Here is a 55,583-nt window from a genome sequence, read left to right as displayed (position 1 = left end):
GGCGGGAGGTGTTAAGGTGATAGATAAAGTCTTTCATATTCAGAATGTTAACGCCTATCACAGCCGTCTGAAAGCGTGGATGAAACGGTTTCACGGAGTAGCCACAAAATACTTGGAACACTACCTGGGTTGGTTCAGGTTTATGGATAATCCAGAAAACCTTAACGAAAACAGGCTCTTTTCGATTCAACAACAGTTAATCCGAACATAGCCAAAGCAATAGTCCTTCCGGATAAGATTACGCTGCTACAACAGCGCTCGGTGGGTCCCGAATCCCTACAAAAATACTCGCGCTTTATTCGTTTACTCTGCCAGGTTTATAACTCCAGTTTAAACAGGCGCACACTCATTGATTTAACTGGCTTCGGCCATGTGTTTAAGGTTGTTTATGTCTGCACCACAAATTAAACAGGGCGCGGCGGTCTGGCCTATTCTGGCTATGGCGCTCGGAACCTTTGTTCTTGGACTAACCGAGTTTTCGGCAATGTCCATGCTGCCCCTAATTGCTGAATCATTCAGCGTCACTCCCTCGTTGGCAGGTAACGTGATCAGTGCCTATGCTATCGGCGTGGTGATTGGTGCGCCGTTGTTTATGCTGCTGACCAATAAAACCAATCGTCGTACCGCATTAATTGTGTTTACCGCAATGATTTTGCTGGGCAATGGATTAAGCGCGATTGCTTCATCCTTACCGGAGCTAGTGGTTTACCGGGTACTCTCCGGATTGCCTCACGGAGCTTATTTCGGCACGGCGCTGCTGGTTGCTTCCGGCATGGCACCTAAGGGTAAACGTGCAACTTATATGTCCAAAGTCTTCGCCGGCCTGACTATCGCAACCATCGTGGGCGTACCTATGGCAACCCTGGTTGGGCAAAACCTGAGCTGGCGGGTGTGTATGGCCATTGTGGCCGTGCTGGCGCTGATCACCATGTTTTTGATTTATCGCCTGGTACCCAGTAGCCCGGTAACCAATCCAACCCGGTTGCGGGAAGAGTTCGGCGTACTGAAAAACAAACTGGTGTGGTCTATCTCCGGTATTATCTTCGTGGGCTTTGGCGGTGTGTTCTGTATTTATACTTATCTGGCTGACACCATTATTAACGTGACGGAAACCCCGGAAGTAACCATTTCCATTGCCATGATGATGTTTGGGATTGGCACCACCATTGGTAACCTGGTGATCAGTAAACTGGCCGATCGTTCGCCGTTAGCCACAACCGGTATTGCCCTGTTATGCAGTGTTGCCATTGCGATTATGTACGTGTTTGCGGCGGCGAATATCTGGTGGTTATATGTCACGGTATTCTTGCTTGGCGCCAGTGTTGGCCTTGCTGCTGTGATTCAGTCGATGTTGCTGGACGTATCGCCCACCGGACACGCCATGATCGGCGCGCTGGTGCAATGTGCCTTTAACACTGCTAATGCTATCGGCCCCTGGGTAGGTGGCGCTTTACTGGCGTCAGGCGCTACATTTAATGAAACCGGCTATGCGTCTGCCATGCTGTTTGTGGGCGGCTTTATTATGTGGGCCCTTAGCTATCTGCAGATGCGTAATCGTAATTTAATCCCTGCAACGAATTAATACGTGCTTTAAAAGGAGGTCATAAGATCTCCTTTTATCGTAATAACCTGCTGTTTTGTCCAATTAAAATCTCTCTCTGGTTGCACCGATGCGCCGGACACGGCATGCTGGAAAAGCTTCAGGACGCATTACCCTATACCTTTGGCCGTTTGCCCCGGACAGAGAGCGCCTTAATCGGCGAAGACGTTGGAATTCTTATGAACATGTTAGCCGTTACTCAGCGCAGCAGAGGCTGGCGTATTGCCGTGCTTGCTATTCTGACACTGGTTATTACTGCCTGTGACAACGCTCAGAAAACTCACCCTGATACAATTACATCTAAGGATATCGAAATTCGTTGGGACACTTTTGGTGTGCCGCATATTTATGGCGGTAATGCCGAAGATGTGTTTTATGGTTTTGGCTGGGCCCAGGCAAAGAGTCAGGGTGACATGGTCTTGAGGCTCTACGGGCAGGCAAGAGCAAAAGGCGCTGAATACTGGGGCGAAGAGTATGAGCAAACGGATTTGTGGCTACTCGGTAACGACGTCCCTGAAAGAGGCCAACAGTGGTACCTGCAGCAAACGGAGGCGTTCAAGAAAAACCTCGATGCTTTTGCGGCTGGTATTAACGATTATGCGAAAAAGTACCCGGAAACCCTGGATCCGCAGGTGTTAAAAGTGTTACCGGTATCGGGGGTTGATGTGGTGACCCATGCACACCGGCTGATGAATTTCATTTATGTTGCCTCGCCCTCCCGGGTGATTGGCGAACGGGCACCGCCGCTTAAGGCTGGCTCAAATACCTATGCCGTAGCGCCGGCTAAGTCTGCCAGCGGTAATACGTTACTGCTGCAAAATCCGCATTTGCCCTGGGCAACCGGGTTCTTTACCTATTATGAAGCCCATTTAAGCGGCCCTGACTTTGAAATGTACGGTGCCACTCAGGTGGGCCTACCGGTAATTCGCTTTGCCTTTAACCAACGCATGGGCATTTCTAACACGGTAAACCGTATCCCCGGTGCCACCACATACCACCTTACTCTGAAAGATGATGGCTACCTTTACGATGGCGAGGTGTTGCCATTTGATACTAGCGAAAAGACGTACCGTGTATTGCAGCAAAACGGCACGCTTAAGGCAAAAAAACTGACTGTGAGAAAGTCAGTTCATGGTGCGGTGTTTGAACGCCAGGATGGTGAAACAGTGGCATTGCGCGTTGCCGGGTTGGACCGGCCAGGTATGCTGCAGCAGTATTTCGACATGCTACAGGCAAAAAGCTTCGCTGAATTTACATCGGTAATGGAAAGGCTACAGGTGCCAACGTTTAACATTACCTACGCTGATAAAGAAGGCAATATCCAGTATCTTTACAATGGCATTCTGCCCAAACACGAACAGGGCGACCTGGCTTTCTGGACTGGGTTGGTGCCTGGTGATAGTTCGGAATATGTGTGGAACGAAGTGCATGAATATGCGGATCTGCCAAAAGTCATCAACCCTGAGAGTGGTTTTGTACAGAATGCTAACGATCCGCCATGGCTTGCTACTTATCCTGCTGTTTATGATTACGATGATTTTCCGCCCTACGTGGCAGTAGAAGGACCGATGTCTTTCCGAGCACAAAACGCGGTTAAGATGATGGCTGATAGCGGAAAATTAAGTTTTGAGCAGTTTGAGAAAATCAAAACCTCCACCTACGCGCTGATGACCGAACGCGTGCTGGAAGATTTATTGGCCGCAGCAGATGAAAGTAACGATGAACTGGTACAACAGGCAGCGCAAGTGCTAAAAAACTGGGACAGGGACTTTGGTGTAGATAACCGTGCCGGGGTGTTATTTGAGAACTGGGCGGAATTGTTTGCTGGTAAACGCTCTGGCTTTTCGGACCAATCTAACTATGCTGTGCCCTGGCAGGCTGAGTTACCGCTTTCCACACCATACGGCTTAAAGGATCCTGAAGCTGCCGTCGCAATGCTCAAAAAGGCCGCCGAAAATACCATTGCAACCTATGGCCGGGTGGACCCACGGTTTGGTGATGTGTCACGGTTTATTATTCGCGATAAAGATGTCCCCGGTCATGGTGGCTATGGGAATCTTGGCGCATTTAATGTGATCACCTGGTGGGATCCGGATGGTGATGGTATCAGGGAGCCTCGCCACGGTGAAACCTGGGTCTCCATGGTGGAGTTTTCGACACCGATAACAGCCAAGGGGATTATGGCTTATGGAAATTCCCGGCAGGTCGACTCGGCCCATTATTCTGACCAGCTTGAATTGCTGGCTAACGATGAATACCGTACGCTCTGGCTACAGCGGGAAGAGGTTGAAGCGCATACCGAGCAAACGGAATGGCTCAAAAGGTAGAGATAAACAGTAAGAGGGCACTCAGCGTGCCCTTTTTGGTTTGTGGTTAAAACGCGCTGGGGTTTAAGCCGCCATCCAGCAGAATGTTCTGCCCGGTGATATAGCCACCATACTGGCTGGCCAGAAAAGCACAGGTATTGCCAAACTCTTTGGGATCGCCAAAACGGTTGGCCGGTACTTTAGCGGCGAGCTCTTTAGCTACCGTTTCTTTGTCGTTACCGGTTCGGGCCATGCCTGCATTTAACACACCATCCAAACGGTCGGTGGCGAAGTAACCCGGTAAAATGTTATTGATAGTGACGTTTTTGTCGGCCACCGTGCGGGAGATACCGGCTAAAAACGCAGTAAGGCCGGCGCGGGCACCGCTGGAGAGATCCAGCCCGGCTACCGGCATTTTTACCGTCATTGAGGTAATGTTGATGATGCGGCCAAAGCCACGTTCAACCATGCCATCCAGCACCTGCTGCACCAGATTAATGGGCGTTAGCATGTTCATATTAATGCCGTCTACCATGGCGTCATTGTCCAGTTCACGGAAGTCTTTGAGTGGCGGCCCGCCATTGTTATTGACCAGAATATCGGGCGCCGGGCAGGCTGCGAGAAGTTTTGCCTGACCTTCTGCGGTGCTCACGTCACAGGCGACGGGCGTAACCGTTACGCCGGTAGCGGTGGCAATTTCTTCGGCTACCTGAGCCAGCCGTTCAGCGTTTAACCCGTTGATCACCAGATTAACCCCGGCTTCTGCCAGCGCCTGAGCACAGGCCCGGCCCAGCCCCCGGCTCGAGGCACACACAATAGCGGTTTTACCTTTTATACCTAAATCCATCTGAAATCCTTACCTTTATTAAATGGTATAGCCTTATCTTACCGATTCAGCGCGTTTTAAAAAGGAGCCCTGTCGTTATTTTAGGCGTAGTCAGCGAGAGGTTTACTTTTGCGTTTTTGGACTAGCAAGCCCGGGTAGTGAAAGATAAACGCTGAAGTCATTGTTGCTATCGCGGTGGGAGCTGCTTACGGTTAGCTCACCCTGATGAAACTCAACAATACGCCGCGCCAGAAACAGGCCCTGGCCAATGCCAAGGGGAGCCGCAGCGTTAGTTGGTCCGGCTGGCGATAAGGTTTCGGAGGCATGATTGGTTTGATTACTGAATCTGAGTGATGGTTGCTGCAGTGAAATCGTCAGGGTGTTATCACTGCCATGATAATGGGCATTTTCTATCAGGTTGCGAAACAGCAGATAAAGCAGGGTCTCATTAGCGACCACCTGGTAATCATCCGGTACGTCAATATTAAGCTCAAAGTCGGGCCGCAATCCGCTTAGTGATGAGGTCATAGTGACATCTTCTAACACACTTAGCACGTTCAGCGGGCGCCTGTTGCGGCTTTCTTCCCGGGCCAGTGCGGTGAGCACATCCAGCGTTTGGGTGAGTTTATTTAACTGGTTTCGGGCCTGAATTTCATCGTCCTGTGATAACGGACCGCTTTGATAAAGCGTATTTTGTAATATGCTGATCGGGGTTCTTAATTCGTGGCTGATATCCCGGGTAAACTGGGTTTCGCGTTCAAGCAGATGGGTGAGATTGTGCCACTGTTTTTCGATAGACCGGGCCAGAAAGCCCACCTCGTTATCCGGCAGACTGGCAGTAAACCCGGCCGGAAATAACAGCTGGGGGGTATCGCTTTGAACCCGTTGGCGTAAGCGATTAAGTGGCGCGACGATTTTTTCAACACGGTGCATCAGCAGCCAGGAACACAGAGCAAAAATCAGCGTACCCAGCAAGGCCACGCCCGCTATATTCAGCGGCCAGACCTTATTGGTTACCGTAAATGCATCCACTTCGGCATACAGCAGCGCTTCCTGCCCGTTCAGTTGCAGCGGCACAATGTGAATGTTGCCAGCCTCGGTAATAAACTCGATCCGTTCTGGCTCCTTGTTATGCAACCGCTGAACGGATGGTGGTAATTGTTGCCAGCTGTTAACAGTTTTCATCCACGGATAGCGGGGCAGGGGTAGCGCAGCAGTGGCCTGATATTGCTGTTCCAAATAGCGGGCCTCTGTTCTTATCTGCTGGTTGATGACATTGTCTTCGATAAGGTAGCCGTACAACTGGGTGAATCCGGCAAAAATACACAACAGCAGCAGGGTGTAAAGCATAAACAGCCGTTTTATCTGTTGGCCAATCTTTTTCATGCCGACGCCTGCAAGCCAAATCCTACGCCATGAATGGTTTTTAGCATGGGAAAGTCAAAGGGCTTATCCAATTGCTGGCGGATGGTATAAATATGCGATTTCAGTACGTCGCTGTTGTGAATATTATTTCCCTACACTCGCTCTATGAGTTGCCGCCTGCCAAGTGGCATGGGATGCGCCTTAGCCAATGTTATCAGTATTGCCTTATCGGTGGCCGACAGGTGCAACACCTGTTGCTGACGGCTCACTGTATTGGTGACTAAATCAATGGTCATCTCACCAATAACCAGCTGTTTGGCCTGATGCAAATCGCGCCGTCTGGCCAGCGACAAACATCTTACCAACACCTCGTCGGGCTGATAGGGTTTGGTAACGTAATCATCGGTGCCGGCAGCAAAACCTGCCAGTTTGTCGCTCAGTGCGGTGCGGGCAGTGAGCATTAAAACCGGCAGTACCGACTCAGCCGTTTGCTTAATGCGCCCGCACAGCTCAATACCGTCGGTGTCGGGTAACGACAAATCAAGGATCACCACATCATATTCATTATTTGCGACCTGCCTGATGGCATCTCTGCCGGTGCTTACCACCTCAATGATGTGGCCGGCATCGGTTAAAAAGCGCTCAAGCTGCGCGGCCAGCACGGCATCATCTTCGACTATCAGAATTTGCAAAAACTGTTTCATAGGAATGTGAGTGGTGGTTTCAATACCGTAAAAACTCTCACAGGCGATGCGCTAAAACAAGTGATTGCCACGTTGTTTTTGTCATCTTGACCTTTCCTTGAAGTTTGCTTTGCTAAGGTTGGCCGTATTACTCAACAACAGGAATTAATCAGCAATGAGAACAGGTATTATAGTGATATTGCTATGCAGTTTATTGGGTTGTGGCGGCATGAAAGACTGGATCCACCCTGATGTGGATAAAACCTTTACCGGGCAAACTTTCACGGCGCAGCAGTTACAGCAGGATCTGGATTATCTGGTGGCTACCATGAGTCGCGGTCATCCGGCCTTTGAACAGTATGTCGACAGCGAACAGTTCTCTGCTCAGGTTGAACGTCTTAGCGCTCAGCTTAAAGATAACATGACCCGAAAGCAGGCATTTGCGGTACTCGGTCAACTGACGCCGTATTTTAATGACGGCCATTCAATCCTGTTTCCGCTGTTGGCCGAATTTACCTATGCTGAGGAAGCCGGCATTCAAACTTTTCCATTCGGAGTGAACGTGCGTGATGGAAAAATACGTCTGGCACGCGCTTACCAGCGCCGCGGCGATCAGAAGACACTGGCCGCCGGCAGTGAAATCGTCTCCATTAACGGTCATGCTGCAAGCGAGATTATCGCCCGCCTCACGCCCATGAGCCACGGCGAGTCGCCGGCCCTGCGCGAGAGCATGCTGTCGCTACTGTTTCATTACTGGTTGTTTGCTGTATTTGACGTAAAAGGCGACATACAGTTAGCACTTAAGGATAACAGCAAAACCACCACGCTAACTTTACTTAATGACCAGCACTGGGAGCGGGCGGGCGCCGGGCAGGAGGATAATGAACTGACATTTATCACTCCGCAGGTGGCCTATTTACGGGTTGAGTCGTTTGACGTGGATACTGAGCAAGGTGCTTATGATGCCTTTATCAATGAATCTTTTAAGCAGATACGCCAGCAGAAAGCACAACGCCTGATCATTGATATCCGCGGCAATACCGGCGGTCAGTCGGATGCCGGTGCGCAAATCATTCAGTACCTTACCGATAAGCCGGTGCCGCAGGGCTCTGTGGCTATCGAAAAACTCAATAGCGATACTAACGGTTGGTTTGGTTACCGTGGCGAGCCGGGGGAGGTCATTGAGTTGAACGTTGAATCTGATGGCATGATTGAACCGGTCGCGCCATCACTGCAATTTAAGGGGGATGTGTGGGTGGTTATCGATCGTATGAGTTATTCTGCGGCTATCTTGTTTGCCGCTACCATTCAGGATAACCAGCTCGGCAAACTCATGGGCGAACCTACCGGTGGCAATGCTAATCAAACCGGCAACCTGACACCGTTTTATTTACCCAATACCCGTTTGCTGATGCTCGCGCCCGGCCGTTACATTGTGCGCCCTTCGGGCAACAGAGCAAAGCAGCCGGTTATGCCAGACGTTAACTTAACCGATGAAGCGCTGGCCGATCCGCTGACCTGGTTGAAGACTCATTCGCTGCCACCGGCATAATTTGAGCCCCACAATATGATAAATCAGGAGTTGAGTCTGCTAACAGGCTCAACTTTCCAGAGAATTTCCGTATACTGGGCAACAGATAAAGTCCAAAAACCTCGTGCAAAACATCTTTATCTGTAATGAAGCCAGCGTAAGACTGGCTCTGACAATCAGGAGTACCCTATGCCTGCCCCGATAAATACATTCAAACAGGCAATCACCGGTGATACAGCACAAATTGGTTTGTGGCTGGGACTGGCGAATAGTTATACCGCAGAATTACTGGCCGGTGCTGGTTTTGACTGGCTGCTCATCGACGCGGAACATTCACCCAATGACTTGCGAACTATACTGGAGCAGTTGCAGGCCATTGCGCCTTATCCTGCGGTGCCCATCGTGCGCCCGCCATGGCCTGATGCGGTGCGTATCAAGCAAATTCTGGATTTGGGTGTGCAAACCATTCTGGCGCCCATGGTTGATACCGCTAAACAGGCTGCCGAAGTGGTTGCGGCTACGCGTTATCCACCAGAGGGTATTCGTGGCGTAGGCAGCCCGCTGGCGCGGGCATCGCAATTTAACCGCACAAAAGATTATCTGGAAACCGCTAACGATCAGGTTTGCGTGCTGATCCAGATTGAAACGGTAACCGGCGTAGAGAATCTCGATGCCATTTTAGAAGTAGATGGGGTGGATGGTATTTTTATCGGCCCGGCGGATTTAAGTGCGTCTATGGGTCACCTTGGCGATCCGGGCCACGATGATGTGCAAAAGGTTATCGAGAGCTGCATTGCTAAAATCGTCAGGGCCGGTAAAGCGCCTGGCATTCTGATTGGCGATAAACAACTGGCATCCCGCTATATTGAGCTTGGCGCTATGTTTGTGGGGGTAGGGACCGATACCGGGTTACTGCTTAATGCCTCGGCGGCACTGGCTGAGTCATTTAAGCCGGATTTGGTTATGCCCGTGCCACAAACCGGTAAACGTTCGGTTTACTAGCGATGACTGACTGAGGGTAAAGGAGACACTATGAAACTTGCGTTACTAGTTGCCATTTGTTGCTGTATTGCCGGTTGCCAGACAACAGCAACTAAACCCAGGTCAGCGCAAACGCCCGTAATGTCGGAGTTTACCCTGCCCGAAGCCACTATAGCCGATATTCATCGGGCTATGATGGCTGGCGAGTTGAGCGCAGAAGCCCTAACCAGACAGTATCTGGAACGTATTGCCAGGCTTGATCAAAGTACCTTTCTAAACGCGATTGTTACGGTTAATCCACAGGCACTGGCCCGAGCCAGAGCCCTGGATGCCGAGTTTGCCCGCAGCGGTAAACTCAGGCCGTTACATGGTATCCCGGTTATTGTGAAGGATAATTATGACACCCTGGGGCTGCAAACTACCGGTGGCTCGGTGGCGCTTGAAGGCGTTACTCCGCCTGATGATGCTTTTCAGGTGGCGCGCTTAAAAGCGGCCGGTGCTATTGTGCTGGCCAAATCCAATATGGCCGAGTGGGCCTTCAGCCCGAGCTGGACCATGAGTTCTGTGGGTGGTTTAACCCGCAATCCGTATGATTTATCTCGCACCCCGGCAGGCTCAAGTGGCGGCACCGGTGCCGCAGTTGCCGCTAACTTCGGCGTGGTTGGGCTGGGTACTGATACCGGCAACTCTATTCGCGGACCGTCTTCTCACAACGCGCTGGTGGGTATTCGCAGTACCATGGGGTTAACCAGCCGCGATGGGATTATTCCGCTTTATTTACGCAACGATATTGGAGGGCCTATGGCGCGTACCGTTGAAGATGCAGTGCGCGTGCTGGATGTGATTGCGGGCTATGATGAAGCCGATCCCATCACGGCAAAGAGTCAGGGCCAACGTCCGGCGAGTTATCTGAGTTCATTGCAGGCAGATGGTCTGCAGGGCGCTACTATTGGCGTACTGCGTTACTACACTGATACAGCTGCCATCGATGCAGAAGTCAAAGCGTTGTTTGAGCAGGCTGTGAGCGACCTGATAGCGCAGGGCGCACAGGTGATCACCATTGCTATCGACGATTATCCCAACCTGATTAAAGATAACTGGTGTAATACGTTTGTCAGCGACGTCAACGAGTACTTAACTTCGCTTGAAGGGCGTTCTTTGTATGATTCGTTGCAGGCGATTTACGATGCACAGTTATATTCGGTGCCTGTGAAAGAATCGCTGGAATATATGCTTAACCCGGAAAATCAGGACCAGCAGTGTAGTGATCTGTACACTCATCCACGCAATATTAATTTTCGAGAGCAGGTCGTTAAAGCTATGGATGACGCCGGTGTTGACGCGCTGATCTATCCCACCTGGAGTTTTCCGCCTCGAGAGATTGCTGATACCGACGGGCATAAAGGGGATAACAGTCAGCACATTGCCCCGAATACTGGTCTGCCAACTATCACCGTTCCCATGGGATTTACCCGCGAGCAGCGGTTACCCGCAGGGATAAGCTTTGTGGGCCGGTTGTTTGCCGAACCAACGCTGATCAAGTTGACCTATAGCTACGAACAGGCAACCAACCATCGCAAACCACCACCGGGTTTCTAAGGCAGGAGTAAGGCTCGCTGGCTGCTAGCTTGTTGCCTCTGTTCGAGTAGCTTTTGACGCATGCCTTTAGCAGTATTATCCGCTTCAATCAGCCAATAGTAATCGAGCCACCCGCCTGACATCATGGCGGAAGCAGAGGGAGTATGATGCCCGGTAAGCAAAGAGTAAATCAGTAAAGGCGCGATGTTATCCCCGATTGTTGTCATCAACCGCTGCAGGGTTTCTGACGTTTCGTCCGGCAAGGGGGTTAATGCCTGCAGCGCCGCATAGAAACGGTAATTGTGTACATTCACTTTTGGCGCCGTGTCGGCAATTCGGCTTTGTAAAAAAACAATGGCTGCCTCGCGGTCACCCGCTTGCAGGTAGTTTTGATAAAGCAGCGGCAACAGACTAAAAATTCGATTGTCGAGTAAGGGTAAATCGAGCATGAGCTGGCGAGCTACATCCGTCGCCTGTTGTGGCTGAGTAAAACGCTGTAAGCCTTGCCAGAATCTTGCTTGCGGCGTATCGCCCAGCAAGCTGGCGGTGTGTCTGAACCATTGCTCGGCCCGCTCTTCATCGCCAATTTCCAGATATAACAGCCCCGTATAAGCCGAGTTGACCTCTGAGGCGGAGTCGATGTCTGCCGACTGCAGCATACTGGTTATTGCCGCGTTTAACTGCCCCTGACGATGTAAAATTTTGGCCTGCCAGACATACGCCCAGGTGTAATTGCTGTCGATACTGATGGCGTTTTGTACTGCTTCAAGCGCTGGCTTGTATTCACTGCGCCAGAAACGCACGATGGCAAGGTTAACGTTGATCCAGGGAGAAAGCGGATCAAGAACGTAGGCTTGCTGCGCGCGGGAAAGCGCCGCATCAAACCGGTTGCGAGCCAGCTCAAGCTCAGAATAAATATACAGTGCAGTTGCGTGATTAGGCTGGCGGCCGAGAATGCCATCCAGAGTCGTTTCTGCTGAACTGAAATTGCCCGCGGCGGTGTCTATGATCACGCTGGCCAGTAACGCATTAGTTTCCTGTGGATTGTTGCGCAACGCCTTAGAGATGGCGGCATCGGCTTTTTGCAATGCTTCTTCGCGAGGCATAAACGCATCATGAAAATCATGACGGGCGTACAGGTAAGCCAGCTTGCCGTGGGCGGCAGCAAAGTCAGGCGCGAGCTCTACGGCTTGTTGAAAGGCGGCTTCAGACTTATAGATCCACTCGCTGGTTTTCCCGTTCATCAGCCAGTAGTTGCCGCGCAGGTAATACTGGTACGCTTCAATGTTGTCGGGCGATGATGTCTGGGCAACTTCGGTGTCGCTGGTTTGTGGCAATAATGCTTCATTCAGGCGTCGGGCTATAGTTTGCTGAATAGCAAATAAACTGGATGCGGTATTGGTATAACTTTCAGACCACACCACCCGGTCGGTGTCTGCATCAATCAAGCGAACGGCAATTTTAAACTCTTCATCAATACGTCTGACGCTGCCTTCAACCAGATAACGCACACCTAACGAGCTCGCCACATCCGACAAACTGTTATCCTCTGAACTGGTAACCGCCAGGGTAGAATAGCGCGATGGCACGTCGAGATTCTGGTTCTGGGTGAGCGAGTCGGTGAGTTCCTCGGTAATGCCATCGGCAAAATACAGGGTGTCATCATCGTTACTCAGTTGTCTGAGGGGTAACACCGCTACCGAAATGCGTTGCTCATCGGGCTTGATTGTGTCGTCTGTTATTGTTTTATTGAGCGTAAACACCACAACCGCCACCAGGACAAACAGTACTGCAGCAACAAACCAGGCCTTTTTGCTAACTACCGGGGCAGGGGAAAGCGCTTTTTGCGGTTCAGGTTGTTTTGCTGGCGCTGAGTCTGTGGAGGATTCCACTGCCTCCGAAACCGCATTTTCTGAGGTTAACGCTTCACTATTATCTGCTGAAGGCGTTGGCTCTGCTGTTGTCAGCGTGCTCTGCCAGTTAACTTCACCACGTAGTCGATAACCTTTTTTGGGTACGGTCTGGATCAGCCGGCGTTGCTGACTGTCGCCAAGGGCCTGACGTAACTGAGAAATTATCCGGGTTAATGCTTCTTCTACTACCACCCGCCCATTCCACACATCGCGCAATAATTCACCACGTTCCACGGTGTCACCGGCATTGCAGGCGAGCAGATAAAGCACATGCATGGCTTTTGGTTCAATGCGGCGAATATCCTTGCCTGTTCGGATAGTGTGATCGCCAATATCCACCACGATGGCGTTTATGGTAAAGCATCCTTTGCCGGGTGGGGGATTAAATGACAACCTTAGGTCTCCGAAATTTCATTAGGTTTTATTGTAACTCATTATAAAAAAACAAATAAATAATCTATTAGTTATTCTTTAGGATTTAATTTGTTGTTCATCAGGCAGGCTGGTGAATCGTGCTACATACTCAACCGAAATTTAAACAAGTAGTGGCCTTTTGGTTAACAAGCAGTTTCTGCATGTCGACAAAGGATAAGGCTAACAAATAACTGTTCGTTGTGTTGAGGAAAAAACTATGTCTTTCATTAACCGTATCAAAAAGCCGTTGCTCGTTGCTGTATGTTGTTCATTTGCCGGTGGCGTAATGGCAAGCAGCCAGGTGACCGCTGAGTCGTTTCAATTAAAAACCAGCATGCGCGATGTCAATGGTGTACGCGAAATCGAGCAGGGCGACTTTGCTAAAGGAATTGCCCGCACTAAGGCAGCTCTGGCTCGCACCAGTGTAAGTGTAAACCGTTTACCTCTGCTGAATAACCTTTGCGTAGCTTACGTAGCGGTTGGCGACTTAGACAGTGCGAAGGCGCATTGTAATGAAGCCGTTGATGCCAGCAGCAATAACGTATTCGCTCTTAACAACCGTGCGGTAATGCATTGCCTGGCGGATAACACGCCAGCCTGTATTGCTGACTTAACCCTGGCCAACGAAAGAAAAACCAAGCAGCGTATCGTTTCGCAAAACCTGCAACTGGCCAAACAACGTGATTTGCTGAGCAAAAACTAATTTACAGACGTTCCCTCTGTGAGCTGTAGCCCCTGCCAAAAGGGGCTCTTATCGGGGTGTTGGTAACACGGATTACCGTTTATACCCCACAGGCTGTTTAGTCAGTCTGCAGCCCCGGCTTTGCCGGGGCTTATTTTTTTGTCGGCGAATGTTTTTGCAGTTTACGCTGCAGGCTGCGCCGGTGCATACCTAAGGCTTCTGCCGTTCTGGAAATATTACCGTCGTGTTCGGCGAGGATCCGCTGGATGTGTTCCCACTCGGCCTGCGCCGCCGTCAGCGGTTTATGTTCCACTGTTGTGCTAGCTGGTTGCCCCTCAAGTTTATAGATAAGTTCATTAAAGCTGGCAGGTTTAGCCAGATAATCCGTAGCCCCGCGCTTCATGGCGGTTACTGTGGTAGCAATACTGGCATAGCCGGTCATGATGATCAGGTGTTCTGGCGTGTAGTGCGTTTGCAGAGCGGAAATAAACTCAAGGCCCAGTTCGTCACCAATCATCATGTCCAGTAATATGCCATAACAGGGTGTGGCGGGCGCAGCCAGGGCTTCACTGGCCTGAACATAAGTGGTGACTGAATAATTACCTGTTGCAGTAAAGCGCCGTGCGAGTACCGCTGTCAGTCGCGAGTCGTCATCAATAATGATTAAGGGTTTAGTCATCTGTGGTCTTGTCTTCGTTAACGAGTGGCAGGGCTATCACGGTTGTCACCCGAGTGGCATGGTTTTCCCAACTCACTTTTCCGCCGCACTTTTCAATGGTGGCGTTTGATAACACCGCGCCAACGCCAAAGCCGGATTCGCTCTGAATAAAGCGGGAACCTAACAGTTCCTTTGGGAAAGGATTGTCCTTATTTATTGGATTGGTGACAGTTAATCGATAAACCAATTGTTCAGCGTCCACGCTGACCGTTACGGCACGGCCTGAAGCAGCATCACAAGCGTTAATTACAATATTGGCCAGGGCGGGGATCAGGGTACGGTCGCCTTTAATACTGCCATCCACACTAATCCGGGGCGGCCAGATGACTTCAGCCTCAGGGCGGGCAAGCAGCAATAAATGCCTGATTGAAGTAATCAAAGTCGCGGGGTCAAATAAACTGGTTCTTGATTCACGCACATCGTCGGCCACCTCACGCCAGTTTTTCAGTAAGGTTTCAAGCTGATAAAACTGTCCCTCAAGCTCAACAAGTAAGCTTTCGTCGAGACTTTCCTGAAGTTCCTCTAGAATCAACCGCATAGTTTGCACCGGAGTAGCCGCATCATGGGTAAGCTGCGCAGCGGCGGTGCCGATAGCCAGTAATTGTTCGTCTCTTAGCTGTCGTTCACGGAGCTGTTGAATGGCCGCGGTTTTTGTGCCCAGCTGTAAGCGAAAATAGAAGATCACAGTGGCGACCAGTAAACTGGTTAATACAAAGCTTAGTACCATTCCCTGGGCATGATTTTGCATCATAGCCGAGTGGTGGCCGGCAGCTGGCACGATGAGTTGCAGGCTTTGCCCTGCCATACTGACAGCCAGCACCACGAAGCCAGCTTTAAAGGGCAGCAGCATCAGGCTCAGCACCAGTGGTACCAACAAAATACTGCTGAAGGGATTACTGGCGGCCCCGTTCAGGGCGATGAAAACATTGACCAGGCCGATCTCCAGTAACGCCAGAAACAAAGTGAATCCAGCAGGAATACGTCGTCGGCCGAAAATAAGCAAAAACAACAGCAGTAGCATGTCAGCACCCGTTTAAATCATTGAATTGAGTATACCGGAGTTTAGTGAGGAGGGGTTGACCGGGCGCAACAGAGTAAAAAAGAAAAGGTGTGGCATTTATCGTCCGCAACAACGACCAAGCCAAGCTGCCACACCTCTTTTCAGACCTTTAAAATTGCCATTGGAATCCTGCGTAAACCGCACGTCCCATGCCTGGCACCGCTATCCCGTAGGGGATGCCATTGAGAGACATGGTCATGCCCTGACCGGTATAGGCGCCGCCGGTAGGGTTGAAGTAAAACCTATCAAGCAGGTTTTCAACGCCGGCGTCGATTCTGAATGACTGCCATTGATGACTTACCTGCAGATTCAGTAAACCATATCCAGCGGTTTTAACCTCATTGCGGATTTCTGACACCTTTTTCTTGCTGCTCGCCAACACCCATTCCAGGCTACTTTGCCAGCCATCAGCCCGGTGTGACAAGGTGAGTGAGCCTTGTAAGGGAATAACCTGATATAAACCAGAACCGGTGTCTTTATTTTCGGCACTGGTGGCACTGAGGCTACCATCGAGTTGCCAGTGGCCGGTGCTACCTTGACTGATATGCCAGGTGCCACTTACATCGGTACCATAGATTCGGGCAGACTGGTTTGCGTAGCGTAGTACGTTAAATTGATTTGGCATCCACATCGTATTGGCTGCTACGGCATCGATATAATCGCTGATATAGGTGTAGTAACTGGTAACCGTTAGTGAATTGTGCTGCTCATCCTGCCAACTGATACTGGCCGAAATGGTATCGGCCTGTTCTGGGGACAATGATGCATTTCCCACGTAGCCGTTACCATCACCAACCAGGTTATTCATACCGGCAGCCATCATCCATGACGACCAGGTATATTTCTCATACAAGTTGGCAGTACGCACCTTATGCGCGTAGCCGAACTCAGTGTGAAGTTCACGGCTTGCCTGATAGCGCGCGACAAAGGTGACATCAATGTTGTTATCGGTGCTGCTACGTGAGCCATTATTAAAAGCGTTGGCCTGCATCATTTGCATACCCGGGGCATTGTCACCCGTGGCATAACCTTCTGCCTCACCGGTTTGCATGGCGACATTTTCATAGCGCAGGCCATACATTAGTAACCAGTGAGTGCCCGCTGCCTGTTCACGCTCAGCGTATGCGGCAATACGATCACGCTGGCCATCATTAATATTTAAAAATGTACCTGGACCCATGCCACCTCCTGATGGCGTCCAGTAATCGTCGAGACTGTATTGCTGAAGCTCCAGACCAACCCGCAGCACATCATTGGCAGCCAGATAGTAGTCGGCTTTTACCGTCAGGCCATTGTTGTCTGACTCACTGTACATGGGCATTCCGGCCGCACAGGTGCCCTCAGGGTCGCCCATATAACGAATGGGAGTGCAGGGCATTCCCATTATGGCATTGCTGCCGTACCAGAATTGCTTGTCAGCCCCAAAGTTCATCATATGGTCTACCTGTTCATGGTAGACACGGGTGGTTACCTGACCCCAGTCGGTCTCGCGGTGCCAAGCCAGATTGAGATTGATTTGTTCATTATCCAGTAAGTCCATGCGCTGATTTGGGTAGAGTTGCTGGGGCATGTCCTGATAGCTCAGTCTGGCATCAATACGGTTATTCTGATCGGCTTGCCAAGCAAAGCGCACGTTGTGATTCTGGGTTTCATAGGCACTGGATCCCACTTCATCGAGGGCTAGCTGATGATTTGGCTGGCCAGTGGCTGTTTGTGATTTAAATGCCTCAGCGGCTGAGTAGTTATTGGCTTTGCTCCAGTTACCTGTATAACTGAGCAAGCTGGAATCGGAAAGATATTGCAGGGAGAGGTTTGCACCGCGGGCATGGTTATTACTTCGGTAGAAACCGCCAGCTTCACCTGAAAACGTTGCCTCGCTGCCAGATATAAAATTAGGTGGTAGTGACTCGGCGATAATAGACCCGCCGAGACTATCGCCGCCAACACTGACCGGCGATAAGCCTGCATAGACGGTTAATGTGCCAACATCATTTGGTGCCATGTAGGATAACGGCGGGTTCATATGATTAGGACAGGATGCTATCAGATCCATGCCATTAACCTTTACCCGCAGACGGTCGTCAGCCAGGCCGTGAATCGCTGGCAGACTGGATAAACCGCCAGCGGCATTGAGATGAACACCCGCTAAGCCCCGCAGTAAACTGGCGGTGTCAGCATTAGCCGCGCCTTTGCGAGCAATATCGTTATCGCTCAATACCGACGTATGACCTGCTAAAATATGACCGGTATGGCCCTCTACTGTGATGTGTTCAATATCCGTTTCCGCCGGATTCGCTTCGGCATCAGCGAATTCACTGAAAACGCTAACAGACAATGTAATGGCAAGCGCCAGACGGCTGCGCAAGAACCTACTGTGCTGTGGGTGTTTCATTAAAGCTCCTGAGTGTCAGTGTCAGGCTAAAGTTATTATTTAAAATCAGGGGCCTGACTAAGTGAGCTAATGATAACGAAACGGGCTGTTCAGCCAATGCGGCATATTGTCGCATTGGCTGGTTTAGCGGTGCTGAAATTTACCGTTTACGCAATGTGATTTGTTGACATTTACCCACTTCTTGCTGGCAGCCTAAGCGGATCCTATTAGCAAGTTGTCGCTCATTGAGATGGTGTTTTTCGATGTCATTGACAGGGGGAGCAGAGTGACATTGCACCCGACATTTCCCACAGGTACCGGCACCACCGCATTCTGAGGGTAGATGGATGCCATGCTTACTCAGGGTAGTAAACACCGTGTCATCTGCCCGGGCTGGTAAGCTGATGGATTCGGCGCCGGAAACAAAATTCACGGTTAGCAAACAGGGCGACGCCTGCTGCTTACCCGGTGGGCCTGAGCGACTTATTAATAAGTACCCACCACTGAATGCTAACAGGCTGGTGGCAATGGCAAAAATCACGATCAGCGGGTGATTAAAAAAGCCGGTGCTAGTGTAATCCATAAAATGTAAAGTAAACATTAAATCATCAAAGCGTTGCCGGTCATTGGTGTGCCTGATGACATGCCCGGTTAATGCATCGAGATAAACGGCAGTATTAAATTCATCGGCAAACCTGACCTGCCATAGCGGATTTTGCTGGCGGGGCAGATCGTCTATTGGCGGTTTCAGTAGTACTGGTTCACCTGCCGGGGCGCTGCCTGCATAGGCCTGGCCGGCTATAGCAGCTACCTGTTCAGCGCTGATTTGCCAGGGCGCACCGGTAGTGGCATCAAATATCCGGCGTTGGCGGATAAAATAAGCGTGTGACGGTTGATTGTATTCAAACTGATAATAGGGGGCTCCGAGCACCCAGATAATCGAAACCGCCACCGGCGGTGGGGCATCTATGGCCTGCGGTGGATAGAGTTCACGGCCGGGCAGATAGCCCTCATGTTGAACTGGCTGTCGGGTTTGGACATTGGCGGCGCTGTTCATCAGGCTGTTAAAGTATAAGCCGGTTATCAGCCACACCAGCAGTTGAATGCTGACCACCAGGGCCAGCCATTTGTGCCAGTTAGCCATCATTAAGCGGATCATACGGCGGCCTGTTTACGCAGGGTCAAACGCAACAATAGCAATGCTAAACCGCTTACTGCAGCCAGCACAGAGAGCAGCGAAACCAGTCTTAACCAGCCGTTGGTGACATTTTCACCGTCGTCGTAATCCATAATGTGCAGTCGCCACAGCCAGTCGAACACATACCAGTAATGATGCCGGCGGCGGATGATGCGCCCGCTTTGTTGTTCGATATACAACGTGGATGACGCAACATCGTCAAAACTCACTACCCAAAGCGGGTTTAGAGCACCGCTGGCATCGCGGCTAATTAATGGCGAAACAGTGTTGATTGCTGCTGTGCCCGTGTAAGCATCATCAGCAATTGTGCTGGCCTGCGCCTGGCTCAGTAAGTCCTGAGGTTCGCCGGTTATGGCATCAACCACATGAATGGCACGCTGACCAGCGGCTGAACGAAATCGGTACACTGGCTTTTGCAATAACGTAACCAGCTTAATATCGGTCGCGTCCGGGTAATCAGCCAGTAGCTGCGCTGTTGAATAGCTGATGTCTTTAAGCTGAAGCGGCGCTGACTGCGGGTGGGCAAGTGGTTCGCCATGGATAAAATGAATATCCAGACAAACCATGTACAAGCCGGTGATGGCCCATAAAATAAACTGCACACCAACCAGTCGCATCAGCCATTTATGTAGCGTTCTTGTCTTTTGTATCACAGATTAACAGCAGTGGCCCCAAAGCGTCAGAAAACCACAAATCAGCAGCAACTGCAATTGCGTTTGTGTTTTTCCAGTTTGCCCACACCGGGATTAAAGGTGTTGGTGGGATCAATTCGCTGGTAAAAGGCCGCGAGTCCTTCTTCCGCTTGATACAGATGCCCCACATTGTGTTCCGCCGGGTATTTGGCGCCACGGCTGTCCAGAATGCGCAGCATTTCAGCCTTAACCTCTTTAGCATTCACGCCTTTTTTCAGTACATAATCCTGATGGAAAACATGGCAGAAGAAATGCCCGTAATACAGCGACTTGTCAATTTTATCGGTGAGTGATTCAGGCAGTTTCTCTACCCAGTCATGCTCGTTACGGCGCAGGGCAATATCCAGTGCCAGGATGTCACCCACCTCTTTTTGATGGAGTAGCTGATAGCGCACCGCCGCGCCAGCAGCGGCAAAACGATGTAAAAAAGCACTGCCTGACTCGCGTTCGGTACATTCGAAAAAGCCGCCTACCTGTTCGTTGTTGTCGAAAAACGCCGGCAAAAACGCCTGCGCTTCGGCAATGCCTTCATCGCTCATTTTGAGGATCAGGTGATGCTCATACTTTTCACGGTATTCGAGCATGCGGTCGGGCAGGTGTTCGCGAAGCAACCCTGAAACCCCTTGCATGAGGCGGTCGGTGAGAAAGTCAGGAACGAACGAAACCTTATTGAGCAGCGCGTCGATGCGGCCTTTCAGGGCGAACATTTTAGGTAACCGGTCGGTGCCAAGGTGTTTTACGCTAAGAAAGGTATCTTTGCCGTATTTGGCGGCAATATCAAAAATATCGCGGTGAATATATTCGCCCACTTCCGGTAAGTAGTTAAATTCAGCCAGGATATGGCGGCGTAAACGCGTCAGGGTATCGGGGTTATTGGTGCCGATATAAAAGGTTTTTTCCTGTTTGGCGACTTCAAAAGTGTCCAGTCTGACAGCAAATACTGCCAGTTTGCCGGCGCAGCCACTGGCCTCGTAAAGTCGGCTGGTGTCGGCGTTAAAGCGGCTTGGGGTATCGGCATCCACATCGCGCAGTCGCTCGGTGTAATCCGAGGCGCTGGCCTTTTTGTCACTGGCTGTGGTGGTGTGATCAAAGTTGCCGCTTGCTAAATTAGTGAGTATCTCCTGTGGCGTATCGCCCAGCTCAATATCCAGGTGATTGACCAGCTCCAGTTTGCCCTCGGCGGTGACCTGAGCGAACAGCGCAAGTTCAGTGTAAGCCGGGCCACGCTTAACCAGTGCGCCACCAGAGTTATTCGCCACACCACCCACAATGGATGCGCCTAAACACGAAGATCCAATCACAGAATGAGGGGCCCGGTGTAAGGGTTTAAGTGTGGTTTCCAGTTTATGCAACGTGGTACCCGGAAAGCTCAGTACCTGTTCACCGTTGCCCAGCACCACCAGGTTATCCATGGCCAGGGTGTTAATCACTACCACTTCACGGTCGTAGTCATCGCCGCTTGGTGTTGACCCTTCGGTGAGACCGGTTTTGGCGGCCTGCATTATTATGATGCAGTTATTATCGACACAGATTTGCAGGGTCTGCCACAAGCTGAGTAACGTATCGGGAAATAACACGGCCAATGCCGTGCCGGAGCCTGAACGCCAACCCGAGCGATAGTGCTCAGTGCGACGATCACCGGTAGCTACCTTGTCTTCACCGAGGAGCTGGATAAATTGCGAGAGGATAGGGGAATGACTCATTTTGTTGCTCCTGTACTCAGACCCGGATAAATCATTATTGCGAAACCGTACCGCATTGTCAGCCTAACGGGCCGTTTATATTCAGGCCATAAAGCGCCAGCATTAAGATAGCGCCGGATAATGCCACATAATAAAACGTGGGTAACAATGTTTTACGCAAAGTGGTACCTTCCTGACCCAGCAAACCCACCGTAGCACTGGCTGCCACCACATTGTGGATAGCTATCATGTTGCCAGCGGCGGCGCCCACGGCCTGGCCAGCGATGATCAGTGCCGGCGACAGATTAAGGCTCATTGCCGCCTCAAACTGAAACTGGCTGAACATCATATTCGACACCGTATTAGAGCCGGCAATAAAGGCGCCTAATGCTCCGATGGTCGGGCTGATCAGAGGGAAAGCCTCGCCAAACAGGTTGGCGAACAATAAGGCGCTGCTCATTGGCATGCTGGGCAGTTCGGCTAAGTTAACGCCGGAGTTAATAAACAGGCGCACCATGGGAATGGTAAACATCAGCACAAATCCGGCCCCGACTATGGTTTTGCCGGAGTCTTTTAAGGCGGTGGTAAAAGTGTGCTGGCGGCTTTGGCCATGACTTTGAAATACAATGGCCACCAGCGCGGCAATCAGCAGCAGGCCGCCAGGCAGGTAAAGAGGACTAAATGCTGCGCTCACACCGGCTTCACCAAGTATATCGGTCATACCAATGCTAAGACCACTGAGCAGGGCTTTGACTTCGCCTGATACCCGGGAAATCACTAACAGTAGTGCCACCAGAACATAGGGTGTCCAGGCCTTAAACTGCGACATGGGCTGTTTGCCGACATAATCGTTAGCATGTATTTCCAGCATCCCCAGCCAGGCTTTCGGCCATTCTGACTTAGGCGCAAAATCCCACGATGTGCGAGGCATCAGAAAGCCGCGTTTCGCTGCGTTAACGACCACAAACAGACTGAATAATCCGCCGATCAGTGAAGGAAATTCAGCGCCCAGGAAAATGCCGGTCAGGGCATAGGGCAGGGTAAACATTAGCCCGGCGAACAAGGCAAAAGGCAAAATAGCAAAACCTTCTTTCCAACTGCGGTTGCTGCCAAAAAAGCGGGTAAGAAATATCACCATCAGCAGAGGCATCAGGGTGCCAACAATGCCATGGATAATGGCGACCTGGGTGGTAATTAATTGGATAAACTGTTCCCAGCTCCAGCCTTCCTGAGCCAGCTGCTGGCTGATGGTGGCGGCGTCGAGCCCGTTATTAACGCCAATAATAATCGGTGTTCCCACCGCGCCAAAGGAAACCGGTGTACTTTGAACCATCATGCCAATCATTACCGCCGCCAGCGCCGGAAAGCCCAGTGCAACCATGAGCGGTGCGGCAATCGCTGCCGGCGTACCAAAGCCGGATGCGCCTTCTAAAAAGGTGCCAAAACACCAGGCGATGATGATTGCCTGCACGCGGCGGTCAGGTGAAACCTGAGCGAACCCCTGACGAATGGTTTGAATAGCACCGGTATGTTTAAGGGTATTGAGCAGGAAGATAGCGCCAAACACAATCCACAACACAGAAACGGTCACAATGAGCCCCTGAATAATCGAAGCTGCCACGCGTTGCCCACTCATATCCCATACCCACAGGGCAAGCAGTGCGGTGGCTGCCAGTACTGCTGGCATGGCTTTGCGGGCCGGCCATTGCAAGCCCAGTAACAGCAGGGCAGATAGCCCGATGGGTAATAATGCCAGCAAGCCCAGTGTGACATCACTCATAGTGTTTCTCCTGAAATCGGTATCACCCCGGGGATGATATTTTGCAGATAGGGTACATTTTTAAGCGTTTCGGCCTGCTTTCAAAGCGTCATGTTTCGACGGTGTAGAAATAATGTAACAGACTTTATTTTATGCAGTGGACTCTACAATTGTGCTGACTGTTAATCTATATTCAGATCCAATATGATTGTTTCCTTTTTTGCACAAATAAACGAGACCGGACACGTAAAATGGTAAAAGCAGATGACATGTTATTGTTTGTCCATGTGGTGGAAGAAGGCTCTTTTTCCAAAGTGTCGGCAAAGTATGAAATAACCATGTCGGTGGTCAGCAAGCGGGTGGCGCGGCTGGAAAAAGCCCTGAATGTGCAACTGCTCTATCGCACTACCCGCAAGCTTAGCCTGACAGATGCCGGCCAGGCACTGTATAAAAAGGCTAAACTTGCCCAGCAGGCTTTGCAGGACGCCGAAGACGTGGTAGCCGGTTACAGCAGTGATATTCGCGGGCGAATTAAAATAACCATGCCGGTGGTAACGGCCAATCTGGTACTTAACCAGGCATTAGTCGAATTTTGCGAACAATACCCGGGCATTGAAGTTGAGCTCAGGGTAACTAACCGGGTGGTGGATATTCTTGACGAAGGTTTCGATCTGGCGATCCGCACCGCTAATCTGGCCGATTCTTCGCTGGTGGCCAGACGGCTGGTGGACTCCAACTGGGTAGTCTGTGCTACGCCCGACTATCTGCAAACCTACGGTGAACCGGAACACCCCTATGAGCTGGAGAAGCACCATTGCCTGCTCTATAAGTATGAAGGCACAAAACCTGAAGCCTGGTTGTTTCGGGTAGATGGCGAGGACAAACTAATGGCAGTGAAGGGGCGGTATCGCACTAACACCCTGGATACTCTAAAGCATGGCGTGTTGGCCGGGTTTGGACTGGCTTATCTACCTAGGGCGCTGATCCACGAAGAGCTGGAAGCGGGTAAGCTGGTGTCGGTATTGTCGCCCTACGTTGGCAAGGAGCTGGGCATTTATGCGGTGTATCCTGGCTCACGGCAGCCCGACAAAAAGCTCAACCTGCTGGTTGAGCACTTTCGTCAGGCGCTGCAGCGCAAAAAACAGTATTTTGCTTAGAACGACATTTGGGCAGAAACCTGCAGGTAGTCTGAATCCACCGCCAGGATCCCCTCATCGTCAATGGCGTAGTTACCGTATTCTACGCCCACTTTGAGGTGTTGGTTGACCTGCTTTATCAGGTTGACGCCCCACTGTGAGCGTTTCTTTTCCAGCACATCCGTCTCGGCTGTTCCATAATAAGCGGTTGAGCGCAGGCTATCATTCCAGTGATGACGGTAAGAAAAGCTGTAAGCAAGGGTTTGTTCCACTTCGGTTTCGTCGGTGGCCGGATTGATGACGATATCCGGCGTCATGGCTGCCGAAGCGTAGCGACCCGGTTCACCGCCAGTGATTTGAAAACGAAAATCATCGCGTCCAAAAACCTTGAAGAAGCCCGCGATATTCGCGGCAAAAGCGGTTTCATCAATACCGCCTTCATCGACCTGACGGACCATACCAGCAAGGGCAACCCAGCCCCAGTCGGCATTGTGTGTGTAGCGGGTAACAAAATCAGGGATAGATTCATCCGGGTCGGCATCGTCACCACTTAAACCAATGGCGCTGGATGGTGTACCAATGTCACCATCACCCCAGGTTTCCGGGTTTTCCAGGGCAAATTCCCAGTTGCCATAGGTGTAACGAACCAGTACCGCACGCATAAAGGCTTCACCTATAAACGGGCCGCCAAAGTCCAGGGTTTCGGGCATGGAACGCACCGGCATAAAGGTGCTCCAGGCCTGGCCTGCAGTCCAGTTCTGATAGGTAAAATAGAGGTGGCGCAAGCGTGGGTTTGAGGAATTGCTGATGATTTCGTTACCGCCACCGCCGTAGAAGTCTATTTCTACGAAGCCGGTTATATCACCGTAATCGACTTTCAGATTAACCCGCGACTCCCGCACGTTGAAGCCGGTGTGAGAGGTATCGGTAGGCTCACCGCCTGGGTAGTTGGCAACTCAGTAATCCTGATAAGCGATGTCACCATTCACATGGCGGATGTCCATTTTTACATAGCCACCGATAGAGACCACGGCTTTATTATCGCCTTCGCCCTGTTGATATATTTCGATGGCGGCAACCGGAGAGGCGAGCCATGCCGAGGTTAACCCTGCAGCAGCGAGGGCTTTTAAGTTGAATGCATGCATAGAAAAACCATTATTTTGAGTACGAAAAATCAGCCACGTAATGTACGAATAAACCTGGTGGCGATATATGCTTTATGAAGAACACATTGTTTCTAAAAATGCATAAATGAATCCGAAGAGAGTCATTATCTAAGAAACACCTGAATACTGACTTCAGGTATGTAATAAGTGTAACGAAGAACACAAAGTGCATACTGATGCAGGTCAAAAAAGTCACTGGAATCAACCGAGTCCAATATTGCGCCGCAAGCATAACGGCTGGATAAACTGCTATCGTCTTTTTTGCTACACTCAAGTCTATTTGCTTAAATGCTCACCAGTTATGTAAACGAGTTGCTGAAATTGTCATAATTTCCTGTAAAAACATGGGGTAGGCGTTAGATAGCAGCGGAATAATCATTGTACGAGCCGCTTATTTAGGTAAGATACTCACATCACAACCTCAATCGCTGAAGCGTCTAAAGTGAACTCACAAAGTCAGGTTGCTCTACTGGAGTTAGAGCCACAGGAAATTAAACATGCCAAAGTCATCTCGGGTGTGTCGCCCTATGTACTGCGCAGAGTGTTTGGTTTCTGGGTGGTGTTTGTAGCGGCGATTGGTGGTCTGGTAACGGTAGCGCCGGATTTGTCGCAAACCTTTATCACCATGACCTTAGTGGTATTGTTACTATTCACATTTTTGATCTTCTATCAAAGTCGCATCGCTGAAGGCTGGCCGTCAGTGATTCACTACCATAATGCTATTGGTGTGGTGCAGGACCCGGTCGCGCGGCGTTTTTTGTTTGTTGCCGACAATCTGGTAACGGATGCTAAACCCCATGTGTTGACGCCAAATAAAAAGGCGGTTGCCATCCACTTCGACGACAGTCAGTTAACAGATGAAGAAAAATCGCTGTTACAGCAGGCCATCTGGCCGGAAGATAACTGTCTGATTGCCCTGAGTTACTTTAAAAAGCGCGAAAATATCTGTACCACAGTAAAATCGGTTGCAGGCATCAGCTGATATTATACTTTTGGGTAATTTCTTCACAGTGTCGAGAATTCGCTACACATTAGCGGGCTCTTTGTTTCTCCCGACGCTAACAAATCCAATAAAATCATATATTTAATTTTTGGCCTGAATATCGCAATAGTCACTTCGAATTCTCAATCGGAGCGACATTATGAAACGTTCAGTACTTTCTTTAATGGTTGTAGGGGTAATTACGGCATCAGCCGCGAGTCCGGCGTTAGCCGATTCAAAGTGGGAAGATAAGGCTAAAGATGCCTGGATAGACGGTAAAGCAGAAGCGACGCTTCTTTTTAATACCCATCTTAATTCTTTCGATATTAATACCGACGTGCAGGAAGGCGTAATCATCCTGACCGGTAAAGTGGACAGCAGCGTGGATAAGAAGCTGGCCGAAGAACTGGTGACTGGCATCGACGGCGTTGCATCAGTGGATAATCGCCTGACTATCATTGAAAGCGATGATGAAGAGATGATCAGTGAAGAAACTTCCAGCGATCTCACCGACGCCAAGATTGCGACTGTGGTGAAACCCCGCTTGCTTATGGATACCGACATTTCCGGTCTGGACATCGATGTAGATGTTGAAGACAGCGAAGTCACCCTTAAAGGTACCGTGGGTAGTGAAACTGAGCGTGCACTGGCAGTAGAAATTGCTAAAAACGCCTCAGAAGTAAAATCTGTAGACGACCAGCTCTCGGTGGTCGAATCTGAATAAGCCTGTCTGCGGTTGGTCGTGTCGACCAACCGCTTTTTTTGCATGGAACTGCACATGAATAACAGCAATAACAACTCATCAGCAATGAACTCAACACCCGGCATCTTTAACTGGTTTGCCCGCTATGAAGAAACGGCACATCCGAGCCAGTACGAAGTGAATCTGCCGTCAGATGATGAGCAGGAAGATGAATAGGTAGCCAGCGGTGCTACCGGTGCAAAATCCATGAGTGGCAATAAAAGCAGCGACGTGGTCAGGGACGATTAACTCTCTTACCACGAGCACTAATCAATCAGACAACCGTGGTGATAGCGATGCGAAGTTTAACTAAATGGGCATTAGGATCTCTACTGGTTTGCAGCGGTGTTTTGGCAGCCAGTCAAACAACAACAGTTTCTCAATCGGTAAACCGCTCGGTATCCGGGTGGGTGAGCAGTGATGCAGCTATGCAGACAACATTGCATTCCGAAGCGCTTACAGAGCTCGAGGCGAGCGTTGCTGAAACGCAGTTTGACAGTGCCAACCGTATGCACGCGTTGCGACTCAAAAGGATCATGTTTTATGTCACTCAGGCGCGTGCTTATGAACAGCAAAACTGGCAATACAACCGCGATGATGCGGTGCAACGTGCCAGCAATATTTTGCGTCATCATCAAATGAAGACCGGACAAGGCAGTTATGTATTATAAAGTAGTATTTTCGGCAGCGCTGTTTTTGCTGACGGGGTGTTCGTCGGTACCACCGCCGGCTCAGACTGAAGAGACGGCAGTTCAGGCAAGCGATCCCAGCGCAACTCAGCCTGCCAAAAAAGAACAATTAAGCGCCGGCAAATCGGTCTCCATAACCACTTCGCAGGGGGAAATAAATGTCGCTCCTGCGGTTGTCTCGGTGGCCAACGCGCCAGTGGCTGATCCGTCCACTGCACCGCAATATTACGATCCCTGGGAAGGGTTTAACCGTTCAGTATTTGCATTTAATCATGCCGCTTACGAATATGTACTGATACCGGTAAGTGACGGCTATAAGGCCGTGGTACCCCAGCCAGTGCGCTCTTCCGTAGGCAATTTTTTTGCTAATTTGCGTGAACCGCTGAATCTTCTGAATAACCTTTTCTCAGGAGAGGTGTCTGATGCCGGTGCTAATCTCGGCCGTTTTTTAATTAATTCTACGGTAGGGGTACTGGGGTTATTCGACCCTGCTACCAGCTGGTTTGAAATTGAGCCGAAACGACGCTCAGTGGGCGACACTCTGGCAACCTATGGAGTGGGCTCTGGCCCATACCTGGTGCTACCGCTACTCAGTCAAAGCGATGTCAGAGGCGGCTTTTCGGTATTAACCGAAGGCTTTATCCATCCGGTAAACCATGTTGCCGATGCGCCGCAAAATTATCAGCTCAGAGCCTTTGATGGCGTGGACGATTTTTCCGAGCAGTCTGAAACCTACCAGAATTTGTATAAAAACGCCGACGATCCCTACTTGTACTTCCGAAATCAGTATCTACAGGGACAGACCAGGGATTTGATGTATGAACAAAACACTGATCAATAATCTTGCTACCGGCATCGTGCGCTGGCGTTGGGCGGTGGTTATTGCCTTTGCTGCCTTGCTGGCGCTAGCCCTGACCGGTGTTGGCAAGTTCAGGATTGCCGCTTCTGCCGACACCTTGCTGGTGAAAGATAACAAACTGTATATCCAGACTCAGGTCGCTCAGCAAACCTTTAATCCCGACGAGTTTATCCTGTTAGCCTACGAGCCCCGTGAGCACGACGTGTTCAGCGACCAGACGTTCAGCGATCTGAGCCGCTTGCAGCAGGAAATTAAACAGATCCCGCGGGTGGAAAGTGTCACATCCATATTAACGGTGCCGCTTATCGACAGTGCTGATGCCCTTTCCGGTCAGACTGATGTCAGCAATCTCACCTGGCAAAAACAGCGTTATTCGGCTGCGCGGATGAAAGAACTGGTCAGCGGGCACCCGATTTTCACCGATCTGCTGATTAACCGTGACAACACGGCTACGTCCATCCAGATTGTGTTTAAGCCTAATCCGGAACTGGTGAAAATTGACCAGCAAATAACAGCAATTCAGGCGCACCTGCTCAATCGTAAACTGAGTGAAGAGGAGCAAGCGCAACTCGAAGCCCTTAAATCCCAGGCCGAGCCATTGCGCGCGGCGCTCACTCAAACCCGTAAGCAGGAAATTAACCAGTTAAACGAAATTACCCAGCCATATAATCAACGGGCCAATACTTATCTGGGGGGCTCTTATGTGGTAGGGCAGCACCTGATTGATATTATCAAATCTGACCTGGTGATTTTCGGGCTCGCCATCGCATTGGTAGTCGCATTGTTACTGGCTATTTTATTTCGCCGGGTTAAGTGGGTGGTGTTTCCGCTACTAAGCTGTGGCCTGAGTGTGACTCTGACTATTGGCGCGTTGGGTTGGGCAGACTTACGCGCCACGGTGATTTCGGCTAACTTTGTCGCGTTACAGATTATCCTGACGCTGGCAGTGATGATTCATATGCTCGGCAGCTACCGCTATATTGCCCGGGAACACTCCGATACCGAACAACACAAACGGGTGGAGCTGATGCTCAAAGACAAGCTCAGCCCCTGCTTTTTTGCCTCGCTGACGACCAGTGTTGGCTTTGCGGCCCTGCTTTTCAGCGGCCTTGAGCCGGTGATTTCTTTTGGTTTAATGATGCTGATTGCAATGATTATTTCGCAGTTAGTGAGTCTTATTCTGTTTCCGGCACTGCTGGCGCTGTTACCGGCTGGTAGCGAGGCGCAGGATTACGGCTTTATTCGCAGGCTGTTACGCCGTAGTCGTCTGCAGACGCTTAACAGACCAGGGCTGACGATTGCCGGTACCGCTCTTATTTTTATTGTGCTCAGTGTGGGCATTACCCGACTCAACGTAGAAAATTCATTTATCGATTACTTTGCCGACGACACTCAGGTGCACCGTGAACTGGCGTATATTGATAAGGAGTTTGGTGGCACCACTGCACTGGATATTATTCTTACCGTAACGGATAAACCGGACGATCCGTCGTTAATTATTAGTGCCGACAGTGTCAATCAGTTGCAATTAGTGCAACAGGCGGTAACTGCATTTGAGGCAACCGGTAGCGTAACGTCGTTGGCCAATTTTACGGCGCTGGCCACACAGCTTAATAACGGCCGACCGCTTACAGAGTATGAACTGACCAGCATTTATTACCTGCTTAACGAAAAAGTGGTAAATCAACTGGTGGGGGCATATTTTTCTGAGCAAGACCAGCGCTTACGTATTGCGATTCGGGTACAGGATACCACCGCGGGCCTCGACCGTGAGCAGTTTCTGAATAACCTCAGGCAGGATTTGGCGAGCGTGGGAATAGCCGCCGACCACTACCAGTTAACCAGCCTTTTTGTGTTATATCAGGATATTCTGAGCCGGCTATTTGACTCGCAAATCACGACTCTGGGACTGGTTTATATTGCGCTGGGTCTGGTATTTCTGGCGATTTTCCGTTCTCTCAAGGTTGCCCTTATTGCACTGCTCCCCAATGTATTAACGACGCTGGCGATTCTGGGCGTTATAGGTTGGGCGGGGATCCCACTGGATATCATGACCATCACCATTGCCGCTATCGCCATGGGGATTGCCGTGGATGACACGTTGCATTTTGTTCATGGCTATATGGCAGGGTTAAAAGAGGGCGGCGGGCAGGCTAAAGCGGCAGCTGAAGAAGCCTTTAAACACAGCGGTCTGGCCATTTTGATGACCACAACAGTTATTGCAGTTGGCTTTTCATTATTCGGTTTTTCTGATTTTCTGCCCAGTGTGTACTTTGGTTTGCTAACCGCGCTGGCCATGATCATGGCACTGGTGGCCGACCTCACCTTACTGCCCGCGTTATTAAACAAGCTGGTGGCAACGCAATCTGCGCCAGCTCAACCGCAAGGAGATAAAGCCAATGTCTGATGTATTGCGCAATGGCTGGCTGAAAGATATTTCAGCCCGCTTTTTTGCCGGACTCTTTATGTGTGTATCCGCCACCATGATTGTGATGGCAGGGCTGCATTTCTATCAAGGGTTCGCACCGGATAAGGACTTCGTGTCAGCGGTTATTAAAGCAGTTAATGATTTATTTATTGCCCTGGCAACCTACGAGCTGGCCATGGGAATTTTTAAAGAGTATCGGCATAACCAGGAAGACGACCTGTTTATGTCTATTCGTCGCACGGTAACCCGCTTCGTCAGCGTAGTGGTGATTGCTCTGGTGCTGGAAGGCCTGATTATGATTATCAAGTACAGTCAGCTCGATCTTGCCGGTAATTTATTTTATCCGGTGGCAGTAGTGGTGGCGGCCAGTTTACTCCTTATGTCGCTGGGGCTGTTTCTGCGCTGGTCACGGGATGTATAAATACCATGCGTCATTGAAGTCGTGTAGTAATTCGGCTATGGTTATGTTTATTAAGTCATTTTAAGGAAGGAATGATTCTATGCGCAAACCATTCTCGTATTCACCAGCTCCTCTCGTACTGGCCTTGTTTTCAGGTTTATCATTGGCTCAATCTGCGGCGCCATCGGAAGCTCCTTTAGCTGAACATATCGCTACGGTGGTTGAGGCACAGCCGCTTAAACGGGTCGATCCCCAGTATCCGGTCTCTTCGGCCAGAAAAAGCCAGGAGGGCTGGGTTAAAGTGAGTTTCGTGATCAACAAAGATGGCGAAGTGGAAGATCCTGTTGTACAGGACTCCAGCGGATTAAAAGCGTTCGAGAAAGCCACGCTACGAGCGGTTAAACGCTGGCAGTACAGTCCGGCAATGCAGGATGGAGAGGCCATTCAGCAGTGCCGGAATATGGTGCAAATTGATTTCAGACTGGCTGGTTCATCAGGTGTTACCCGCAAATTTATGCGTCGCTATAAAGACGTTGCAGAGGCAATCACGAACAAAGATTTACCCCTGGCGGCAGAATTAATTGCCGAAATGAGAGACGATCAGCTATGGAATCATACAGAGAGTGCTTACTTTTGGCTGGCCGACTCCTATTATGCCAAAGCCACAGACGACACTGAGCGTGAGCTTAAAAGTGTGCGCCGTGCACTGGCTGTAGATACCGAAGCGGTTCGTGCATCGACAAAGCAGTATTTGCTCGAGCGTGAATTTGTCCTTTCCATCAATGAAAGTGAGTACAACGAAGCTATGAAAGCTTATGACAAGCTGGAAAAAATAGCTGATGAAAAACCGGAACAGCTGGCGCAACTGGCACCTTATGCCGAGAAAGTAAAAGAACTGGTGAAGGGCAACGAACCAATGATCCGCAAGGCGAGCATCGATGAGGAAGGGCGGGTATTTCATCAGCTCAGTCGCAACGCTTTTGCACTCGATATTGCCGAAGGGGATTTGGATGAAGTGCAGATCCGCTGTGACAATAAACTTTCACGCTATACTGCAGTGAGTAAATCACAATGGCATATCCCGTCGTCCTGGGGACAGTGTTCTGTATACGTGTCCGGCTCTCCCGGCGCGCAGTTTGAAGTGGTTGAGGTAGGTGACTACATCGGCGAAATTTAATTCGCCGATGGCCTAACGTTGCCAGGGCGGAATATCTTTAACCTCTGCTGCAAAGGCTTTGATTTCTTCTACAGTTTTGCTGGTATTAACACGCTCACAAGAGGCCGGTTGGTGGGCCAGGCTAACTCCCTCTCGGCGAGCTGTTTGCGGGCGAACCGGGCGTCGCATAAAACCACCGCCGCAATTCGGGCAAACATTGCTCAGTAAGTCATTCACGCACTCTAAACAGAAAGTACACTCATAAGAGCAAATCATCGCTTCTGTCGCATCGGGCGGCAGATTGCAATCACAACCTTCGCAATTGGGCTTTAAAATGAGCACGGGATTCTCCTTAATTTGTTCGAATACCAATTCACACGGGGTTATTTTCTTACTGTGATTTAGCGTACACTATGCCTTTCTTTTTGTTGTCTCTATGATTATGAATAAAACGCTTTTTTCCCTCTTTCTGGCTATTTTCTCCCTCCCTAATGTTTACGCCGATACGGTGCGGGTTGCAACATTCAACGTTAGTATGGAGGCCAGTAATTATCAACCGAAGGGAGCCTCAGAACACTCCGGCGAGGTATTACTGAACTTGTTAGAGTCAGGTGAGCATCAACAAATCCGTAATATTGCCGAAATTATTCAACGGGTAGCCCCTGACATTATTCTGCTCAACGAGTTTGACTATTACCCGGATGCAACGCCAACAGCTGTCTCTTTGTTTGTTAAAAACTACCTTAATAAAAGCCAGCAAGGCCAGGCAGCGATTGATTACCCTTATCAGTACATTGCGCCGGTCAATACAGGGGTGGCTACAACCTTTGATTTGGACAACAACGGTGAGAAAACCGGCAACGCGGGTGACGCCTATGGTTGGGGGATGTACCCCGGTCAGTATGGTATGGCACTGCTCTCGCGCTATCCCATTGATGAGGCCGCGGTACGTACGTTTCAGCATTTTTTATGGCGGGATATGCCCGGCGCCCTGCAAATCACAAAACCGGCCAGCGGCGAGCCCTGGTTTACTCCTCAGGAGTGGGCGGCGGTAAGGCTTAGCTCAAAATCACACTGGGATATACCGTTAACCATTAACGGTAAAAAGTTACACATTCTGGCCATGCATCCCACACCGCCTACCTTCGATGGGCCGGAAGATCGAAACGGCAAGCGCAATCACGATGAGATACGGCTGATGGCTGACTATTTAACACCTGAGCGAGCGGAGTATATCTATGATGATAACGGCGAAAAGGGCGGGTTTGCTGGTCAGCGTTTTGTTCTGGTAGGTGATTTTAATGCGGCCGATATCGGTGATAAGCACCGTCCGGGAGTCATTGAACAGTTAACCGAACATCCGCTGGTTAACAGCAGTGTGATCCCGCAAAGTGAAGGCGGCAGCGAGTCGGCAGAGGAATCTTACAGCAGCCGTTTTACCGCTTACTGGGGGGCTCGGGCCGATTATGTGCTGCCTTCTAAGCAGGGGCTGACAGTGCAGGGCGGTGGTGTGTTCTGGCCTGTAAAAGCATCGCCTTTATACCGGCTGGTTAAAGACCGTCAGAGCAGTTCCGATCATCGTCTGGTATGGATGGACGTAGTTCTCGACGAGGATTGAAACCGCGCCTCATCGATTGCCTGAGGGGCGTGAAAATTTGTAAGAAATGATACCTCAAAATTAACGGCTCTGATAAAATCACCGACCTCAGGAATTACCAGCGCTGCTGAGCTTCAATTAGGTTGGTAAACATTACCAATGAGTGCTGCGGGCATTCCTTTTTCTTCTCTGACAAGTAAGTTTTTCCAACGCAGGAGGCCTGGTTTGGAAGTGTTAATTGAGCGTATGATGTACGCATCCCGGTGGTTACTGGCGCCGATTTATTTTGGTTTATCGCTGGCGCTTATTGCGCTGGGGATTAAGTTTTTTCAGGAAATATTCCATCTGTTACCCCACGTGCTGGAAATCAGTGAAGCCGATATTGTGCTGGTGGTATTATCGCTGATTGATATTGCTCTGGTGTCTGGCCTGATCATTATGGTGATGTTTACCAGCTATGAGAACTTTGTATCCAGTATTGATTTAAAAGAAGGGACAGAAAAGCTGGCCTGGCTGGGTACGCTGGATACCGGCACACTAAAGAGTAAGGTGGCAGCATCGATTGTGGCAATTTCGTCGATTCATTTGCTAAAAATCTTTATGAACGCGAAGAATATCGAGAACGAAAAACTCATGTGGTACGTGCTTATCCATTTAACTTTTGTTATTTCAGCCTTCGCCATGGGCGTGCTGGATAAGAAAAGTAAACAGCATTAAATAAAAAAAGGGCAATGTGCTACCACGTTTGTAGCGGCACATTGCCCTTCTGTTGCGAGTGCAGGTTAGCAGTCGTCGTCTTCTGCATCTACGCCTTCTTTCACATCTTCACAGGCGTCCTCTACGGCGTTACCTGCATCGGTTACTGCTTCATCGATAGTTTCACCGGCATCTTCGGCTTCACCATCGCCACATGCGATAACTGAACATGCAAAAGCAGCGATAACAGTCATTTTAAGAACATCAAGTAATTTCAACGTTTTCATAATAATCTCCCTGATTGGTTATTGAGTTTGTGTTTGACTACGCTCTTGGGGTTTTGCCGCGAAGCGCGCCAGCAACCAAAGAGATAACCAGTAATACTACAAATAAGAAGAACAGAAACTGTGCGATACCAGTTGCTGCACCGGCGATTCCACCAAAACCGAAAACTGCTGCGATGATGGCAATGATAAAAAATGTAATTGCCCAACCTAACATGATGTCTCCTTTAATTTCATCTAATGTCACAATGATATATGCTTATCTTGTGCCAATGAGTAAGTTATTGATATTTAAAGTTAAAGTGGGTTTTTCCTGTATTGGTTACAGAGTCTTTGATAATTCGTTACAGGAATTAGTGCATATTTTACAGACTACGTCGCTGTATTAGGCTGACATCACTGCCGATAAGCTTTAGGATCGGTTTATTATTGCTAAATTTCATCTGGAGAACCCATGGCCAACAGTCATTCCGCCTTTATTGGACTTATGCAGCGCGCCCGTAATGTAAAACGCTGGCCGCTGATGGCGCAGTTTCAGTCAGAAATGCTATCTACCCACATTTATGAAGCGTCGGTGATTGCCCATATGCTTGGCGTGATAGCCAGGGAAGTCTACGGTGAAGATATTGAGCCCGACCGGGTAGCGGCCATGGCTATATTTCATGAAGGCAGCGAAATTGCCGGTATGAGCGACATTCCCAGCCCGGTGAAATATCACGACCCGGAAACGACTCAGACGATTAAAAAACTCGAGCGACGGTTTGAGCAAATGCTGATTAAAACGCTGCCAGAGCCATTGCAAACCTGTTATGAGCCGCTGATACTACAAGACAAAAATGATGTGCATGTGCGCCTGGCCAAAGCGGCTGATGTGCTGTGTGCCTATCTCAAGTGTGATTATGAGCTGGCTAAATCGAATCACGAGTTTTCCAATGCCATGGAAGAAATGGAGGTCCAGTTAGAGCGTTATCGCGAAATGCACCCTTGTGTAGATTATTTCTGCAAAGTCTTCTTAGAAGATGCCAAAGGCACGCTGGATGAACAAACTAAGGATTTGGACTGGGTGGAAAATGCCAATCAGGCAAATTTAAAAACACCGGATTAGCTTCTGAAATACTATTTATAAACGGCGCCTCACGGGCGCCGTTTTAGTATCAGTTGGATTCTGCTTCCGGTAAAGCGGGTGACAGGTCTTGCTGGTCTTTAATAAAGGTTTCTTTTACGCGCTGTGACATCAGCATGTATGGGATCCAGATGAGGGCACCAATCAGCGTTCGTACAAACTCTTTGGTAGTGTCAGGATCGAACATAGGCTCTTGCGGTAACACAATGGAAACTAACCAGGCATCAGCCGGAATAAACACCAGCGAGGACAGCACAATACCAATGTAGAATGAGGGAAACAGCCAGTGGCGGGTGAAAAACAGATAAATTAAATAAAGCGAAGCCAGAAACAGCCCCACATTAAAGGAAATCTCACCAATCAGTAAAGGCCCCCATAAAGGATGATACGCCGCTGAATCCGGATTGGTTAGTGCATCCCATATGTCACTTTGTAGCAGTGGTTCATAAGTGGGTAGCGTATTCATCAATAGCCGAAACGGGCTAAATACTACGCCAAGGCCTACTAAAATTAACCAGCCACCCAGGCCCTTTTTCTGGGGTGACGGGGCATCGATTTTTGCGTCCATGTTATTGTTTTCCTTTTGCTACTCATAGCCCTGGTTTACTCGTGATAAGAGCAGGCAGGACCAACTACGTTTCAGTAGCTTACGCCATATTATTGCAGCTGTCGCGATAAATTTATGGCGCCGGAGCAGGGGGGGGCACTGGTTCGGGCGGTAATTTTGATTATAAATGTGGCTGTTCCGGACTACTTGTCCGGCTGGCTGGCAAGCTCACGACTGAGCTTTTCCAGACATTGCTGATGACGGGTGGTAATCGTACGCAGGTTTAGAGATAACGGGGACGGCGTCAGCGAAGTCAGGTTTTCTTTGAGACTCGCCAACAATCGTTGCTCTATTTCAATGAAATCGCGAACATGACGAATTGAAGGGTAGTGCTCAAGCATTGACTGAAACTGATCTTTAACCTGTTCCGTCAGAGCATAATCATGTCCGCTATTGCTTTCTGCCTCCATCAGCCGCAGGGCGCGAAGCTTCTCGGCTCTCAGCACCCGTAAACACGCGCGCTGTTGCGGCTGCTGATTGCTCTGCTGAGCGGTTTGATAAAGCTCAGCGCCTTGATTGAAAAGGTCTTTAAACATTTTGATGGCACATTTTCCGGTGTTCGACATAACCACAGTTACACCTTATTTGTTTGACCTTTGAAAACGCTTATCTCAATTCAATAGCGTCATCGGGGATCGGTTCGAAGCGACCATACTGGATGGTCATAGCATAGTATTGCATGCCAGCTTCAGACGTGCTGCCTGAAACGGGATTGGGCGTAGACACCTGCTCACAGCCGGATACTGTGCACTGCTGATTAGACGGTAAACTAGTGGCAGTGACATCACCGGTCACTGCACCATCAACCGTTTGAGATTGAGGAGCGGCAGTTATTACCTGTTGGTCGGTCATTGACGGCATAGTTACTGCCTCACTCGATACTATGCGATACCAGTGGTAATCACGTTCCAGACCAATCTCTTCTGCACGTTGCTGGCTGTATTGTTCCAGGGTTTCTTCACTGGTTGCACTATTGGCTTTGTAAAGAATTTTGAATTTCCCCTCAGACAGGCGATGTGATGAATAACCTTCGTCGCGGGCCGACTCAGCCGCCTGATAAGGCGTTGCTGTTAACCGGGAACCTGCGCAACCGGTTAGCATACAAGTGGTTACCACAGCGAATACCAAAGCTCTGATCAACACTGCATCACTGAATAATCTGACTAATAGTTGTGTATCCATGTTGTTTTCCTGTTTGCGTCATCGTCAGTAGCCGCTGTGAAAAGCTTTGATTAACACTTACTGACCTAATTAAACCTATGCTTACAGGAGGGAGTGCAACGCTTGTGCCACCAACGGGTTTAAATGTAAGTTATTGATATTTTTGTTTTTTGTTTTGTTTTTCTCAAATGAGCTCAACAATAATGGGAAGATGCAATGTAAAACTTGCAAGGGGTTACCCGCAAAAGTTCAGTACTGCCAAATCAGCTTTACTTACGGGCTTCAGTAATACCTGGGCAATGGGTAACCCCTCGAGCCGGGCTTTATCCGGCTCAGCGCCGCTGATAATGGTCACTGTCAGGCTGGGGGCGATTTCAGCGATGGCTGTGGTCAGTTCATAACCGTCAGTATCGGGCAGATGCAGATCCATAAGCACATGGGCATAATGTGACGGGGCATTGGCAACCTTTTCCAGAGCCTGTTGGCCATTAAGTGCGATATCTGCCTCGTAACCTATTGAATTCAGCAGCAGGCACATTAATTCGGCCGCGTCCTCATCATCTTCCACTATCAGTAACGACGACTTCTGCTCAGCGGTGCCGGTTTCTTTAGGGTCAGAAGGCTGAGTGGCCGGGAGCAAAAAGGTGCTGAGCACTTCACTGAGATCTTTACGGTCGATAGGCTTGGCAATCACATTATCAAAGCCTTCGGCCAGTAAGGACTCTCTGAGCCCCTTACGACTGGCGGCCGTAACGGCTACTACCGGCGTTTGGATACCAGAGGAGCGCATAGCCTTTAAGCAATCAATGCCATTCATCACCGGCATATGTATGTCCATCAGTACCAGGTGGAAAGGTTGACCGTTATGCTCTGCGCTGCGTATTTTTTCCAGTGCGTCGGCGCCATTCTGGGCGAAGGTTACCTGAGCCTGACTCATGCTAACTAAACGGCCGGTGAGGCGGCGAATTTCACGTAAGTCATCAACAATCAGCACGCGGCCATCGAGATGTTGATTAATTTTAAATTGGGCCGGAGGCCGCTCGGGTGCGTCCAGATCAAGACGAATGAGGTTTTGTTCGGTGCTGCCCTCAGCCTTAATACAAAACCAAAAGCGACTTCCTTCGCCCTGAGTCGATTCCACATTAATTTGGCCACCCATACGACTGACTAACTCATTAGAAATGGCCAGTCCGAGACCAGCACCACCATGGTTGGCGTGGATCAGATCCTCAATTTGCTCGAAGGGTTTAAAAATGGTTTCAAGCTTGTCTGCCGGCATGCCAATACCGGTATCTTTTACCGCAAAGCAAACCCGCCCGTTGCCTTTATCGAATTCAACATTAATTGCCACTTCACCAGTGTCGGTAAATTTAATCGCGTTATTGACAAGGTTGATCAGGATTTGCCGAAGTCTGGTAGGGTCTACCTTAATATATTCGGGGATTAGCGAATTGGCGCTAACGGTTAACACCAGGCCTTTCTCACTGGCCTGCATAACCATCAGACTATAAAGGTCGGTTAAAAAGCCGTTTAGATTCAGGGGTTGTGGGACTAGCTCTAACTTGTTGGCCATGATCCGCGACATATCCAATAAGTCGTTGAGCAGGCTAAGTAAATGTTTGCTGTTATTAAAGATGGTCGAGAGTTCAGCGTTAATTCGCTCATTACCAGGGCTGTCCAGTAACAGCTCGGTATAACCGAGAATGGAAGCCAGCGGGGTTCTGAGTTCGTGACCAAGGTGAGCGAGAAATTTATCTTTGGCTTTATTTTGCTGCTCGATGCGATGTCGTTCTAATCGCTCGGTTTCAATTTCGCGGCGTACCAGAGCGTAGCGAATAGTCCGCATAAAGCGGGGTGTATCGACTTCGGCTTTGGTTAAAAAGTCCTCGGCACCGGCGCGCATTACCCGGTCATCGACGATACTGTCAGCCTGGCCTGTGAGTACCACTACCGGAATGGTTACCGACAGGCCCTTAAGTTTTTCCAGCACGTCCATGGCATTTTCCTGGCCCAACAGGTAATCGAGCAGGCACAAATCGAAGGTATCCGTTTGCAGATGCTCAATGGCTTCTTCACCTGTTTGGGCCCATACCAGCTCGAACATCGGCGACTTGCACTGTGAGAGTGAGTCAGCGGTCAGAAAATAATCGTCTTCGTCATCTTCAACCAGCAGTATGCGAACATGGTCAGTCATGAGTCACGAATGCCTATTTATTGTGGGGGAGTTCAACAAATTCTATCCAGTAGCGACCGATAGCGCGCATCAGATCCACCAGTCCCTCAAAGTTAACCGGTTTGGTAATGTAAGAGGCTGCGCCGAGGTCGTAACCGCGGATCATATCTTCCTCTTCTTTTGAAGTGGTCAGGATGACCACCGGAATACTGCGCAAGTTAGGATCGGCTTTGATATGCTGCAGTGCCTCGCGGCCATCCATGCGGGGCATGTTTAAATCCAGCAAAATCAAGCTTGGTCGGGGCGAAGTGGCGGGATCGGCAAATTTCCCTTCCCGGCGCAGGTATTCCAACAATTCAACACCATCTTCAACACAGTGTAAATTGTTAAGCACCCGGCCTTCTTTTAACGCATCGAGCGCCAGCAATCTGTCGTCTTCGTCGTCATCGGCCATTAATATCGTGACGGGTAAGCTACTGTTCGGCATGACTTATCACTCCCTGTTGTTGTAAGTTGGTAAACGGCTCGCCGTCTTGGGGCAGGTACAATTCGAACCTGGCTCCCTGGCCGGGCTCACTAAAGGCTTCGATGGTGCCGTTATGACGTTCGATAATGCGGCGGCAAACCGCTAGGCCGATACCGGTACCTTTATACTCTGAGCGCCCGTGTAAGCGTTGGAACGGGGCAAATATTTTTTCGGCAAAGCTCTGTTCAAAGCCTATACCATTGTCCTGTATGGTGAGTTTAAACCAGCTCAGGCCTGGCAGCAGATTAAGGGGGGCAGCCTGCTCATCATCGATAGCCTCATAGCGCAAGGTAATCACTGGTGGCTGCTCTGGTTTGGTAAATTTTAGTGCATTAGACAGCAAATTTAAAAACAGCTGACTCATTTGCGAGGCGTCGGCTTTCATCACCGGCAATGAGTCGATATGAATTTCTGCCTGCTTTTCTTCGATGGTGATTTCAAGATCTTCCAACACCGAGTTAACGACGGTATTTAAATCGGTATCTTCAAAGTCCTTGCCGCGGGTGGTTACCCGGGAGAATGACAATAAATCACTGATTAGCATAGACATACGCTCGGCGGCATTAAGCATGCGGCGCAGGAAGTCCTGTCCACGCTCATCCAGTGCATCTTCGTAGCCGGTGCTGATGCGATTGCCAAAGGCGCGTATCTTGCGCAAGGGTTCCTGTAAATCGTGGGAGGCGACAAAGGCAAAGTCTTCCAGCTCGCGATTGCTGCGCGACAATTCTTCTGCGTAAACCTGTAATTCCACGGTACGTTCCTTTACCCGTGATTCGAGCACCAGGTTATGTTGCTGTAATTCGCGTCTGTGTCTGATGGTCTCACGGATATTCATGCGTAATAACATAAAGATACTGATCACCAGCAGCCCGGTAGTTAGTGCGGAAATGATCAGGTTAGTGACTGAGTCTGAACGCAGTTTAAGTAACGAGTCAATGTGCTGTGCCTGCAATTTGTATTCTTCTTCGGCAATTTGTCTAAACACCTCTTCAAACTCGTTATACAGCTCCAGTCCAACGTCAGACTGAAAAATAGTATTGGCTTCGTCCTTGCGGCCCTGGCGGGCCAGTTCGACCGTTTCGATAAGCTCTGATAGCTTAGCTTTTGATAGATCTACCAACTGTTGCAGCCGCACTTCCTGTTCGGAAAAGTCTGAACGGATCGCGTTAGCTTCTACCTGTTCAATGATGTTGTTGACTTTGTTGAGTGTTTTTTCGTAGTCAACTAAATAGCGTTCCCGTTCGGCGAGTAAAAAACCGCGCTGACCGGACTCTGTTCTGAGTACAGCAAGGTGAAGGGTATTAATGGAATTAATCACCTGGTTGGTGGTAAATAACCGCCGCTCAAGTGAGGCGAGTTCATCCATTGTGTGGATGGTGTAGGTAGAGTTAGCGGCAATAACAACGATAACCAGGGTAACCAGCAATATCGACGAAGCTGTATTGCGGATAATGGTCTTCATTCTGTGGGACTGCCTTCGCCGTTTGCGTCGGGAGAAAATTGCGCTACCAACTCACTAAGGCTATCGCTGCAGTCTTTACTGCCGGCAATGATCTTATCCAGTGCCGTCAGCGCTTTATCCTTTGGTACGGCACCTTCAAGAGCCAGCTTAATCAGCTCAGACTGCATGGTTATTCGATTTAACGGGCGGCGCGCGTCATGTACCGCCTTTTGTAATCGTGCAAATTCACCTTCATCCATATTGTATTATTCCGAATCACTGTTAAGGTCGCCATAGGCATGTAATCGGTTATACAGGGTTTTGGTGCTGATCCCAAGCATTTCCGCTGCAGTGGTTTTATTGCCATCTACTTTTTCTAAGGTCGCGTAAATTAACTCTTTTTCGACCTCTTCAATGGTTCTTCCCGCCTTCAGCCCCGTCGACAGCGTTTGCTTTTTGGCAAAGGGTGACTCAATGGTTTTGGGTAATTCGATCTCGGTACCTTCCGGGTCACTCATAATGGCAGCGCGGTGCACAAAGTGGCGCAGCTCGCGAACGTTACCAGGCCAGTCGTAGGTTTGCAGTTTTTCCAGTTGCACTGGCTGCCAGCGAAACTGACTGCCATTTTCTTCATTAAGCTGGTTAATAAAGTGTTCTGCCAATAGCGGAATATCTTCCTTACGTTCCCGCAGCGGCGGGATCGTGATAGGGAATACGGCCAGACGAAAATAGATGTCTTCACGCAATACTTTGCTTTCAGCGATTTCTTCCATGCTGCGGTTTGTGGCCGAAACTACCCGGCAGTTTACCGGCATTGCCTTGGTGCCGCCCACCCGTATAACCACTTTGTTTTCCAGTACCCGTAAAAGATTGGGCTGCATGTCGATTGGCATTTCGGTAATTTCATCGAGGAAAAGTGTGCCGTTTTCCGCCTGTTCAAAAACGCCTTCCTTGCGGCCCACAGCGCCGGTAAACGCGCCTTTTTCGTGGCCGAATAACTCACTGCCGATAAGTTCTTTAGAAAACGCGCCGCAGTTGGTGGCCACGTAGGTGCCTTCGCAGTCAGAGGCTTCATGAATCGCAGCAGCGACTATTTCCTTACCCACGCCACTTTCACCAAGCAGCATCACATTGGCTTTGGTTTTACTAACCCGGCCAATCAGTTTGTATAGCTCCTGCATCGGGGCCGATTCACCAATAAGCTGGCCAAAATGTTTAGTAATAGCAGTGGTTGAGCGTTTACTGGCTGCTTGTTTCTTGCCCTGGAGTACCGACTCTAAATCTTCCCGTTGAATGGGCTTTACCAGATAATCGATGTTGGGGCCGCACATGTCTTTGATAATCCCTTTTACCGAGGGATGACCGGTGATCAGGGTGACCCGCGTATTTTGCTCGGGCTGCAGTGACTCCATCAGGTGCAAACCTGAGCCATCGGGTAACATGAAATCCAACAGGATGTGGTCAAATGATTCTTTTGAGAGCCACTCGCGAGCTTCAGCGAGAGTAGACGCAGTTAATACTTCGTGACCAAGAAATTCGATGATTGTGCAGGCAACGTCGGTAAATTCCGCGTCATCATCCACTAATAGTACGGTTAACATTGTCGCATCCTTGTTTGTTGTTTGTTTGGTAAATTTAACTGATACGACAATGGGTTACATTAAGATCATCAGTTATTAATTAAATTAACGGGTTAGTTGTTATCCAGTGAGTCGGCGCTGGGCAGCAGCATGGTTTGATAACGTAACTCACCAATGAAAGCCCGGGCGGCCGGACCAAGCCGATCGCCGTCGGCAAAGCACAGGTGGAGCATAGCTTTGCGCAATCCGCCTTGCTCCATGGGTAAGGGCTTTAAGGTGCCATCTTCAAGTTTATCGCTGATAATTGCAAGGGGTAACCAGGCAAACCCTAAGCCCTGACTGATTATGTCAATAGAGGTGCGAACATGACTCACGGTCCAGCGCTGTTCTGCGCCGAGCCAGCCAGACTCAGCTTTACGTTCTGTCGAGGAGTCGCGAACCACAATCTGACGGTAACTTTTGAGATCATCCAAGGTCAGCGTGCGGTTTAATTCGTGCAATGGATGACTGGGATGGGCAACGGCGATAAATTCAATATCGCAAAGATCCTCACTGAAGCCATTGGGGTAGGGGAACGGCGAAATACCGATATCCACATCGCCATCCTTAAGTAAGGTGTTGGCGCCGTTTAATACTGTTTCCATCAGTTCAATACGCAGTAACGGGTATTCCTGGGAAACCTTATTGAGTGCGTGGTAGAGCATTTGTGGCGGAAACATACTATCCGCCGCCACCCGTAAATAGGTTTCAATGCCTGATGTCAGACTGCTGGCCACACTTTCGACTTTGTGAGCCTCTTCCAGCAGGAAACAGGCCCGGCGGTACATTAGCTCGCCGGCTTCGGTCAGGGTAACGCGACGGCCTTCATTAAGAAACAGGGTAAGATCCAGCGCGTGCTCGAGTTTCTGTACCGCATGGTGAATGCTGGACTGACTTTTATGAACCTGCTCAGCGGCCTGATTAAAACCGCCGGCTTCCACGACAGCCTTAAACATGCGCCACTGTTCAAGGGTTGCTTTTAACATACCGGGTAAACTCCACGAAAAACTGGCTCAAACGGCCAGCTTATTGTTTTTTGCGAGCTTACACCGGTTAGTAAATTAGTTAAATGCCTTTTGAATGGTTGGCACGTCGCAGGTCATTACAGCTACATGCTGATAACCCATTTTTGCCAGTTGCTCGGCGGCAAGCATAGCCCGGGCACCTGAGGCGCAGTGCAGGAAAATCGGGGTACCCGGATCCTTTACCAGTTCCAGCATCTTCATTTCAAGTACGCCACGGGGGATATTAATTGCGCCGTTGGCAGGGGAATTAGCATGCTCTGCAGGCTCTCTGACGTCAATCACATAGCCATTGAGTTCCGCTCGTTCTTTAGCGGCTTCTGCTGCGGTGATTTTTCTGGGAGCCGGATCAATGGCTGCTAAACGTTCCGGGATAGTTAATAGCATGATGTCCTCTTGTACAAAATAATCTATATTAGTTAAAGCTAATATTGAGCGTTGTTCTTGTCAACAGCAATCGTTAATGAGATAACTATTCTCAATTTTGTGATATTAAATGATAACCATTACTTGCTTAGGCGACCAGTTTGCAGTTCAATATGCCCATAGCGTGCAGTGAGCCTGAACAAGACAAGGTAAAAGCTATGGATCCAACGCAAATGCTGAGCCGCTCCGAAGAAGCTGAGCAATTTCTAAAACAATTATCGAATAAAACCCGATTGATGGTGCTTTGTTCTCTGCTTGAGGGAGAGCGCTCGGTAACAGAGTTACTCGACGACGTGCCGGTAACTCAGCCTGTGCTTTCACAGCATCTGGCATTGCTCCGCGAAGCCGAGTTTGTAGCTACCCGTCGCAGCGGCCAAACCATTTATTATCGTCTGGCGGACAATCGCATTATCCAAATCATGAATCTGTTATACGGTTTTTTCTGTGCGGACAACTAGTCCGCACTTACCGCACCCTCAAGTTCTTTCTTACTGATATCCAGCTCAATGGCGTGACCGGCCCAGTCGATTTGTACAATATGACGGCAGTCTACTTTTACCCGTTTGCCGCCGGGCAGCCAGTCGTTGAGATTAATAACCAGGTGGGTGACTGACCACTGCGGTAGCTGGATCACAAAGTCTTTCACATGGCCTGCCTGGCCGTCACTCAGTGCGATGGTATAGCCTGTGAGCTCGTCACAGGAGCGCAGATGCGAACTGTCTTCTTCTACTTCTGCATGCTCCTGGGCAAAATTATCGACCAGTTCCAGTGGGTGGGCATACTCGCCCCAGGCACCCGGGCCTGTCCAGTAGTAGCCGTAGCCAAAATATTTATAGAGCAACGATTCGTACTCGCGGGAAACAGGCTGGTGTTCTTCGAGTGAAGGACTGTTTTTCAGCGCTTCCTTAGTAAGAGATACGGCGAGTGTTTCTTCATCGGCTTGTAAACTGTCGATGGAGACCGGCGTAATCACTACCTTACGACTCAATGGCAGCCAGGTGTTGGTATCGGCAACGATATACCTGACGATCCATTGAACATCGTCAATTAATACATCCTGACAGCCGCCTATATCGCCATCAGTCGCGTGAATTGAATAGTGGCTTAACTGCGAGAAACGCGTTTCCATAATAACCTCCTTGCTTTACTGGTCGGATTAACCGGTCACTAATTTATAAGGTGCGGTGCATAGGACGGATCACTCTGCTACCCATAGCCGGGGTTGATCACATCTTTAAGATGAGTGTAGGCAGGAGAAAACAAAAAAGACAGCCGGCAGTCGGGAGACTGCCGACGGGTGTATGCTGAATGACGGGTATACGGCGGTAACGGTTAAGCTACGTCAAACTCGTCGTCAGAGTAATCCTCGTCATAATCAGACTGATTACTGGCTGAACTATGCAGGGTATAAAATTGTTTGCGGTTGCGGGCCAGCTTAATGTATTTCAACCAGGCTTTTTCCAGCAGACTGCTGGCTTGTTGTTCTCCCTTCAGCACCGCAATAAAACGTTGCTCTTCGGCGTTCTCAGGACTCAGTTCACCAGACTCCAAACCAGCCAGGGTTTTGCCATAGGCGCTCAGCACATCGGCTTCGGGAATACTAAAGTCACCTGACTTACGGAAACCGTAAGGAAAGTGTTGGCGGTCAATAAATTGCTTAGCGGGTACACGTATATCTGTCGTCTTCATGATACGAATTCTCTTGGTTGAGTAATTTCGTGCACTTTTAATTTATAAATCTGCAAATGAAAAACAAAAAATTTTTACCTTCACAATAAAAAAAATTGTTTCACAAAACTGCCATCTTTCGACTCATAACATGAGCGATAAAAACCAGTCATGCTAAGGGCTTTACAACCCTCGACAGCGCTGGGGTGAGGCCCCGTGAGCCGTACTTTGTGAGCGAGGGAAAATGTAAATTGGTTAAAAAATGCTCAGAAATAAAGTTTGTCGTGACGATAAAAACTATTCATTTCCTATTTTTTAACAGCGAGGAATAATAAACGGGTTAGTGTTCAACCAACCCAGAGAAGACAATGAGCAAAGACTATCGTTACCAGCGGGAAGAATGGGACTCGGTAGATGACGAAGATGGTGGCGATTACCGCAAAGACCATAAACGTCAGCAATCTATGAAAGACAAGAAGAAGGCGATGCACCGACGCGATAAACAGCGGCGCGCTCAGCACGATAGCTTCGAGTGAACGCCAAATAAAACGTGCCGCCCGGCACGTTTTATTTTACTTTACTGAAAACTTGTGCCAGCTTATGCGTATGGACGAGAGTCATAGTACGTATAAGCATGGACATTCGTTTTCTGACCACATTTGTAGAAGTAGTTAAAACACGTCATTTCGGCAAAGCAGCCGAGAATCTTTATTTAACCCAGTCGGCAGTCAGCGCCAGAATTAAGCAGCTGGAAGAATACTTCCATACGACTTTATTTGTGCGCCACCGTAATAGTATCCAGCTCACGCCAGCCGGCGAGCGGCTGTTGCCTTATGCCGAGCAGCTTAGTGCTACCTTATTACAAGCTAAACAAGAGTTACAGCGTGAAGCTGGTGAGTATCTGGTATGCGGTGCCGGCCAGTTAAACAATGAAATCTGGATGCCTGAATTGCTCCGCCAAATCCACGGAGCGTTTCCCGAGTGGGCAATCAAAGCCGAGGTATTGCCATCTGAGCAAATTTCCCGGCAGTTACATGACCGTAGCATCGATATTGCTTTTTCCAGTGAACCGCTTAAGTCGGAAGAGTTTACCGGGCAACTATTGAAGGCTATGCCTTTGGGCTTGTTCAGTATAAATCAGGCCGAAGTGGACACCGGACCGGAGCAGTTTGTGTCGATAGACTGGGGCAGTAAGGCCCGTGATGAGCTCCTGACCCGTTTTACTGAATACCGGGATGCCAAGTTTACGACCAACTCCCTGCGTCTGGCCCTGGCTACATTGCAGCAAGAGGGCGGCGTAGCAGTGTTACCGGTTGGTCTGGACTGGTCGCAGTGGGGGCTGGAAAATGTCCGCTGTATTGATCATTTCACTCATGCGCAGTGTAAACTGTATATGTATTACATGAAGTCTGTCAGACGATCCATTGTGCCTGATGTAGTAAGTGTGGTGAGTCAACACTTTACTCAGGACATATAATAACAGAGCAACATGCTCAGCCTGAATTGAAACAAAGAGAATTATAATGCTGAAAGACGACGAATTTATTAGCCAGAATCCTGAACAACGCCTGGCCAGCTTTTTTGCCACGGTAAAAGAGCAGGGCGAATTGTTTATCCTCAATGATGATGATGGCTGCGTAATGCTGACCTCAGATGATGAGGAAGGCGTCCCGGTGTGGCCGACGGCCAGTCTGGCGAGTATGTGGGCCGATCAGGAGTGGGCTCACTGTGAACCCAAAGCGATTAGTCTCGATGTCTGGCTGTCACGCTGGACTTCAGGTTTGTCCAAAGACTTTCTCAACGTCATTATTGCCCCCATGCCAGCCGAGGAAAGTGAGCTCATGGCACCGGAAGATTTTGCCGATAAGCTCGCCTGAGCTGAACCATAATCCGCAATAAACGTAATAATTTCCAGGGTGTGTTGGCTTTGCTGATTAAGGTCAATAACATCCCCGGTAAAGACCATCATAATCGCGTCTTTGTCATTGCGTTAATGTTTGTCAGTAATGACGGCTATGGTGTAACAAACTAATTTCGCAAACCACAACCATCAGGCAGCAAATTGCTCAGGAGGAGACTATTTCAAGCTTTTCAACCTTAACACCCGGTGCAAGTGATTTATGGTTTTTACCCCTGGGCGGAACGGGTGAGATTGGCATGAACCTCAATTTGTACGGCCATGACGGCCAATGGTTGATGGTGGATTGTGGGGTTACGTTTGATGAACCTCTGGTGGCGCCGTACCTTAATCAGAATGCGGGCTCCAGACACCATGTTGTGGCGCCAGATCCGGCGTTTATTGTGCAGCAGCGAGAGCAACTGGCTGGTCTGGTTATAACCCACGGTCATGAAGATCATGTAGGTGCGGTTGCGGCATTGTGGCCGCGTTTACGCTGCCCGGTTTTCGCGACGCCGTTTACGGCAGAAATTTTACATCGCAAACTGGGTCAGGTGGGCCTGGCTGGTAAGGTCCCGGTACAAATAGTACGCCCGGATGCCACTCTAACCGTTGGGCCATTTGTCTTATCCTGGCTGGCAATTACTCATTCGATCCCTGAACCTCAGGCGCTGCTGATTAGCACCTCTGCAGGCACGGTTTTTCATACCGCCGACTGGAAGATTGACGCGCAGCCAGTTAGTGGCAAACCTTTCAACGCTAATCTCTACCGGCAATTAGGTGAAACAGAACTACTGGCTTTGGTTGGCGATTCTACCAATGCGTTAAAGCCCGGCTTTTCTATCTCCGAACGGATCTGTGCTGAAGGCCTCAATACCGTTATTAAACGCTGCACTGGCAGGGTGGTAATAAGCTGCTTTGGCAGTAATATTGCCCGTCTGATGTCACTGGCGCGGATTGCTCAGCATACCGGGCGTTATATGGCATTGTTAGGGCGTTCGTTGGATAATATGCATGGCGTTGCTAAAAAAACCGGATACTGGCCGGACGATCTCGACGTATTGGAAAAAGCGCACATTGGCTACCTGCCCCCGGATGAGGTGCTGGTAGTCGCCACTGGTAGTCAGGGAGAGCCCCGCGCGGCGCTTAACAGAATGGCCATTGATGCCTCGCCCTATTTTGAACTGGAGGCCGGTGATACGGTAATTTTTTCCAGTATTGTTATTCCCGGCAATGAAAAGGCGGTAGAGCGCCTGCTGGAAAAGCTACGTAAAAAAGGCGTCGAAGTGGTTTTATCCGAAGACAGCGAGGTGCCAATACATGCCAGTGGCCACCCCTGTGTCGAGGAGTTAAAGCTGATGTATCAGTGGACTAAACCGCAGATCGCCATCCCGGTACACGGTGAGCCGGAGCACCTTGAAGCCCATGCCGCAGTGGCTCGTGAGATGGGCGTTAAGCGCACCTATGTAGGCCGCAATGGCGATTTATACCTGCTCGCACCGCAACCGGGTATCCGTCGCGCCAGGGTCAAAGCAGGTCGAATTGCAATTGATCAGTCCTGAATAATTCTAAGTAACCTACCGCTTCCGGCATGCCCGAGCCCATATCGTCATGAATACCTTATGTTGAGATTCCTTACCCAACTTCCGCCAGCTATACCGTGTTTTTCTCTCTGATTAGTATAAAATTCGCGCTCAAGCTGTGTTTATAGTGCTTACGAATACAATTAGTGGCGTTTCTATGCTATGAATAATAGGCCTGTTGTGGCTTATACGCCCGGGCAGCATAGCTTCCATAATTCCATAAACAGATAATAATACTCCGGACAAACGGGGAAGGTTGAATATTTTAATGGTTAGTAGTTGGTTGTTCTCCACAATGTCTCGTTGTCTGCTGTTTTGCTGCCTGTTGCTCAGTATCCCGCATATTGCCCTGGCGTATAGTCTTAACAGCGAACCGCTGGTAGGTAATCCACTGGGTACGGTGTTATCGACTCAGCAAGGACTCAAACAGGACAGCATCCAGGATCTGCTAATCGATAATGACAGTTTTTTGTGGATTGCCACTGAAGGGGGCCTGGACAGGTTTGACGGGCACCGCGTAGAGCATATTGCCGGCGAAGACGGACTGCTGGCTTCTACACCTATCCAGAACCTCTTTCTGGACAGTAAAAACCGCTTGTGGATAAGCACCTTCTACCGTGGCCTTTATCAACTGGATTTGGCAACCAATAAGCTCCGCCTGGTGATGGAGCTACCACAACTGGAATTCCCCGAATATAACCAGGCTGCTGAACAGTTTATTGAATTAGTCAATGGTGATTTATTGCTGTTGTTTGGTGAAACTCTGGTTCGTTATGACACCAGCGCTGATACTTACGAAGTAATTTACCAGATTGATACGCACGATAAGGAACGTATACCGTACCTTAGAGACATACTATTAGTCGATAACATGCTGCTCATCGCTTCTTCCGAAGGCTTGATGATGGCTGATTATTCAGCGCAACAGCTTATTTTTAAAACTATCGAACACCGCATAGATGAAGCATTTACCCTTGATAATGGCAATACTAAGAAATTGTTACTGGATGATGCCGGTGTGCTTTTACTGGGCACGGTTTCAGGCTTGTATAGCTTACCCTGGGAGTCGGTAAAACGGGCCCACCGGGGCGATGGTGTGGTAAAAGACAGTAAACTGATTATCCCGGAGCGTAATATCTGGGAGATGAAGGCGCAAAACCGTGATTTAGTCTGGATTGGTTCTGATATTGGTTTATTGCAACTGGTGCGAAAAGACAGTACATGGCAAGCCTTTTACGTGTTAGAGCCATCTACCGGTGATGTAGCCCTTTCTCGTTCTGACGTTCGCTCAATTGCGCTGACTTTTGATAACAATCTGTGGATTGGCTCTTATTTTAACGGCGCATTGTTCTGGTCGCCGAGCAGTTTCAATTTTAAAACCGTGCAGAATCAGGGCAACAAAAAGCCGCTTAGCGATAATGTGATTTGGTCAATTTATGAAGACGACGACCAGACGTTATGGATTGGTACAGATAATGGCCTGACCCATTACGATCCGGTCAGCGCAGACAGCCAGTTTTATATGGTCGCGGATGGCATACCAGAACCTTATAGTATTCATACCATTGTTAATGTGATGCCAGCACCTGACCAAGAAAAATTACTACTCTCTACTTACAGTGGCATGGTGCTGTTTGATAAAAGGAGTGGTGACTACAAACAATTGAATTTCGGGCTCAGTGGCGAGGAGGCGGACTTCGTGGGAGGCTCGGCATTCGGGCCTGACGGCGACTTGTACTTCTTTGCCAATCATTTTTACCGCTACAACTTTGCCAGCGAAACACTGACCCGGCTGGACACACTGGAAGAACAGATAACCTTTAATCTGGTGATGAACTTTATCGGGGTCAACCCCCTCAACGCCGAAGAAATGCTGTTAGCCACATACGATGGTCTTTGGAGCTTCAATGTAACCACCCAGCAAGCCAGGCAATTGCACCGTTTACCTGAGCGTCTGGTCAATACCGAATTATGGCCCGATGTAGTCAACCTGGACGGCCACGTGTTGTGGGTGGGTTACCCCGGATACGGCCTGGTAGGTCTTGATGCTACTACCTATGAAGAACGTTATCATTTTGGTCGTGATGCGCTTGGCCAGGCGGTGGTATTATTTGATTTGCTGGAGGATGATGACGGCTATTTCTGGTTTAGTTCGTTAAACGGCATTCACCGTTTTTCGTCTACCGAACTTACCTTTACTCAGTACGAATATGGCCGCGAACTCAGTATCGCCGAGTTTAACCAGGGCGCCAACGCCAAGTTACAAGATGGTCGTATGGTCTTTGGTTCACCAAAAGGCCTGGTGTTCTTTGAACCGCATAAATTAAATCAGCTTAAGCAATCTCAGTTACTATCCGATGAATCGCGGCAAATGGTGATCACTGGTATTCAGTTATCCTCCCGCGACCTGAACCTGCCCAGGCAAAACCTGGCTAACACAAACCTGAAACTGTCTCATGATGACTATGGTTTAACCATTGAATTTTCTTCCTTGCTGTATCATCAGGACAGGGATGCGCAATACCGGTATGTGTTGAGTAAGGGTAAGCAAATTCTCAGTGAAGATATTACCAAGGACACGAGGGTGATCCTGCCTTCGCTGGCGGCCGGTGATTACCGCTTTGAGGTAATGCCGGTGTCACAGGCCCGGGAGCGGACATTGTTGCCCGCCAGCCTGACCATTCATATGTCATACCCACCATTCGGATCCCCTTTGGCCTATACCCTTTATGCTTTGGCGGTTGTGGGCTTACTGGGCGCTTATCTGGTAAGTCGTCACCTGCAGTTACTGCGCTTAAAACAGGCCCAGCAACAGGTGAAATTATTTGGTAATGCTTTTCGCCATACCAGTGACTGGGTGGTTATTTTTGATGAGTCTCATTTGCCGGTAGCGGCTAATCCGGCCTTTGAAAAGACCTTCGGTATCAGTGATAAAGAACGACTCGATCGTCAGCTGTATCGGGTCTATCAACAGGTACCCAAGCTCGAGGCGCAGCTATCGGGCCACCTTAAATTACTGAGCGAAGATGCGGTTTGGAAAGGCGAGGAGCGCATTCAGACGCCCGACGGACGCCAGTATGATGTACTCATAGATATTAATCGTATGACGGGCGAAAAGGGCGGCGAGGATACTCACTATCTGGTGGTGATTTCCAATATTACCGAACAGAAAAACGCCGAACGTAAACTGGTGAAAATTGCCAATTTTGATAATCTCACCGGTCTGGTGAATCGGAGCTTGCTGCTAGACCGTCTTGAGCATGCTATTGATTCCGCGGCGGCTCATAATCACACCGTTGCGGTATTATTCGTTGACCTCGACCGCTTTAAAGGGATTAACGATTCCCTGGGCCATGACTATGGTGACAAGTTGCTCAGAGTGATTGCGAATCGTATGCTTAATCAGGCATCCAAGAGTGATACGGTAGCCCGCTTAGGCGGTGATGAGTTTGTTATCGTTATGGAAGAGGTTGAGAGCGAGTCAGCGGTATCGAGTTTCGTGTCGCAGCTCATAGAGTCTATCGAAACGCCCATATCATTGGGTAAAGAAGTGCTGAGGGTGTCTTGCTCGGTGGGCATTTCATTTTTCCCTGATGATGCGACCGATCCGGCAGAACTGCTTAAACAGGCCGATGTGGCTATGTATACCGCGAAAAAGAATACCCTGAGTGCGTTTATTTATTACACCAAGGAAATGAACGAACGGGCCATTGAGCGTCTGGCACTGGAAAACCGGGTGAAGTCGGCTTACGAAGAAGAGGTGTTTGAAAACTATTATCAGCCCATCGTGAATCTGACTACCGGTAAAACCGAAGGGGTTGAGTTGTTATTGCGTTGTCATTTTAACAATGAGTGGATCTCCCCGGCAGCGTTTATCCCGGTGCTGGAGGAACTTCGTCATATTATTGAACTAACCCGTAAAGCAACCGATACCGCCATTAGTGATTTACAGCAGTGGTATGCAGAAGGCTATACCGGCTATGTGTCTATCAACCTGTCGGCGCTGCACTTTAAAACCCATTTTGATCTGGAGTATATCGAAGAGCGCTTAACCGAGGCAAAACTGCCTCGTACGGCTTTACGTTTTGAAATTACCGAAGGGGTGCTGATCGATAAGTCTGACGAGGTGCTACTTGAGCTGAAACGCATCCGCGATGCCGGCTTCAAGCTGGCACTGGACGACTTTGGTACCGGCTATTCGTCGTTGAGTTATCTGCGCCGCTTCCCGCTTGATGTGTTAAAAATTGATAAAAGCTTTATCGATGATGTGAAAGAAAGTGTGGAAGAGAACGCGTTAGTGCAAACAACGATAAACCTGGCGTTAAGTTTAAAAATGGACTGCATCGCCGAAGGTATTGAGCACCCTGAACAGGTGCAGTATCTGCTTAATCACGGCTGTTACCGAATGCAGGGGTATTTCTTCTCGCGACCAGTGAATGCCGAAGACATCAGGCCATGCCTGTGTAAAACCTGGTCGTCGCCAGAATAATCATTCAGATCAAAAAAGCCCGGTTCTTTTGTGAAGAGACCGGGCTTTTTTATTTTCGGCCCTAAACCACCTACTTCAGTAGGTGGTTATCATTCGTGGTAGGGCTTTGCCCGCATAGATTTAAGCTGGCAAAGAAAGGTGTCTATACATTGTTGTCGGAGTCGCCGACAGCGACCAGAGGGGGTAGTGCGACCCGGTGACCGGGAACCACTCTGGACTCCCCGCAGCCCTTATCAGTGAAAAGCGCCATCGTCCCTGACAGAACAAACTAGACCGTCAATGACGGCACGTCCCTGTGCCGCATCGACTGAATCCTCATCCATGATGATTCTTCTAGTTTGTTATGTCTGCCAG

General features: G+C 49.5%; 52 protein-coding genes and 1 pseudogene. 25 read left to right on the top strand and 28 right to left on the bottom strand.

Annotated features, from left to right (window positions below; translation table 11 throughout):
* The 3 genes and pseudogenes from C6Y40_RS08365 to C6Y40_RS08355 form a co-directional block, all read left to right on the top strand.
* Positions 1–211: pseudogene (locus C6Y40_RS08365) on the top strand (IS1595 family transposase); the annotation flags it as partial.
* 177 nt (positions 212–388) lie between these two features.
* On the top strand, positions 389–1,582 hold the full coding sequence (locus tag C6Y40_RS08360; protein ID WP_105934190.1) for an MFS transporter: 1,194 nt from the start codon (positions 389–391) through the stop codon (positions 1,580–1,582).
* A 104-nt stretch (positions 1,583–1,686) separates the two neighbouring features.
* Positions 1,687–3,927 (top strand): penicillin acylase family protein, encoded by a 2,241-nt coding sequence (locus C6Y40_RS08355; protein WP_205664755.1) that lies wholly within the window; start codon positions 1,687–1,689, stop codon positions 3,925–3,927.
* Between the two features lie 46 nt (positions 3,928–3,973).
* Here C6Y40_RS08355 and C6Y40_RS08350 read toward each other — a convergent pair whose 3' ends face one another.
* The 3 genes from C6Y40_RS08350 to C6Y40_RS08340 form a co-directional block, all read right to left on the bottom strand.
* Positions 3,974–4,753, bottom strand: a complete 780-nt coding sequence (locus C6Y40_RS08350; protein ID WP_105934189.1) for an SDR family oxidoreductase — start codon at positions 4,751–4,753, stop codon at positions 3,974–3,976.
* Positions 4,754–4,855: 102 nt separating this feature from the next.
* Positions 4,856–6,118, bottom strand: coding sequence for a sensor histidine kinase (locus C6Y40_RS08345; protein ID WP_105934188.1), 1,263 nt, complete (start codon positions 6,116–6,118; stop codon positions 4,856–4,858).
* A 131-nt stretch (positions 6,119–6,249) separates the two neighbouring features.
* Positions 6,250–6,801, bottom strand: a complete 552-nt coding sequence (locus tag C6Y40_RS08340) for a response regulator transcription factor (RefSeq protein WP_105934187.1) — start codon at positions 6,799–6,801, stop codon at positions 6,250–6,252.
* A 154-nt stretch (positions 6,802–6,955) separates the two neighbouring features.
* On the opposite strand from C6Y40_RS08340, the gene C6Y40_RS08335 reads away from it, so the two are divergent.
* The 3 genes from C6Y40_RS08335 (at position 6,956) to C6Y40_RS08325 (ending at position 10,891) form a co-directional block, all read left to right on the top strand.
* Positions 6,956–8,332 carry a S41 family peptidase gene (locus C6Y40_RS08335; protein WP_105934186.1) on the top strand — a complete coding sequence of 459 codons (1,377 nt, stop codon included), beginning with the start codon at positions 6,956–6,958 and terminating at the stop codon, positions 8,330–8,332.
* Between the two features lie 168 nt (positions 8,333–8,500).
* Positions 8,501–9,313, top strand: a complete 813-nt coding sequence (gene hpaI / locus C6Y40_RS08330; protein ID WP_105934185.1) for a 4-hydroxy-2-oxoheptanedioate aldolase — start codon at positions 8,501–8,503, stop codon at positions 9,311–9,313.
* Positions 9,314–9,343: 30 nt separating this feature from the next.
* Positions 9,344–10,891 (top strand): amidase family protein, encoded by a 1,548-nt coding sequence (locus C6Y40_RS08325; RefSeq protein ID WP_205664754.1) that lies wholly within the window; start codon positions 9,344–9,346, stop codon positions 10,889–10,891.
* On the opposite strand, the gene C6Y40_RS08320 is transcribed toward C6Y40_RS08325, so the two are convergent.
* Positions 10,888–13,176, bottom strand: a complete 2,289-nt coding sequence (locus C6Y40_RS08320; protein ID WP_146129526.1) for a winged helix-turn-helix domain-containing protein — start codon at positions 13,174–13,176, stop codon at positions 10,888–10,890. The two genes, C6Y40_RS08325 and C6Y40_RS08320, sit on opposite strands and share 4 nt — an antisense overlap.
* Before the next feature lie 238 nt (positions 13,177–13,414).
* On the opposite strand from C6Y40_RS08320, the gene C6Y40_RS08315 reads away from it, so the two are divergent.
* Complete coding sequence (locus C6Y40_RS08315; protein WP_105934183.1) at positions 13,415–13,900, top strand: tetratricopeptide repeat protein; 486 nt, start codon at positions 13,415–13,417, stop codon at positions 13,898–13,900.
* A 130-nt stretch (positions 13,901–14,030) separates the two neighbouring features.
* Here C6Y40_RS08315 and C6Y40_RS08310 read toward each other — a convergent pair whose 3' ends face one another.
* The 7 genes from C6Y40_RS08310 to C6Y40_RS08280 form a co-directional block, all read right to left on the bottom strand.
* Positions 14,031–14,558 (bottom strand): response regulator transcription factor, encoded by a 528-nt coding sequence (locus tag C6Y40_RS08310; RefSeq protein ID WP_105934182.1) that lies wholly within the window; start codon positions 14,556–14,558, stop codon positions 14,031–14,033.
* Positions 14,551–15,618 (bottom strand): sensor histidine kinase, encoded by a 1,068-nt coding sequence (locus C6Y40_RS08305; RefSeq protein WP_105934181.1) that lies wholly within the window; start codon positions 15,616–15,618, stop codon positions 14,551–14,553. The genes C6Y40_RS08310 and C6Y40_RS08305 overlap by 8 nt, the downstream gene beginning before the upstream one ends.
* 148 nt (positions 15,619–15,766) lie before the next feature.
* The gene (locus C6Y40_RS08300; protein ID WP_105934180.1) at positions 15,767–18,049 is read right to left on the bottom strand and encodes a TonB-dependent receptor plug domain-containing protein; all 2,283 of its coding nucleotides are present in this window, start codon (positions 18,047–18,049) and stop codon (positions 15,767–15,769) included.
* A gap of 139 nt (positions 18,050–18,188) precedes the next feature.
* Positions 18,189–19,187, bottom strand: coding sequence for a PepSY domain-containing protein (locus C6Y40_RS08295; RefSeq protein WP_105934179.1), 999 nt, complete (start codon positions 19,185–19,187; stop codon positions 18,189–18,191).
* A complete protein-coding gene (locus C6Y40_RS08290; protein WP_146129525.1) occupies positions 19,184–19,879 on the bottom strand; it encodes a PepSY domain-containing protein in 696 nt (231 codons plus the stop codon). The genes C6Y40_RS08295 and C6Y40_RS08290 overlap by 4 nt, the downstream gene beginning before the upstream one ends.
* Before the next feature lie 41 nt (positions 19,880–19,920).
* On the bottom strand, positions 19,921–21,621 hold the full coding sequence (dld, locus tag C6Y40_RS08285) for a D-lactate dehydrogenase (RefSeq protein WP_105934177.1): 1,701 nt from the start codon (positions 21,619–21,621) through the stop codon (positions 19,921–19,923).
* Between the two features lie 58 nt (positions 21,622–21,679).
* The gene (locus tag C6Y40_RS08280; protein WP_105934176.1) at positions 21,680–23,380 is read right to left on the bottom strand and encodes an L-lactate permease; all 1,701 of its coding nucleotides are present in this window, start codon (positions 23,378–23,380) and stop codon (positions 21,680–21,682) included.
* Positions 23,381–23,610: 230 nt separating this feature from the next.
* Here C6Y40_RS08280 and C6Y40_RS08275 point away from each other — a divergent pair, with 230 nt between their 5' ends.
* A complete protein-coding gene (locus C6Y40_RS08275) occupies positions 23,611–24,516 on the top strand; it encodes a LysR family transcriptional regulator (RefSeq protein WP_105934175.1) in 906 nt (301 codons plus the stop codon).
* Here the strand turns inward: C6Y40_RS08275 and C6Y40_RS08270 are convergent.
* Together C6Y40_RS08270 and C6Y40_RS08265 are read right to left on the bottom strand one after the other, a co-directional pair.
* Positions 24,513–25,397, bottom strand: a complete 885-nt coding sequence (locus C6Y40_RS08270; protein ID WP_105934174.1) for a DcaP family trimeric outer membrane transporter — start codon at positions 25,395–25,397, stop codon at positions 24,513–24,515. The genes C6Y40_RS08275 and C6Y40_RS08270 overlap by 4 nt on opposite strands.
* Before the next feature lie 54 nt (positions 25,398–25,451).
* Complete coding sequence (locus tag C6Y40_RS08265) at positions 25,452–25,640, bottom strand: hypothetical protein (RefSeq protein WP_105934173.1); 189 nt, start codon at positions 25,638–25,640, stop codon at positions 25,452–25,454.
* A 463-nt stretch (positions 25,641–26,103) separates the two neighbouring features.
* Here C6Y40_RS08265 and C6Y40_RS08260 point away from each other — a divergent pair, with 463 nt between their 5' ends.
* From C6Y40_RS08260 to C6Y40_RS08230, 8 genes are all read left to right on the top strand, one after another.
* Positions 26,104–26,643 (top strand): hypothetical protein, encoded by a 540-nt coding sequence (locus C6Y40_RS08260; protein WP_105934172.1) that lies wholly within the window; start codon positions 26,104–26,106, stop codon positions 26,641–26,643.
* Positions 26,644–26,803: 160 nt separating this feature from the next.
* A complete protein-coding gene (locus tag C6Y40_RS08255; protein ID WP_105934171.1) occupies positions 26,804–27,367 on the top strand; it encodes a BON domain-containing protein in 564 nt (187 codons plus the stop codon).
* 54 nt (positions 27,368–27,421) lie between these two features.
* The gene (locus C6Y40_RS24710; RefSeq protein WP_170308442.1) at positions 27,422–27,562 is read left to right on the top strand and encodes a hypothetical protein; all 141 of its coding nucleotides are present in this window, start codon (positions 27,422–27,424) and stop codon (positions 27,560–27,562) included.
* A gap of 119 nt (positions 27,563–27,681) precedes the next feature.
* Entirely contained in the window at positions 27,682–28,056 is a 375-nt protein-coding gene (locus C6Y40_RS08250) for a hypothetical protein (RefSeq protein WP_146129524.1), read from the top strand.
* Positions 28,046–28,915: an MlaA family lipoprotein gene (locus C6Y40_RS08245; protein WP_105934169.1), complete on the top strand. Its 870-nt coding sequence runs from the start codon at positions 28,046–28,048 to the stop codon at positions 28,913–28,915. Before C6Y40_RS08250 ends, C6Y40_RS08245 begins: the two co-directional genes overlap by 11 nt.
* Positions 28,893–31,340 carry an efflux RND transporter permease subunit gene (locus C6Y40_RS08240; protein WP_105934168.1) on the top strand — a complete coding sequence of 816 codons (2,448 nt, stop codon included), beginning with the start codon at positions 28,893–28,895 and terminating at the stop codon, positions 31,338–31,340. The genes C6Y40_RS08245 and C6Y40_RS08240 overlap by 23 nt, the downstream gene beginning before the upstream one ends.
* On the top strand, positions 31,333–31,782 hold the full coding sequence (locus C6Y40_RS08235) for a hypothetical protein (RefSeq protein ID WP_105934167.1): 450 nt from the start codon (positions 31,333–31,335) through the stop codon (positions 31,780–31,782). The genes C6Y40_RS08240 and C6Y40_RS08235 overlap by 8 nt, the downstream gene beginning before the upstream one ends.
* Before the next feature lie 79 nt (positions 31,783–31,861).
* Entirely contained in the window at positions 31,862–32,938 is a 1,077-nt protein-coding gene (locus tag C6Y40_RS08230; RefSeq protein ID WP_105934166.1) for an energy transducer TonB, read from the top strand.
* A 12-nt stretch (positions 32,939–32,950) separates the two neighbouring features.
* Here C6Y40_RS08230 and C6Y40_RS08225 read toward each other — a convergent pair whose 3' ends face one another.
* A complete protein-coding gene (locus C6Y40_RS08225) occupies positions 32,951–33,259 on the bottom strand; it encodes a DUF1272 domain-containing protein (RefSeq protein ID WP_105934165.1) in 309 nt (102 codons plus the stop codon).
* Between the two features lie 94 nt (positions 33,260–33,353).
* Here C6Y40_RS08225 and C6Y40_RS08220 point away from each other — a divergent pair, with 94 nt between their 5' ends.
* Positions 33,354–34,535: an endonuclease/exonuclease/phosphatase family protein gene (locus C6Y40_RS08220; RefSeq protein WP_105934164.1), complete on the top strand. Its 1,182-nt coding sequence runs from the start codon at positions 33,354–33,356 to the stop codon at positions 34,533–34,535.
* A gap of 204 nt (positions 34,536–34,739) precedes the next feature.
* Positions 34,740–35,231, top strand: coding sequence for a TIGR00645 family protein (locus C6Y40_RS08215; RefSeq protein WP_105934163.1), 492 nt, complete (start codon positions 34,740–34,742; stop codon positions 35,229–35,231).
* Positions 35,232–35,296: 65 nt separating this feature from the next.
* Here C6Y40_RS08215 and C6Y40_RS08210 read toward each other — a convergent pair whose 3' ends face one another.
* Both C6Y40_RS08210 and C6Y40_RS08205 read right to left on the bottom strand, forming a co-directional pair.
* Entirely contained in the window at positions 35,297–35,497 is a 201-nt protein-coding gene (locus C6Y40_RS08210) for a hypothetical protein (protein ID WP_105934162.1), read from the bottom strand.
* A 37-nt stretch (positions 35,498–35,534) separates the two neighbouring features.
* Positions 35,535–35,711: a DUF1328 family protein gene (locus C6Y40_RS08205; RefSeq protein WP_105934161.1), complete on the bottom strand. Its 177-nt coding sequence runs from the start codon at positions 35,709–35,711 to the stop codon at positions 35,535–35,537.
* 237 nt (positions 35,712–35,948) lie between these two features.
* On the opposite strand from C6Y40_RS08205, the gene yfbR reads away from it, so the two are divergent.
* Positions 35,949–36,599: a 5'-deoxynucleotidase gene (yfbR, locus tag C6Y40_RS08200; protein WP_105934160.1), complete on the top strand. Its 651-nt coding sequence runs from the start codon at positions 35,949–35,951 to the stop codon at positions 36,597–36,599.
* 49 nt (positions 36,600–36,648) lie between these two features.
* On the opposite strand, the gene C6Y40_RS08195 is transcribed toward yfbR, so the two are convergent.
* From C6Y40_RS08195 to C6Y40_RS08150, 10 genes are all read right to left on the bottom strand, one after another.
* Positions 36,649–37,185 (bottom strand): DUF2569 domain-containing protein, encoded by a 537-nt coding sequence (locus C6Y40_RS08195; RefSeq protein WP_105934159.1) that lies wholly within the window; start codon positions 37,183–37,185, stop codon positions 36,649–36,651.
* A gap of 182 nt (positions 37,186–37,367) precedes the next feature.
* On the bottom strand, positions 37,368–37,790 hold the full coding sequence (locus tag C6Y40_RS08190; RefSeq protein WP_105934158.1) for a hypothetical protein: 423 nt from the start codon (positions 37,788–37,790) through the stop codon (positions 37,368–37,370).
* Between the two features lie 40 nt (positions 37,791–37,830).
* Positions 37,831–38,406, bottom strand: a complete 576-nt coding sequence (locus tag C6Y40_RS08185) for a CC0125/CC1285 family lipoprotein (protein ID WP_105934157.1) — start codon at positions 38,404–38,406, stop codon at positions 37,831–37,833.
* A gap of 214 nt (positions 38,407–38,620) precedes the next feature.
* Positions 38,621–40,579 carry a response regulator gene (locus C6Y40_RS08180; protein ID WP_105934156.1) on the bottom strand — a complete coding sequence of 653 codons (1,959 nt, stop codon included), beginning with the start codon at positions 40,577–40,579 and terminating at the stop codon, positions 38,621–38,623.
* A gap of 13 nt (positions 40,580–40,592) precedes the next feature.
* On the bottom strand, positions 40,593–41,045 hold the full coding sequence (locus C6Y40_RS08175) for a response regulator (protein WP_105934155.1): 453 nt from the start codon (positions 41,043–41,045) through the stop codon (positions 40,593–40,595).
* Positions 41,032–42,546: a sensor histidine kinase gene (locus tag C6Y40_RS08170; RefSeq protein WP_105934154.1), complete on the bottom strand. Its 1,515-nt coding sequence runs from the start codon at positions 42,544–42,546 to the stop codon at positions 41,032–41,034. The genes C6Y40_RS08175 and C6Y40_RS08170 overlap by 14 nt, the downstream gene beginning before the upstream one ends.
* Positions 42,543–42,785 (bottom strand): hypothetical protein, encoded by a 243-nt coding sequence (locus tag C6Y40_RS08165; protein WP_105934153.1) that lies wholly within the window; start codon positions 42,783–42,785, stop codon positions 42,543–42,545. Before C6Y40_RS08165 ends, C6Y40_RS08170 begins: the two co-directional genes overlap by 4 nt.
* A 6-nt stretch (positions 42,786–42,791) precedes the next feature.
* Complete coding sequence (locus C6Y40_RS08160; protein ID WP_105934152.1) at positions 42,792–44,126, bottom strand: sigma-54-dependent transcriptional regulator; 1,335 nt, start codon at positions 44,124–44,126, stop codon at positions 42,792–42,794.
* Positions 44,127–44,218: 92 nt separating this feature from the next.
* Positions 44,219–45,130 (bottom strand): LysR family transcriptional regulator, encoded by a 912-nt coding sequence (locus tag C6Y40_RS08155; RefSeq protein WP_105934151.1) that lies wholly within the window; start codon positions 45,128–45,130, stop codon positions 44,219–44,221.
* Positions 45,131–45,205: 75 nt separating this feature from the next.
* Positions 45,206–45,553 (bottom strand): rhodanese-like domain-containing protein, encoded by a 348-nt coding sequence (locus C6Y40_RS08150; RefSeq protein WP_105934150.1) that lies wholly within the window; start codon positions 45,551–45,553, stop codon positions 45,206–45,208.
* A 197-nt stretch (positions 45,554–45,750) separates the two neighbouring features.
* Between C6Y40_RS08150 and C6Y40_RS08145 the strand changes: the two genes are divergently transcribed.
* Positions 45,751–46,050 (top strand): ArsR/SmtB family transcription factor, encoded by a 300-nt coding sequence (locus C6Y40_RS08145; RefSeq protein ID WP_105934149.1) that lies wholly within the window; start codon positions 45,751–45,753, stop codon positions 46,048–46,050.
* Here the strand turns inward: C6Y40_RS08145 and C6Y40_RS08140 are convergent.
* Complete coding sequence (locus C6Y40_RS08140; protein WP_105934148.1) at positions 46,047–46,721, bottom strand: hypothetical protein; 675 nt, start codon at positions 46,719–46,721, stop codon at positions 46,047–46,049. The genes C6Y40_RS08145 and C6Y40_RS08140 overlap by 4 nt on opposite strands.
* Before the next feature lie 203 nt (positions 46,722–46,924).
* A complete protein-coding gene (locus C6Y40_RS08135) occupies positions 46,925–47,281 on the bottom strand; it encodes a MaoP family protein (protein ID WP_105934147.1) in 357 nt (118 codons plus the stop codon).
* 347 nt (positions 47,282–47,628) lie between these two features.
* Here C6Y40_RS08135 and C6Y40_RS24705 point away from each other — a divergent pair, with 347 nt between their 5' ends.
* The 5 genes from C6Y40_RS24705 to C6Y40_RS08115 all read left to right on the top strand — a co-directional run bounded on the left by C6Y40_RS24705 (position 47,629) and on the right by C6Y40_RS08115 (position 55,229).
* Positions 47,629–47,796: a hypothetical protein gene (locus C6Y40_RS24705; protein ID WP_164464524.1), complete on the top strand. Its 168-nt coding sequence runs from the start codon at positions 47,629–47,631 to the stop codon at positions 47,794–47,796.
* Between the two features lie 98 nt (positions 47,797–47,894).
* Entirely contained in the window at positions 47,895–48,737 is an 843-nt protein-coding gene (locus tag C6Y40_RS08130; protein ID WP_105934146.1) for a LysR family transcriptional regulator, read from the top strand.
* 46 nt (positions 48,738–48,783) lie between these two features.
* Positions 48,784–49,137, top strand: a complete 354-nt coding sequence (locus C6Y40_RS08125; RefSeq protein ID WP_105934145.1) for a DUF2750 domain-containing protein — start codon at positions 48,784–48,786, stop codon at positions 49,135–49,137.
* 280 nt (positions 49,138–49,417) lie between these two features.
* Positions 49,418–50,719, top strand: coding sequence for a ribonuclease J (locus tag C6Y40_RS08120; RefSeq protein ID WP_105934144.1), 1,302 nt, complete (start codon positions 49,418–49,420; stop codon positions 50,717–50,719).
* A gap of 289 nt (positions 50,720–51,008) precedes the next feature.
* On the top strand, positions 51,009–55,229 hold the full coding sequence (locus tag C6Y40_RS08115) for an EAL domain-containing protein (RefSeq protein ID WP_105934143.1): 4,221 nt from the start codon (positions 51,009–51,011) through the stop codon (positions 55,227–55,229).
* Positions 55,230–55,583 lie beyond the last annotated feature (354 nt).

The organism is Marisediminitalea alba (assembly GCF_002993365.1).
Lineage (GTDB): Bacteria > Pseudomonadota > Gammaproteobacteria > Enterobacterales > Alteromonadaceae > Alteromonas > Alteromonas alba.
Note: the sequence above shows the minus strand (reverse complement) of the source record. Positions and strands in the feature narration are given on the sequence as shown.

Excerpts from the sequence above, each read along its gene's own strand:
- C6Y40_RS08170 (WP_105934154.1), bottom strand. The coding sequence starts at position 42,546 with ATGAAGACCATTATCCGCAATACAGCTTCGTCGATATTGCTGGTTACC.
- C6Y40_RS08255 (WP_105934171.1), top strand. The coding sequence starts at position 26,804 with ATGAAACGTTCAGTACTTTCTTTAATGGTTGTAGGGGTAATTACGGCA.
- C6Y40_RS08360 (WP_105934190.1), top strand. The coding sequence starts at position 389 with ATGTCTGCACCACAAATTAAACAGGGCGCGGCGGTCTGGCCTATTCTG.
- C6Y40_RS08220 (WP_105934164.1), top strand. The coding sequence starts at position 33,354 with ATGATTATGAATAAAACGCTTTTTTCCCTCTTTCTGGCTATTTTCTCC.
- C6Y40_RS08355 (WP_205664755.1), top strand. The coding sequence starts at position 1,687 with ATGCTGGAAAAGCTTCAGGACGCATTACCCTATACCTTTGGCCGTTTG.
- C6Y40_RS08250 (WP_146129524.1), top strand. The coding sequence starts at position 27,682 with ATGCGAAGTTTAACTAAATGGGCATTAGGATCTCTACTGGTTTGCAGC.
- C6Y40_RS08160 (WP_105934152.1), bottom strand. The coding sequence starts at position 44,126 with ATGTTAACCGTACTATTAGTGGATGATGACGCGGAATTTACCGACGTT.
- dld (WP_105934177.1), bottom strand. The coding sequence starts at position 21,621 with ATGAGTCATTCCCCTATCCTCTCGCAATTTATCCAGCTCCTCGGTGAA.
- C6Y40_RS08210 (WP_105934162.1), bottom strand. The coding sequence starts at position 35,497 with ATGAAAACGTTGAAATTACTTGATGTTCTTAAAATGACTGTTATCGCT.
- C6Y40_RS08315 (WP_105934183.1), top strand. The coding sequence starts at position 13,415 with ATGTCTTTCATTAACCGTATCAAAAAGCCGTTGCTCGTTGCTGTATGT.
- C6Y40_RS08300 (WP_105934180.1), bottom strand. The coding sequence starts at position 18,049 with ATGAAACACCCACAGCACAGTAGGTTCTTGCGCAGCCGTCTGGCGCTT.
- C6Y40_RS08350 (WP_105934189.1), bottom strand. The coding sequence starts at position 4,753 with ATGGATTTAGGTATAAAAGGTAAAACCGCTATTGTGTGTGCCTCGAGC.
- C6Y40_RS08120 (WP_105934144.1), top strand. The coding sequence starts at position 49,418 with ATGAACCTCAATTTGTACGGCCATGACGGCCAATGGTTGATGGTGGAT.
- C6Y40_RS08265 (WP_105934173.1), bottom strand. The coding sequence starts at position 25,640 with ATGCATGCATTCAACTTAAAAGCCCTCGCTGCTGCAGGGTTAACCTCG.
- C6Y40_RS08325 (WP_205664754.1), top strand. The coding sequence starts at position 9,344 with ATGAAACTTGCGTTACTAGTTGCCATTTGTTGCTGTATTGCCGGTTGC.
- C6Y40_RS08340 (WP_105934187.1), bottom strand. The coding sequence starts at position 6,801 with ATGAAACAGTTTTTGCAAATTCTGATAGTCGAAGATGATGCCGTGCTG.
- C6Y40_RS24710 (WP_170308442.1), top strand. The coding sequence starts at position 27,422 with ATGAATAACAGCAATAACAACTCATCAGCAATGAACTCAACACCCGGC.
- C6Y40_RS08295 (WP_105934179.1), bottom strand. The coding sequence starts at position 19,187 with ATGATCCGCTTAATGATGGCTAACTGGCACAAATGGCTGGCCCTGGTG.
- C6Y40_RS08305 (WP_105934181.1), bottom strand. The coding sequence starts at position 15,618 with ATGCTACTGCTGTTGTTTTTGCTTATTTTCGGCCGACGACGTATTCCT.
- C6Y40_RS08310 (WP_105934182.1), bottom strand. The coding sequence starts at position 14,558 with ATGACTAAACCCTTAATCATTATTGATGACGACTCGCGACTGACAGCG.
- C6Y40_RS08155 (WP_105934151.1), bottom strand. The coding sequence starts at position 45,130 with ATGTTAAAAGCAACCCTTGAACAGTGGCGCATGTTTAAGGCTGTCGTG.
- C6Y40_RS08130 (WP_105934146.1), top strand. The coding sequence starts at position 47,895 with ATGGACATTCGTTTTCTGACCACATTTGTAGAAGTAGTTAAAACACGT.
- yfbR (WP_105934160.1), top strand. The coding sequence starts at position 35,949 with ATGGCCAACAGTCATTCCGCCTTTATTGGACTTATGCAGCGCGCCCGT.
- C6Y40_RS08125 (WP_105934145.1), top strand. The coding sequence starts at position 48,784 with ATGCTGAAAGACGACGAATTTATTAGCCAGAATCCTGAACAACGCCTG.
- C6Y40_RS08195 (WP_105934159.1), bottom strand. The coding sequence starts at position 37,185 with ATGGACGCAAAAATCGATGCCCCGTCACCCCAGAAAAAGGGCCTGGGT.
- C6Y40_RS08335 (WP_105934186.1), top strand. The coding sequence starts at position 6,956 with ATGAGAACAGGTATTATAGTGATATTGCTATGCAGTTTATTGGGTTGT.
- C6Y40_RS08235 (WP_105934167.1), top strand. The coding sequence starts at position 31,333 with ATGTCTGATGTATTGCGCAATGGCTGGCTGAAAGATATTTCAGCCCGC.
- C6Y40_RS08230 (WP_105934166.1), top strand. The coding sequence starts at position 31,862 with ATGCGCAAACCATTCTCGTATTCACCAGCTCCTCTCGTACTGGCCTTG.
- C6Y40_RS08145 (WP_105934149.1), top strand. The coding sequence starts at position 45,751 with ATGGATCCAACGCAAATGCTGAGCCGCTCCGAAGAAGCTGAGCAATTT.
- C6Y40_RS08140 (WP_105934148.1), bottom strand. The coding sequence starts at position 46,721 with ATGGAAACGCGTTTCTCGCAGTTAAGCCACTATTCAATTCACGCGACT.
- C6Y40_RS08135 (WP_105934147.1), bottom strand. The coding sequence starts at position 47,281 with ATGAAGACGACAGATATACGTGTACCCGCTAAGCAATTTATTGACCGC.
- C6Y40_RS08345 (WP_105934188.1), bottom strand. The coding sequence starts at position 6,118 with ATGAAAAAGATTGGCCAACAGATAAAACGGCTGTTTATGCTTTACACC.
- C6Y40_RS08150 (WP_105934150.1), bottom strand. The coding sequence starts at position 45,553 with ATGCTATTAACTATCCCGGAACGTTTAGCAGCCATTGATCCGGCTCCC.
- C6Y40_RS08180 (WP_105934156.1), bottom strand. The coding sequence starts at position 40,579 with ATGACTGACCATGTTCGCATACTGCTGGTTGAAGATGACGAAGACGAT.
- C6Y40_RS08205 (WP_105934161.1), bottom strand. The coding sequence starts at position 35,711 with ATGTTAGGTTGGGCAATTACATTTTTTATCATTGCCATCATCGCAGCA.
- C6Y40_RS08115 (WP_105934143.1), top strand. The coding sequence starts at position 51,009 with ATGGTTAGTAGTTGGTTGTTCTCCACAATGTCTCGTTGTCTGCTGTTT.
- C6Y40_RS08280 (WP_105934176.1), bottom strand. The coding sequence starts at position 23,380 with ATGAGTGATGTCACACTGGGCTTGCTGGCATTATTACCCATCGGGCTA.
- C6Y40_RS08245 (WP_105934169.1), top strand. The coding sequence starts at position 28,046 with ATGTATTATAAAGTAGTATTTTCGGCAGCGCTGTTTTTGCTGACGGGG.
- C6Y40_RS08190 (WP_105934158.1), bottom strand. The coding sequence starts at position 37,790 with ATGTCGAACACCGGAAAATGTGCCATCAAAATGTTTAAAGACCTTTTC.
- C6Y40_RS24705 (WP_164464524.1), top strand. The coding sequence starts at position 47,629 with ATGAGCAAAGACTATCGTTACCAGCGGGAAGAATGGGACTCGGTAGAT.
- C6Y40_RS08165 (WP_105934153.1), bottom strand. The coding sequence starts at position 42,785 with ATGGATGAAGGTGAATTTGCACGATTACAAAAGGCGGTACATGACGCG.
- C6Y40_RS08275 (WP_105934175.1), top strand. The coding sequence starts at position 23,611 with ATGGTAAAAGCAGATGACATGTTATTGTTTGTCCATGTGGTGGAAGAA.
- C6Y40_RS08175 (WP_105934155.1), bottom strand. The coding sequence starts at position 41,045 with ATGCCGAACAGTAGCTTACCCGTCACGATATTAATGGCCGATGACGAC.
- C6Y40_RS08240 (WP_105934168.1), top strand. The coding sequence starts at position 28,893 with ATGAACAAAACACTGATCAATAATCTTGCTACCGGCATCGTGCGCTGG.
- hpaI (WP_105934185.1), top strand. The coding sequence starts at position 8,501 with ATGCCTGCCCCGATAAATACATTCAAACAGGCAATCACCGGTGATACA.
- C6Y40_RS08185 (WP_105934157.1), bottom strand. The coding sequence starts at position 38,406 with ATGGATACACAACTATTAGTCAGATTATTCAGTGATGCAGTGTTGATC.